The sequence below is a fragment of the Bacillus sp. DNRA2 genome, assembly GCF_012843265.1.
Lineage (GTDB): Bacteria > Bacillota > Bacilli > Bacillales > Cytobacillaceae > Bacillus_BU.
The window spans coordinates 57,672-115,342 of sequence record NZ_JABAIT010000009.1 but is presented as its reverse complement, the minus strand read 5'-3'; the positions used below and the strand labels follow the sequence as shown (position 1 = coordinate 115,342).

The 57,671-nt window shown below is 40.2% G+C and carries 57 protein-coding genes, 1 other RNA gene, 2 pseudogenes and 1 other annotated feature (2 of these 61 cut by a window edge); of the genes and pseudogenes, 16 read left to right on the top strand and 44 right to left on the bottom strand.

The features are described 5' to 3' along the window. Both yqeH and HHO41_RS10010 read right to left on the bottom strand, forming a co-directional pair. On the bottom strand, positions 1-321 hold the start of the coding sequence (gene yqeH / locus HHO41_RS10015) for a ribosome biogenesis GTPase YqeH (RefSeq protein ID WP_169098065.1). It extends 786 nt beyond the left edge of the window; 321 of the gene's 1,107 nt are visible here — the first part of the coding sequence; it begins with the start codon at positions 319-321; its stop codon lies off the left edge, out of view. Positions 322-324: 3 nt separating this feature from the next. After that, positions 325-840 carry a YqeG family HAD IIIA-type phosphatase gene (locus HHO41_RS10010; RefSeq protein WP_169098063.1) on the bottom strand — a complete coding sequence of 172 codons (516 nt, stop codon included), beginning with the start codon at positions 838-840 and terminating at the stop codon, positions 325-327. A gap of 338 nt (positions 841-1,178) precedes the next feature. Between HHO41_RS10010 and HHO41_RS10005 the strand changes: the two genes are divergently transcribed. After that, a complete protein-coding gene (locus HHO41_RS10005) occupies positions 1,179-1,319 on the top strand; it encodes a sporulation histidine kinase inhibitor Sda (RefSeq protein WP_169098061.1) in 141 nt (46 codons plus the stop codon). A gap of 20 nt (positions 1,320-1,339) precedes the next feature. Here the strand turns inward: HHO41_RS10005 and HHO41_RS10000 are convergent, their stop codons facing one another. Further along, a complete protein-coding gene (locus tag HHO41_RS10000; RefSeq protein ID WP_169098059.1) occupies positions 1,340-2,143 on the bottom strand; it encodes a phosphatidylserine decarboxylase in 804 nt (267 codons plus the stop codon). Positions 2,144-2,255: 112 nt separating this feature from the next. Between HHO41_RS10000 and pssA the strand changes: the two genes are divergently transcribed. After that, positions 2,256-2,795: a CDP-diacylglycerol--serine O-phosphatidyltransferase gene (gene pssA, locus HHO41_RS09995; RefSeq protein WP_169098057.1), complete on the top strand. Its 540-nt coding sequence runs from the start codon at positions 2,256-2,258 to the stop codon at positions 2,793-2,795. A 133-nt stretch (positions 2,796-2,928) separates the two neighbouring features. On the opposite strand, the pseudogene HHO41_RS09990 reads toward pssA, so the two are convergent. Continuing rightward, a pseudogene (locus HHO41_RS09990) lies at positions 2,929-3,324 on the bottom strand (sigma-70 family RNA polymerase sigma factor); the annotation flags it as partial. A gap of 769 nt (positions 3,325-4,093) precedes the next feature. Here HHO41_RS09990 and HHO41_RS09985 point away from each other — a divergent pair. From HHO41_RS09985 to HHO41_RS09965, 5 genes are all read left to right on the top strand, one after another. Further along, a complete protein-coding gene (locus HHO41_RS09985) occupies positions 4,094-4,321 on the top strand; it encodes a helix-turn-helix transcriptional regulator (RefSeq protein ID WP_169098055.1) in 228 nt (75 codons plus the stop codon). Between the two features lie 62 nt (positions 4,322-4,383). Further along, the gene (locus HHO41_RS09980) at positions 4,384-4,980 is read left to right on the top strand and encodes a hypothetical protein (protein ID WP_169098053.1); all 597 of its coding nucleotides are present in this window, start codon (positions 4,384-4,386) and stop codon (positions 4,978-4,980) included. Between the two features lie 85 nt (positions 4,981-5,065). Then, the gene (locus HHO41_RS09975; RefSeq protein ID WP_169098051.1) at positions 5,066-5,272 is read left to right on the top strand and encodes a hypothetical protein; all 207 of its coding nucleotides are present in this window, start codon (positions 5,066-5,068) and stop codon (positions 5,270-5,272) included. 1 nt (position 5,273) lies between these two features. Next, positions 5,274-5,537, top strand: a complete 264-nt coding sequence (locus HHO41_RS09970) for a hypothetical protein (RefSeq protein ID WP_169098049.1) — start codon at positions 5,274-5,276, stop codon at positions 5,535-5,537. Between the two features lie 76 nt (positions 5,538-5,613). Further along, entirely contained in the window at positions 5,614-6,258 is a 645-nt protein-coding gene (locus tag HHO41_RS09965) for a hypothetical protein (protein WP_169098047.1), read from the top strand. 183 nt (positions 6,259-6,441) lie between these two features. Here HHO41_RS09965 and HHO41_RS09960 read toward each other — a convergent pair whose 3' ends face one another. Further along, complete coding sequence (locus tag HHO41_RS09960; protein WP_169098045.1) at positions 6,442-6,675, bottom strand: hypothetical protein; 234 nt, start codon at positions 6,673-6,675, stop codon at positions 6,442-6,444. Between the two features lie 560 nt (positions 6,676-7,235). On the opposite strand from HHO41_RS09960, the gene merR reads away from it, so the two are divergent. Continuing rightward, positions 7,236-7,631, top strand: coding sequence for an Hg(II)-responsive transcriptional regulator (merR, locus tag HHO41_RS09955; protein WP_169098145.1), 396 nt, complete (start codon positions 7,236-7,238; stop codon positions 7,629-7,631). 31 nt (positions 7,632-7,662) lie between these two features. Next, positions 7,663-7,863, top strand: a complete 201-nt coding sequence (locus tag HHO41_RS09950) for a hypothetical protein (RefSeq protein ID WP_169098043.1) — start codon at positions 7,663-7,665, stop codon at positions 7,861-7,863. A 157-nt stretch (positions 7,864-8,020) separates the two neighbouring features. Here the strand turns inward: HHO41_RS09950 and HHO41_RS09945 are convergent, their stop codons facing one another. The 16 genes and pseudogenes from HHO41_RS09945 to HHO41_RS09870 all read right to left on the bottom strand — a co-directional run bounded on the left by HHO41_RS09945 (position 8,021) and on the right by HHO41_RS09870 (position 25,013). Beyond that, positions 8,021-9,547: a recombinase family protein gene (locus tag HHO41_RS09945; protein WP_169098041.1), complete on the bottom strand. Its 1,527-nt coding sequence runs from the start codon at positions 9,545-9,547 to the stop codon at positions 8,021-8,023. Between the two features lie 235 nt (positions 9,548-9,782). Continuing rightward, positions 9,783-10,157 (bottom strand): annotated as a pseudogene (locus HHO41_RS09940) (sigma-70 family RNA polymerase sigma factor); the annotation flags it as partial. Positions 10,158-10,630: 473 nt separating this feature from the next. After that, positions 10,631-11,332: a 5'-methylthioadenosine/S-adenosylhomocysteine nucleosidase gene (gene mtnN / locus HHO41_RS09935; RefSeq protein WP_169098039.1), complete on the bottom strand. Its 702-nt coding sequence runs from the start codon at positions 11,330-11,332 to the stop codon at positions 10,631-10,633. Between the two features lie 121 nt (positions 11,333-11,453). Next, positions 11,454-12,122 carry a YrrS family protein gene (locus HHO41_RS09930; protein ID WP_248278415.1) on the bottom strand — a complete coding sequence of 223 codons (669 nt, stop codon included), beginning with the start codon at positions 12,120-12,122 and terminating at the stop codon, positions 11,454-11,456. Between the two features lie 69 nt (positions 12,123-12,191). Next, on the bottom strand, positions 12,192-13,961 hold the full coding sequence (locus HHO41_RS09925; RefSeq protein ID WP_248278414.1) for a peptidoglycan D,D-transpeptidase FtsI family protein: 1,770 nt from the start codon (positions 13,959-13,961) through the stop codon (positions 12,192-12,194). A 55-nt stretch (positions 13,962-14,016) separates the two neighbouring features. Then, the gene (gene greA, locus HHO41_RS09920; protein ID WP_169098035.1) at positions 14,017-14,493 is read right to left on the bottom strand and encodes a transcription elongation factor GreA; all 477 of its coding nucleotides are present in this window, start codon (positions 14,491-14,493) and stop codon (positions 14,017-14,019) included. A gap of 140 nt (positions 14,494-14,633) precedes the next feature. Then, entirely contained in the window at positions 14,634-15,269 is a 636-nt protein-coding gene (gene udk, locus HHO41_RS09915; protein WP_169098033.1) for a uridine kinase, read from the bottom strand. 4 nt (positions 15,270-15,273) lie between these two features. Beyond that, positions 15,274-16,545 carry a peptidase U32 family protein gene (locus HHO41_RS09910; RefSeq protein ID WP_169098031.1) on the bottom strand — a complete coding sequence of 424 codons (1,272 nt, stop codon included), beginning with the start codon at positions 16,543-16,545 and terminating at the stop codon, positions 15,274-15,276. 17 nt (positions 16,546-16,562) lie between these two features. Further along, the gene (locus HHO41_RS09905) at positions 16,563-17,492 is read right to left on the bottom strand and encodes a peptidase U32 family protein (RefSeq protein WP_169098029.1); all 930 of its coding nucleotides are present in this window, start codon (positions 17,490-17,492) and stop codon (positions 16,563-16,565) included. After that, complete coding sequence (locus HHO41_RS09900; RefSeq protein WP_248278413.1) at positions 17,489-18,148, bottom strand: O-methyltransferase; 660 nt, start codon at positions 18,146-18,148, stop codon at positions 17,489-17,491. Before HHO41_RS09900 ends, HHO41_RS09905 begins: the two co-directional genes overlap by 4 nt. Before the next feature lie 191 nt (positions 18,149-18,339). Continuing rightward, positions 18,340-19,467 (bottom strand): endolytic transglycosylase MltG, encoded by a 1,128-nt coding sequence (mltG, locus tag HHO41_RS09895; RefSeq protein ID WP_169098027.1) that lies wholly within the window; start codon positions 19,465-19,467, stop codon positions 18,340-18,342. Between the two features lie 305 nt (positions 19,468-19,772). Continuing rightward, positions 19,773-20,060, bottom strand: a complete 288-nt coding sequence (locus HHO41_RS09890) for a DUF1292 domain-containing protein (RefSeq protein ID WP_169098025.1) — start codon at positions 20,058-20,060, stop codon at positions 19,773-19,775. Positions 20,061-20,076: 16 nt separating this feature from the next. Continuing rightward, positions 20,077-20,490, bottom strand: a complete 414-nt coding sequence (gene ruvX / locus HHO41_RS09885) for a Holliday junction resolvase RuvX (RefSeq protein ID WP_169098022.1) — start codon at positions 20,488-20,490, stop codon at positions 20,077-20,079. A 3-nt stretch (positions 20,491-20,493) separates the two neighbouring features. After that, complete coding sequence (locus tag HHO41_RS09880; protein ID WP_169098020.1) at positions 20,494-20,760, bottom strand: IreB family regulatory phosphoprotein; 267 nt, start codon at positions 20,758-20,760, stop codon at positions 20,494-20,496. An 84-nt stretch (positions 20,761-20,844) separates the two neighbouring features. Next, the gene (gene alaS, locus HHO41_RS09875; RefSeq protein ID WP_169098018.1) at positions 20,845-23,481 is read right to left on the bottom strand and encodes an alanine--tRNA ligase; all 2,637 of its coding nucleotides are present in this window, start codon (positions 23,479-23,481) and stop codon (positions 20,845-20,847) included. Positions 23,482-23,924: 443 nt separating this feature from the next. Beyond that, a complete protein-coding gene (locus HHO41_RS09870) occupies positions 23,925-25,013 on the bottom strand; it encodes an AI-2E family transporter (protein ID WP_169098016.1) in 1,089 nt (362 codons plus the stop codon). A gap of 199 nt (positions 25,014-25,212) precedes the next feature. Here HHO41_RS09870 and HHO41_RS09865 point away from each other — a divergent pair, with 199 nt between their 5' ends. Genes HHO41_RS09865 through HHO41_RS09855 form a run of 3 tightly spaced genes read left to right on the top strand, consistent with a single transcriptional unit; the run spans position 25,213 to position 26,046 of the window. After that, positions 25,213-25,686 (top strand): PRC-barrel domain-containing protein, encoded by a 474-nt coding sequence (locus tag HHO41_RS09865; RefSeq protein ID WP_169098014.1) that lies wholly within the window; start codon positions 25,213-25,215, stop codon positions 25,684-25,686. Between the two features lie 14 nt (positions 25,687-25,700). Continuing rightward, complete coding sequence (locus HHO41_RS09860) at positions 25,701-25,892, top strand: hypothetical protein (RefSeq protein ID WP_169098012.1); 192 nt, start codon at positions 25,701-25,703, stop codon at positions 25,890-25,892. Positions 25,893-25,914: 22 nt separating this feature from the next. Next, positions 25,915-26,046, top strand: a complete 132-nt coding sequence (locus HHO41_RS09855; RefSeq protein ID WP_169098009.1) for a YrzQ family protein — start codon at positions 25,915-25,917, stop codon at positions 26,044-26,046. A gap of 254 nt (positions 26,047-26,300) precedes the next feature. On the opposite strand, the gene recD2 is transcribed toward HHO41_RS09855, so the two are convergent. From recD2 to cymR, 5 genes are all read right to left on the bottom strand, one after another. Continuing rightward, positions 26,301-28,733, bottom strand: coding sequence for an SF1B family DNA helicase RecD2 (gene recD2, locus HHO41_RS09850; RefSeq protein WP_169098007.1), 2,433 nt, complete (start codon positions 28,731-28,733; stop codon positions 26,301-26,303). A gap of 31 nt (positions 28,734-28,764) precedes the next feature. Next, positions 28,765-29,427 (bottom strand): tetratricopeptide repeat protein, encoded by a 663-nt coding sequence (locus tag HHO41_RS09845; protein ID WP_169098005.1) that lies wholly within the window; start codon positions 29,425-29,427, stop codon positions 28,765-28,767. Positions 29,428-29,509: 82 nt separating this feature from the next. After that, the gene (gene mnmA / locus HHO41_RS09840) at positions 29,510-30,625 is read right to left on the bottom strand and encodes a tRNA 2-thiouridine(34) synthase MnmA (RefSeq protein ID WP_169098003.1); all 1,116 of its coding nucleotides are present in this window, start codon (positions 30,623-30,625) and stop codon (positions 29,510-29,512) included. A gap of 37 nt (positions 30,626-30,662) precedes the next feature. Further along, entirely contained in the window at positions 30,663-31,808 is a 1,146-nt protein-coding gene (locus tag HHO41_RS09835) for a cysteine desulfurase family protein (protein WP_169098001.1), read from the bottom strand. 89 nt (positions 31,809-31,897) lie between these two features. Continuing rightward, positions 31,898-32,320 carry a cysteine metabolism transcriptional regulator CymR gene (gene cymR, locus HHO41_RS09830; RefSeq protein WP_169097999.1) on the bottom strand — a complete coding sequence of 141 codons (423 nt, stop codon included), beginning with the start codon at positions 32,318-32,320 and terminating at the stop codon, positions 31,898-31,900. A 230-nt stretch (positions 32,321-32,550) separates the two neighbouring features. Here cymR and HHO41_RS09825 point away from each other — a divergent pair, with 230 nt between their 5' ends. Further along, positions 32,551-33,819 carry a replication-associated recombination protein A gene (locus tag HHO41_RS09825; protein WP_169097997.1) on the top strand — a complete coding sequence of 423 codons (1,269 nt, stop codon included), beginning with the start codon at positions 32,551-32,553 and terminating at the stop codon, positions 33,817-33,819. 305 nt (positions 33,820-34,124) lie between these two features. Here HHO41_RS09825 and HHO41_RS09820 read toward each other — a convergent pair whose 3' ends face one another. The 6 genes from HHO41_RS09820 to HHO41_RS09795 all read right to left on the bottom strand — a co-directional run bounded on the left by HHO41_RS09820 (position 34,125) and on the right by HHO41_RS09795 (position 40,155). Further along, entirely contained in the window at positions 34,125-35,078 is a 954-nt protein-coding gene (locus tag HHO41_RS09820; RefSeq protein WP_169097995.1) for an ABC transporter permease, read from the bottom strand. Positions 35,079-35,228: 150 nt separating this feature from the next. After that, on the bottom strand, positions 35,229-35,999 hold the full coding sequence (locus tag HHO41_RS09815) for a tRNA threonylcarbamoyladenosine dehydratase (protein ID WP_169097993.1): 771 nt from the start codon (positions 35,997-35,999) through the stop codon (positions 35,229-35,231). 202 nt (positions 36,000-36,201) lie between these two features. Further along, a non-coding RNA gene (ssrS, locus tag HHO41_RS09810) (6S RNA) lies at positions 36,202-36,387 on the bottom strand. A gap of 59 nt (positions 36,388-36,446) precedes the next feature. After that, positions 36,447-38,222 (bottom strand): aspartate--tRNA ligase, encoded by a 1,776-nt coding sequence (gene aspS / locus HHO41_RS09805; RefSeq protein ID WP_169097991.1) that lies wholly within the window; start codon positions 38,220-38,222, stop codon positions 36,447-36,449. 18 nt (positions 38,223-38,240) lie between these two features. Next, positions 38,241-39,512 (bottom strand): histidine--tRNA ligase, encoded by a 1,272-nt coding sequence (gene hisS / locus HHO41_RS09800; RefSeq protein ID WP_169097989.1) that lies wholly within the window; start codon positions 39,510-39,512, stop codon positions 38,241-38,243. 103 nt (positions 39,513-39,615) lie between these two features. Next, positions 39,616-39,856, bottom strand: a binding site (T-box leader). Between the two features lie 122 nt (positions 39,857-39,978). Beyond that, entirely contained in the window at positions 39,979-40,155 is a 177-nt protein-coding gene (locus tag HHO41_RS09795; protein ID WP_169097988.1) for a hypothetical protein, read from the bottom strand. Positions 40,156-40,308: 153 nt separating this feature from the next. Here HHO41_RS09795 and HHO41_RS09790 point away from each other — a divergent pair, with 153 nt between their 5' ends. After that, on the top strand, positions 40,309-41,853 hold the full coding sequence (locus HHO41_RS09790; protein WP_169097986.1) for an N-acetylmuramoyl-L-alanine amidase family protein: 1,545 nt from the start codon (positions 40,309-40,311) through the stop codon (positions 41,851-41,853). A gap of 343 nt (positions 41,854-42,196) precedes the next feature. Here HHO41_RS09790 and dtd read toward each other — a convergent pair whose 3' ends face one another. The 6 genes from dtd to HHO41_RS09760 form a co-directional block, all read right to left on the bottom strand. Then, positions 42,197-42,637 (bottom strand): D-aminoacyl-tRNA deacylase, encoded by a 441-nt coding sequence (gene dtd, locus HHO41_RS09785; RefSeq protein ID WP_169097984.1) that lies wholly within the window; start codon positions 42,635-42,637, stop codon positions 42,197-42,199. 14 nt (positions 42,638-42,651) lie between these two features. After that, positions 42,652-44,847 (bottom strand): RelA/SpoT family protein, encoded by a 2,196-nt coding sequence (locus HHO41_RS09780; protein ID WP_169097982.1) that lies wholly within the window; start codon positions 44,845-44,847, stop codon positions 42,652-42,654. Positions 44,848-45,061: 214 nt separating this feature from the next. Further along, the gene (locus HHO41_RS09775) at positions 45,062-45,574 is read right to left on the bottom strand and encodes an adenine phosphoribosyltransferase (RefSeq protein ID WP_169097980.1); all 513 of its coding nucleotides are present in this window, start codon (positions 45,572-45,574) and stop codon (positions 45,062-45,064) included. Further along, positions 45,565-47,931, bottom strand: a complete 2,367-nt coding sequence (gene recJ / locus HHO41_RS09770; RefSeq protein WP_169097978.1) for a single-stranded-DNA-specific exonuclease RecJ — start codon at positions 47,929-47,931, stop codon at positions 45,565-45,567. Before recJ ends, HHO41_RS09775 begins: the two co-directional genes overlap by 10 nt. A gap of 146 nt (positions 47,932-48,077) precedes the next feature. Then, the gene (gene secDF, locus HHO41_RS09765; RefSeq protein WP_169097976.1) at positions 48,078-50,345 is read right to left on the bottom strand and encodes a protein translocase subunit SecDF; all 2,268 of its coding nucleotides are present in this window, start codon (positions 50,343-50,345) and stop codon (positions 48,078-48,080) included. 204 nt (positions 50,346-50,549) lie between these two features. Beyond that, positions 50,550-50,846 carry a post-transcriptional regulator gene (locus HHO41_RS09760; protein WP_169097974.1) on the bottom strand — a complete coding sequence of 99 codons (297 nt, stop codon included), beginning with the start codon at positions 50,844-50,846 and terminating at the stop codon, positions 50,550-50,552. Between the two features lie 130 nt (positions 50,847-50,976). On the opposite strand from HHO41_RS09760, the gene spoVB reads away from it, so the two are divergent. After that, positions 50,977-52,539, top strand: a complete 1,563-nt coding sequence (gene spoVB / locus HHO41_RS09755) for a stage V sporulation protein B (protein ID WP_169097972.1) — start codon at positions 50,977-50,979, stop codon at positions 52,537-52,539. 48 nt (positions 52,540-52,587) lie between these two features. Here spoVB and HHO41_RS09750 read toward each other — a convergent pair whose 3' ends face one another. After that, positions 52,588-53,247 (bottom strand): DUF421 domain-containing protein, encoded by a 660-nt coding sequence (locus HHO41_RS09750; protein WP_169097970.1) that lies wholly within the window; start codon positions 53,245-53,247, stop codon positions 52,588-52,590. A 197-nt stretch (positions 53,248-53,444) separates the two neighbouring features. Between HHO41_RS09750 and HHO41_RS09745 the strand changes: the two genes are divergently transcribed. Further along, the gene (locus HHO41_RS09745) at positions 53,445-53,837 is read left to right on the top strand and encodes a TIGR04086 family membrane protein (protein ID WP_169097968.1); all 393 of its coding nucleotides are present in this window, start codon (positions 53,445-53,447) and stop codon (positions 53,835-53,837) included. A 213-nt stretch (positions 53,838-54,050) separates the two neighbouring features. Here HHO41_RS09745 and yajC read toward each other — a convergent pair whose 3' ends face one another. From yajC to ruvB, 5 genes are all read right to left on the bottom strand, one after another. Continuing rightward, positions 54,051-54,314: a preprotein translocase subunit YajC gene (gene yajC, locus HHO41_RS09740; protein ID WP_169097966.1), complete on the bottom strand. Its 264-nt coding sequence runs from the start codon at positions 54,312-54,314 to the stop codon at positions 54,051-54,053. Positions 54,315-54,343: 29 nt separating this feature from the next. After that, positions 54,344-55,483: a tRNA guanosine(34) transglycosylase Tgt gene (gene tgt / locus HHO41_RS09735; protein ID WP_169097964.1), complete on the bottom strand. Its 1,140-nt coding sequence runs from the start codon at positions 55,481-55,483 to the stop codon at positions 54,344-54,346. 171 nt (positions 55,484-55,654) lie between these two features. After that, complete coding sequence (gene queA / locus HHO41_RS09730) at positions 55,655-56,683, bottom strand: tRNA preQ1(34) S-adenosylmethionine ribosyltransferase-isomerase QueA (protein ID WP_169097961.1); 1,029 nt, start codon at positions 56,681-56,683, stop codon at positions 55,655-55,657. Between the two features lie 85 nt (positions 56,684-56,768). Next, positions 56,769-56,975, bottom strand: coding sequence for a DUF2905 domain-containing protein (locus tag HHO41_RS09725; RefSeq protein WP_169097959.1), 207 nt, complete (start codon positions 56,973-56,975; stop codon positions 56,769-56,771). Continuing rightward, positions 56,972-57,671 carry the 3' portion of a Holliday junction branch migration DNA helicase RuvB gene (gene ruvB, locus HHO41_RS09720; RefSeq protein WP_169097957.1) on the bottom strand. 305 nt of this gene lie beyond the right edge of the window, so 700 of the gene's 1,005 nt are visible here — the last part of the coding sequence; the start codon falls outside the window, past its right edge; its stop codon occupies positions 56,972-56,974. The genes HHO41_RS09725 and ruvB overlap by 4 nt, the downstream gene beginning before the upstream one ends.

Here is a 57,671-nt window from a genome sequence, read left to right as displayed (position 1 = left end):
GACTTTATTACCTATTAATAGAATTTTATTATTCCCGACAAAGCGATGCAAACCAGGCAGCCAACTGCCATTAAAATCAAAGATATCAACGATTTTAACAATTAGAGCATCCTTTGTTCCTAAGCCATTTAAGATTTTCAAAAAATCATCATCAGTTAGCTGAACATCTTGAACTTCATTATAATTTTTCAGACGAAAGCAGCGCTGACAAATGATGCTTTCCTTTTCTAATGCTGATTGAGGCGCGTAGCCTAATTCATCAGGATGCTCCGTTTGAATTTTTACACCACAGCCAATACACGCAAATTGTTCTTCACTCACTCTTTAATCCTCCCATTGAATCATTCCTTTTTTTCTAAACCAATTTAAGATCACTCGTTCCATTTGCCGATTAAATTTTGTGAAAAAACCATCAGTTTTTGCTACAGGAACAACCAGTATCGTGTGGATACCACTTCGATTTCCACCAAAAACATCTGTTAAAAGCTGGTCCCCGATAACAACAACCTCTTCCTTTCTCACATTCATTTGTCTTAATGCTTTTTGAAATGCTCGTCCCATTGGTTTCCTCGCTCGAAAAATATAAGGAATTTTATGTGGCTCAGAAAACGCCTTCACTCGCTCTTCGTTATTATTTGAAACGATTGTAATCAAAATATTATTTTTTTCCATATCTTTAAACCACTCAATGAGCTTTGGAGTCGCATTGGGCCGATCCCATTCCACCAGTGTATTGTCCAAGTCTGTAATGATTGCTTTAATCCCACGTGATTTTAACTGCTGTGGGGAAATGTCAAATACACTTTTCACATGTTGGTCAGGTAAGAAATTTTTTATCAATTGTTACACCTCATATTCCTAGTACATTCATCATGCATTTTCTTATGTAGAAATTAATCGAATTCATTCCTATTATGGTATCTTCGTTTAAAAGTTTTCGACAGTTTCTCCCTTTTTGATATCCTGTGGATAACTTTATGCACACTATCAAGTCTATCCTTTTCACTTTCGAGACATTTATAAACATATTAATCACAGGTTATCCACTACCTATTGTGGACAAGAGAACGGTTGTTCTTGCATTTTTTATTTGATAGAGTAGTGTTACAGAAAGCATCTTACCATGATATGCCAAAGAATGAAAAATGATTCCTAATAATTATTTTGGAGGTTGCTGTATGAGAAAGCTATCAGATCACCTACTGCTTGAATCATATCACAAAGCTAAGGAGCTTAAGCTAAACCCAGATTTTATTCGCTTAATTGAAATGGAACTTAAACGTAGATCTTTAATTCACAACATAAAAGTTTCTTCGTAATACGCTTAAAGCCATACGGCTTATTTTTTTTCTTCAAAACCATTCATCTTTATTTCACCCAATTTTTGACCAACAATCACTGGAGTTGGCGGTGCTAGCTCTGGACTCAAAGTAAATGTATTTTTTTCAAACAATAAAACAACGGTTGAACCAAATGTAAAATAAGCTAATTCATCGCCTTTATTAATTTTTGAACCCTCATGAACCATTTCAATTGAATTAACAAACATTGCACCCACTTTTACAACAGCGATATGTCCGTTTTCATGCTTGATTTCCGAAATTCTTCGATAGTTTTTCGAAAGTGGCCGGCGTCCATATTTTAGCCCTAGCTTATTTACTGGATAAGATTTTTTGCCGAGTGTCCACTGTTCGATAATTTCGCCACTAACTGGACTATGAATCCGGTGATAATTTGTTGGACTCAAATATATAACCATGTAGCTTCCTTCTAAATATTTGTTAAGAACCGCTTCACTTCCTAGCATTTCACCAATTGAATACATTTTTCCTTTTACTTTAATTTCGTTTGATTTACTGATGATCCCAAAATCCTCTAACACTCCATCTACAGGACTGGTTACTGTGTTAACTGAGGAATCTTGGATACGTGCATCCGGCTTCAATCTCCTTGTAAATAAATCGTGTAATGTGGAAAATTCAGGAAGTTCTTTTTCCATTTCCAACAGATTGAGATTATAGACCTTAGCAAATGAAGGTATAATAAAACGACTTAAGCGTGAAGTAGCAAATCGTTTTAACAAGCCTGACGTCAGTCGACCATTTGTTAATTCAATTAAAATTCTGTACAATGTGCTAAGCATGCACTGACCTCCAAATATGTAAATAATCTTTACTCACATGCATAAAAGTTTTAAAATTAAATAATATTATATAAGTTTATTAACCCCTTCCGTTCTAAGGAGTGAGGAAAATTTGTTTTTACTTGAAGTATTTGATCAAACCATCAAGAAGTTAAAAAGTCAAACAGCAAACGTTTTAACTCTTACAAATTTAGGGCTAGGTGGATATGCAATCATCGTTGGCTTAAATGGTAATTTAAGACTCAGTCTCCTACTTATTTTTGTAGCAGCCCTGGCAGACCGCTTTGACGGAATGGCCGCAAGAAAGTTCCAGATAGAATCAGAACTTGGAAAACAACTCGATTCCATGAGTGATATTATATCATTTGGAGTCGCCCCTGCACTATTATTATATCAAGGAATTTTATTTGAATTTGGCGCACCCGGAATTTTTTTCACAGTCTTCTTCATTGGTTGTGGTGCATTTCGCTTAGCTCGGTTCAATATTTCCGAAAACAATGGGTATTTTACCGGATTACCGATTACTGCAGCAGGTTGTCTTGCCACGTTAAGCTTTCTGGCAATACCACACGTACCGCCACAAGGATTCATTTTTATTATGATTGTGCTATCACTGTTAATGATTAGCCCGTTTAAGCTTAAGAAAATATAATTCTGAATGATGACTTCACAAAAAAACAGCACGATGCTCAAGTGCTGTTTTTTTGTATTATTTTGGATTTCAGAGTGTGAAAATATTCTTTGCAACTGTTTTTTAAAATTTTTGATTGCAACGCAAGGAAGAGTTAACTGTTCCCATTTTTCCGTTTTTCTTTTTCAGCACGATAAAATTCATGAAACATTTTCATCAGTGCCCTTTTTTCTATCCGCGACACATAGCTCCGTGAAATTCCCAGTTCCTTAGCGATTTCCCGTTGTGTTTTTTCTTTTTGCAAATCAAGACCAAATCGACCAATGATGACTTCTTTTTCACGTTCATCTAATACATCAATGTATTTTTTGACTTTTTCAAGCTCCATATTTAGCTGGATTGTATCGATTACATCCTCCGACTCACTTTTCAATACATCGATTAAACTAATCTCATTGCCTTCTTTATCCTGTCCAATTGGATCATGTAAGGAAACGTCCTTTTTGGTCTTCTTTAAAGCTCTTAAATGCATCAAAATTTCGATTCTAATGTCAAATGTGTGCATAGTCAAGGACAAGTTTTTCGAAGTTATGCCAATAAATATTACAAAATTGTTACAAAAATATTAAATTTGTGTTAAATCGTATTTGTGACGCTTGTCAAGGGATTTTGCGGTTGAATTACGAAGTAGAAGTCGCTTAGATAACGTTAGTATTTCGTTAGTTTCAACGAAACTTCGATACAATACTTCGCTTGATAGTAACCATTCTTTCGGAACTAAAAATCAAGTTCCTCAAGAACGGTGCAAGCAAAGCTTGCTTAACTTTGGAACATAAGTGACAAAGTTAATTAGATAACGACAAAGATATTCGCAATATAGATTCGATTAGATTGTCGCAAATTACGAAGTAAACGTTAATACGTAATAGATGTCAAAGAAGATTAAACGAAAATACATAAAATTAATCCTTACCGTTTCCGTATGCGGCATTGACATACAATCGGTTATTCCTCCGAGAAAATGCGATTGGTTGCGAGCTTTTTACCGTGACCGTCGCATTTTTTTATACATTGTATCTTGTTTTTTACGAATTTAGTCCAATTGTAACTTACAAGGGACGTTTTAGAACAATTGATAATTAGAAGCGGGTTCTTTAACGGGGGAATCCGCTTTTTTACAACTGAATATTGGTTGCCGACCCAAGTTCGATTTGACCTATCGAAGCAGCGTGCAGTAGTGCGATTGCCCGTCTTATTGGCGGGACATTACTTTTTGGTCAAGAACTTGTTTTTTACTAATTTAAAAGGAGGTTGAAAGTATGGAAGGATTTGTTGTCAAAGCATTGCGGACGAATCTAGGACTGAATCAAGGCGATTTTGCCCGTGAAGTTGGCGTATCTCAACAAATGATTTCGCTAATTGAATCTGACAAATTGCCAATTTCCGAACGACTTAAACAACGAATCATTTACCGATTCAACGTTAAGCCAGAAGAAATCGAAGCAATTCGCAATTTGAAAATCATGCGTAGGTTTGAAAGTGAATGAAAAAATCAAATTGAAAATTCAAACGCAACATTGTGTTGCGGTAAAAAGGGGGGAGTTGATTTATGTCAAAGCAACAATTGGAAGCGGTCAAGTCTAAAATTCAAGAATTGGAAAACAAGCAAGACGAATTGACGAATCAAGTAATTGAATTAACGCAAGCAATCGAAGATTCAACCGAACAATTACTTTTAGGGATTGTTTCTGAATCCGACGTTGAACAAGCAAAGGTATTGTTGAACGATAAGAAATCTGAACTTGCCGAAACAACCGAACTTCTTCAACGTGCCTATGCAGTACGCAAAAAATTAGCGGTTGAAAAGTTTGTTCCGTTCGCAAAAGAACACCGTGAAAAACGGTTGAAGGAAATCCAATCCCGATATGACAATAAGGTTGAATCCGTGATTGCTGCAAGAAATGAATTATTGAAGCAATTAGCGGAACTTGGTCAAATTAAGAACGAAATCGGGAATGTAAATCAAGAATACAACAAAACAATGTTTGACTTAGGGATTCCTACCGATAAGTATGGTCGAACTATTAATGAACGAAAAGTCTATTCACCAAAGGATTATACTCCCGAAGAATTTTGTCTTGGATTAAAGACTGAAACACAAGAAAAAACGTATTCCAGCGGTCGTGTTCCCGCTTGGGTGAAGTAATTATGAATGTTCTTGCAATGATTCATTTCTTGATTGCAGTTTGGTCATTGGTCATAATTGAAAAACATTTTGGTGGTGTATCGGAATGACGGCACTCGAAATGTTAGTGAAACAGACGGAATATGAAGTTAAAACGCTTGATATGATTCTTCGCATGAAACGCGAACGCAAGTCGCTTGAAGATATTGCGAAAGAAGTTGGCGTATCTACAACCGAAGTCCGTATCGCACGACCTAAGGGATTGGAACGGGCAAAGGAACGTCTTGAAAGATATAAAAGGGGGTTGAATTAATATGGCATATTCACAACGTAAAGCATTAGAAGAAATTGCGAAAGGTTATGCGGAAAGTCCGAAGTCAAAGAAGATAGTCGAGGAAGCTAAGAAAAATGAAAAGCATAACGTCGAGCAAATTGAGTATTGGCGTAAATTGCTTAATGAAGGACACAATCTTCCACCAATTTGTTTAATTGCAATTGGAATGTACGACGAGCAGATCCGCCAGCAGAAGGAACGTGAAAAAAGTGGAGAATTAACAACAATCGAATTAAAGAAGTAAGGACGTCCTTCGGGGCGTCTTTTTGATTGGTCAAAATGAACACACCAAAACGAACTTGGGATAGGAGGTCATCAATATGTTTGTTGAAGCTGATGGAAATATTAGATTTGAACCAATAAATGAAAACGAGGTCAAATTGTTGAATTATATTAAGAGAAAGAACGGTTTGCACGGTTGTCGCCGATTCAATGACTTCAAGTTCAACGACGACCGAAGTGTCACAATATTCTTGAAGGACGGGCGGGAAACACTAATTTCGAAGCATAGATTGTCGGAAGTATTGCAGAAAGGAAAAGTCGCCGCTTTCTTAGGGAACAATGGAATTTACGCAAATATCGCCGTTGGGAAAGGAATTCGAAGAAAGGAACAATTGCATAGATTCATCATGCGTCAGGAACTTGCCAAATACAACGGATTTTTCGAAGAAACGGGAATGTCAATTCAAGTCAATCATAAAAACGAACAAACTCTTGATAATCGGGACGAAAACCTTGAAGTGGTTACCGACCGTGAGAATTGTTTGAAATATAAATTGAACCATGCAAAAGGATTTACGAAGACGTCAAGCGGTAAATACCAGGTTGGAGTTTGTGGAAAGCATATTGGGACGTTTGAAACAGAATCAGAAGCCCGTGCAGCATACGTCAAAGCGGTCAAGGCGGAATTAAAGCGATTGGAACAAATACGAATGAATTGGTTGAAATCGAAAGGTCACGCATAGGTCGAACTTGGGAACGCACAAGAATACGTTCCCTATTACATAAAACACCCGCAAGCCTGTCGTTATATGTCCGATTATAGAAATATCACTTTGTCTCTTTATTGTGGTAAAGTGTTGATGCGTAAGGGATTAAACGGTCTTTCGTTATGTCACACGAATACCAAAAGTGACATTGGCGTTATATCATTGCACGTTTATTGCACGTTCAACGGTTTCTTGAAATCCTCGCTTTCCATGCAATATATGTTCCGTTTTGTCCGTTTTTTTTTCATCGAAAGGAATTGCCCCAACGTTTGCAGTCGCAAGGGATTCCAGCGTTTTTGTTGCGGTACAATAGGACATAAGCGGAAATTGACTTCGATATAATTGTTCGAAACTCCAAAGACGACGAATCGGATATCCCAACGAATCAAACACGACGAATCACCAACGAAAGAATACGGGTTCGTGCGGTCTTGTATATTTCAATTCGTCCTATATTGCCTATTATATGACGAATAGCAATAGGTTTGTCCATAAGATAGTAATTGTAATGACGGGTTGTCTTCCGTATGTTTATACATCGCTTGCTATTTCATTGCAAGACCGTACATAGCCTTATGGTGAACGACATTTAATTCATGAATAACCATTCGGAATGATTCAATCGCAACACACACGCAAGTAAACGAAGAAACGGACGAAATATTCGACCCCACCCACGGGGGGACGGGGGGGGCATTTCGGCGGAAGAAGACGCATTCAGAATATACACAACAATTTTGAAATATCGGGTCACTACACGTCAGGGAACGTCCTTCAAAAGTGAATGACCAAACGTAGGCGAGTATCTTGTTATGATATTACAAAAATATGAAATGAAATCCAGTGTGGTAAAAGTCAATTCTTCTTCAACTAACGGTAGCTAGTAATGAAAAATATTAAAATTTTCTTTACACTGTACTATGGTACAGGCTTTATAATTTGTATGGGGTGATATTATGTATGGGATTGGTGAGCTTGCTAAAAATTGCGGTATCAATAAAGAAACAGTAAGATATTACGAAAGAGTAGGTTTGCTTAAAAATACTCCTCGAACCAATGCTGGTTATAGGATGTTTACGGAGGAAAGTGTTAAGCGTATAAAATTTATCAAGAGGTTTCAAGAACTAGGATTTACTTTAAGCGAGATTTCTAAATTACTTGGGGTTGTAGATAAAGATGATGAACGATGCCTTGATATGTATAGCTTTGTTGTCGATAAAATTGCGGAAGTACGAGCGAAAATTGGGGATTTAAAAAGAATTGAACAAATGCTGCTAAAGTTAGAGGAATGTTGCCCCGACAATAAAGCTATATACGAATGCCCAATAATTGAAACGCTAGATGATTGAATGTAGTAAATAACAGAAATGGGGGGTTAATATGGTCATACAATCAAATATGTCTCCAAAAGCAATAATTGACGTCTGGGAAATTACGATACCTATTTTTGCGAAATTTAATGTACCAATAACAGATAAAGCATTAGAAAGTAATGTTGATTCTGAGATTCTTTTGGGACTTCTTGCTGAATTAAATACAGCTGTTGGAAGTTCCTCCGTTACCTGTATTGAAGGCGGCTGACAAATGCCAACTAAAAAGGAGTAGGTTACTCCCATAAAAAATGAACTTTACTTTGAAGTGGTACTCCTAATTTAATTAAAGGAGTGCTTACTTCATTTTGAACCGTCGAAATGTGGTTTTTTGTTCGAAAGAAAAGACGCTCCGCCCTTGGAACGTCCTACAATGAAATGAAGTCAATTTTTCCGTTTGAATATACACGAATTTCCCGATATAACATTCGAAGTAATTCTTGTTTTTCTTCAATCGACATAGATTCGGGATTTTCGTTTTCAAAATATCGTTCAACCGCCTTTGCCCGAATTTCGTCGTTGACTTCGTTATTTTTCCGTTCTTCAATCAATGCAGCGGTTTCTTCCTTCAACTTCAACAAGTGATCTTCTTTTTCTTTTAACTCTTTCAATTGGTTGCGAATATCTTCTTCGTCCACAATATCGGCATTGTTCGTCAAAAAGTCGAGAAGACGTTTCCGCCCCGATTTAATGCGAACGAGTTCCGATTCAATGCGTTGCAATTCCGATTCTTCGAATGAAATTGAATCCTGGGATTCGGTTGTTGCCGCAACTTCGGAATATGCCGATTCCCCTTCGGTTGTAATGACATTGACAAAATGATTCCATACATAAGCGTCAAGGTCTTCGCATTTTACCCGATTTCCACAACCCTTATGCTTCGCCCCTGCGGTATTCTTGACGTCGGAATATTCAAAGACATAAGTTCCCCAATTCTTCGCCCGTCGCCCCGTCATGGTATTGCCACAATCGCCGCAACGAACCAATCCCGAAAGAAGATATTTGTTCTTTGAAGTACCAGCCCAACGACGTCGGGATTCCTTCAACAACTTTTGGGCAAACTTGAATGTTTCCTTTTCGATAATCACTGGAACTTCGACGGGAATCCATTCTTCTTTAGGTCGTAAGGTCATTGAAACCTTTTCGTCGTCTGAATCCTTGTATTTGTTGACAAGCATTCCTTCCGTATTCCATTTGTTGTGATAGAATACACCCGTGTAGGTTTCATTCATAAGAATCTGGCGGACTACTTGCCTATGCCAAACGCCTTTTCGTTTTTTGGTCGGAATTCCTTTGTCGGTCAAATAGTGGGCGATTCCATTTATACCCTGTACCCGCCCCCGTGGGTCGGTAAATAGTTCGAAAATCAATCGAACAATCTTTGCTTCGGGTTCATATATTTCAAGTTCTTGCGATTCCTTGTTGAACTTGTATCCATAAACTTTGACGTCTTTGACGACTTTGTTCTTTCGAGCCTTTGCACGTCTTCCGTTGGTCATACGTTCTTTGATTTTCGCCTTTTCGAATTCCGAGAATGCCCCACGCATTTGATAGAACAAAATTCCTTCGGGTGTATTCTTGTATTCTGAATTGACGAAGATTAATTTTGCTCGTTTTTCGATTTCTTCCGTAACAATCAATTGATTCGCAAGTTTCCGTGATAAACGGTCGGGGTCATAGACGATAACTTTGTCAATTAGTCCTTCCCGAAGGTCATTCCGTAATTTTGAAAGTGCCGGACGTTCAAGGAATCCCCCCGAATAGCCGTCGTCCACGTATTCAATACATTCCGCATTTTTGCCCGCCTTTTCACGGCATTGGCGAATTTGGTCTTGAAGTGAATATCCGCTTTTAGCTTGTTCTTCTGTTGATACCCGTGCGTATAGTGCAATCATTGTTCCGTCGTTCCCTTCTAATTTTTTCTTTAATTGCGTTATAGCAATTAGCAATTAGTCGGTCGGTTGCGTCGCTTCTTATGAATTCGGAATGAAATTTACTTGCGGAGATATAACCTTTTTTACTCATTGGTGTCGTCCCTCCCGTTTTCAATTTCGTGGTTGCTTCACAAATAAATGTGTTGTGTGAAAACGGTTATTGTGACGTTAAGAGGAAATATTTTTGAAATGATTGTTTCGAAGTGATACGCAACACTATTGACTTTACAATTTCATTCTCTATGCAACGCGCCGCATAGGTTGCAAGCTTCGTTCCTTTTCCCTCTGAATAGCTCTCAATCGCTTTTATTAACCCAATCGTACCTATCGAAATCAAATCCTCGGAATCCTCACCAGTATTTTCAAATTTTTTCACTATATGGGCAACTAGTCGCAAATTATGCTCAATCAGCATATTACGAGCATGCTGATCGCCATCTGCCATGAGTCGTAAGTATTTTCGTTCATCTGCAGCAGACAAGGGCTGAGGAAATGCATTATTTTTTACATATGAGACTAAAAAGACAATTTCTTTTAGTAAGTAACCAAGTGCTGTCAGTATTCCAGACATGAATTCACCCCCCGCGAGATTAGGCCTTAGCCTATAACTAATTCCTATGTGCTAAGAGGTGAGATTGTGTCTGTCCGGTAGTTTTTTATCAAAAATAAATTACACTCTGAACTGTAACCTATAAACTGAAAATATTTGTGTTTAAGCATACTCTTATCCGTCTATTGGTGACAATTTGGGCCTCCACACAGGGAATCTGTCACCAAGTAGGGGGATTGGTGACAATTTGGGCCTCCTACAAAGAGAATCTGTCACAATGAGGGGGATTGGTGACAATTTGGGCCTCTCACAAAGAGAATCTGTCACCAATAAGGGGGATTGGTAACAATTTGGGCCTCCCACAAAGAGAATCTGTCACCAATACGGGGGATTGGTGACAATTTGGGCCTCCACACAGGTAGTCTGTCACCAATAACCTCTCATGATTTTGCTATAAAAAAACCAAGGCTCCGTATAGAACCCTGGTCAGTAGTTTAGCTATTTTTTAATCCAGTCACGATTTTCATAACGAGTGTTGCAGAATTGACTGCTGCTTTATCCAAATATTGTTCAAATGAGACATTGGACTCTTTTCCAGCAATGTCAGACAAAGAGCGGATAATCACGAATGGTACATCGAACTGATGAGCAACCTGTGCAATTGCTGCCGCTTCCATTTCTACGGCTTGGAGATTGGAAAATTTAGAGCGTACAAATTCTACCCGCTCAGGATCATTCATAAAGGTATCTCCCGTCGCAATCACTCCCGTAACCACTTGAATTCCCTCGATTTCCTTAGCGCTTTGCTCTGCAATCACTACAAGCTTGTCAGTAGCCGTAAAAGCAGCCGGTAAGCGAGGAACTTGACCGTACTCATAGCCAAATACAGTGACGTCGACGTCATGATGACGAGCTTCAGATGAAATAACAACATCACCAACATTCAAGTTCGGATCAAATCCACCGGCTGACCCTGTATTAATTATGTAATCTGGAGCAAATTTTTGCAAAAGGATCGTTGTTGACATGGCTGCGTTAACTTTCCCAATTCCTGAGCGAAGCAAGATGACTTCGACCCCATCCATGATTCCTGTTGTAAATTCACAGTGTGCTATTGTTTCAACCTGCTGATTTTCAATATTTTTTCTAAGTAAGCTTACTTCTTCTTCCATTGCTCCGATGATGGCAACCTTCATGCTTTTACCTCTTTTCGTAAGTTATGTATCTTTGTTAGCCGCAACTACCATTTTAGCGTACTTATGTAGTATAAAACAAAAAGGGCTCCTTCTGAAATAGAAGCAGCCACGATTACATTAATTATTGTTGAACTTTGTCATTTTCAATTAATTCCTCAACCTTTACTGGCTTCCAACCATCGCCATTCTGCCATTCAAGGTACACACGGTAGGCCTCGGGTTTTCCCTTTTCTGTTACAGTTCCAATCGACTTGTCTGAACCGCCATCAAAGCTTAAATACCAAACGGTCATATTACTTTGATCGGCACCGATTGCATAGGCAAGCGCTTTGACACGCTCATCCCAATCCACCGATTGTGACGAATTTGGACCTGTTTGTGATGTGCCAACCGCTTCCCATTTTGGATTAATGATTGTCTTTTGCACATTGTCACCACCGCCTTCAGTTTCAATTGCGGTGTTGTCCTCCTTGTCATTATTGTCATCGGCGACTTCATTATTTTTGGTGTTGTTCTTTGTTGTTGTCTTTGTCTTTTTGTCTTGACTTGTTGAATTCTGAGTTTGATTGGCTTGCTTACCAGCTACATCATTAGTAGTCTTCGTTTCAATCGCTTGTGAATCCTGTTGTTTTTTTGCTTCATCGTCTTTAGAAAAAATCGATACTGAAACAATAATGATTAATAGCAGCACGAGGACAATTAAGCCATTTAAGATCATATTCGTCTTTCTACGTTTAGAACGCATTTCAGAACGAATACCATCTCGTGATTGATTAAAATTGCTTTTCAAAAGATAAGCCTCCTTTGACAAGTTCGCTATATATTTTATCATGCCTTTAGCAAAACTTGAAGGAGTTTATTACTGTTCATTTTGCGGTGTATCGATTTTGTATAGCTCTGATACCATATCAGCAAAAAGCTGATTGACTCCACCTTGATCTTCAGGAACGTCCAAATTCACTGCTACTAACGCATATTTCGGATTATCATATGGAAAATAGCCAGCGAACCATTTATTATGAAGTTGCTTTTCGTTTTCATATTTTCCAGTTTCTGCTGTCCCTGATTTTCCTGCGACTGCATATGGAAGATCCTTAAACCAGCGCCCGGTTCCATGATCGTTTGTCACAACTTCACGTAGTAGCTCTTGCAACTTCATTGCTGTATACGGTGCAATCGTTTCTCCCTTTACTCCTGATTCGGAGAAATCAAACATCGTTGTTCCATTTTGGTATTCAATTTTGGAGGCGACCCGCACCATTTCCTTTTTTCCACCTCTGGCAATCGTCGCCATCATATTGGCTACTGCTAGCGGGGTTGCTCTAACCTCATGCTGCCCAATCCCTGTCATTGCAACAAAATTTTTATCTTTTTTTGCATCTTCACTAAGAAATACGCGTCCCTTTTCTTCATCTGGCAGTTGCGCAAATTGATTAAGATGAAATACAGAGCCTTGCCAACCAACCTGTCCAACAATTCCAAGTTTTGCTGCGTAAGCTTCAATAATATTAGGATCTATGTCCTTTAATTCATTAGCAATTTGACCAAAGGTTGCATTACAACTACGGGCAAAGCTATCTGTAAAATTGAGCATGCCGTGATTATACTTTAAATCCGGTTCCCCATTAATCTTTCGGCTACAATTAAAGTTCCGAGTCGGTGTGTTCAAATTATAATCAATTGCTGCTGCTGCGATGACAGTCTTGAAAACGGATCCCATGATTTGCTGTTTAACCATCAGGTTTTCAATTCCACCTCCAGCATACGGATCCTTAGGATTTATGCTCGGGCGTGAAACCATCGCCAACACATTATTCGTTTTCACATCAAGGAGAACAAGACCCCCTTTTTTTATACCCTGAGTATCAACAAGGTTTTCGGCTACCGTTTGCAATTTTTTATCAATTGTCGTTTTTATGTTGACAGGATAATATGAATTTGCCGCGTCTACGTATTTTACATCTACCCCGAATAACGGAGCACCATCACCATCAACATGGTAAACAAGCTTTGACTCCCCTTCAGCTATTAGAAACTCATCAAAGCTCTTTTCAAGGCCTGAAATTCCAATTAAGGTTTTCCCCGGGTACTCCTTATCAGGGTAACGCTTCGCAAGCTCTTGATTATTTTGTTTGGTTATGCCAATTAGCTGTTCGGCAGGTGTTTTTGCCAACAAATATTTCCGTTCTACCGCAAATACACCAGGAATTTTCAGATCATTTATTTTCTTCATTTGAGAATGAGTTAATCGGAGCGGGTTGGGATCTCCAAAAGCAAACGGCTTATCAGAATTGCTGATTGTTTTCAAAAGGTCTTGCTTATTTACGCCAATAATCTTCGCGACCTTTTCAGCGTCCCAATCGATCTTATTTAGGAAAGGAAACAAGATTAATACCGATAGTTGATCATAGATTAATGGCTTACCCGTACGGTCGAGGAAATTTCCCCTACCGCTATCTAATACCACCTCTTGTGAACGCTGCTTAACACTCGCTTCCAAAATATTAACTTGATGTTTGGAGAAGCTTTTCGTATCAACTAATTGAATTTGCACTAATCTGCCCATTAACAATACAACACATATAAAGCTGGAAATACCCCAGACCAATATTCGTTTCTTTTTCAACATAAAAAACACCTCGTCATAAGTGTTGACGAGGTGTTGCTTTTTCAAACAATTATAACTATTTAATTGAAACGATTCTGACGCTCATTTCTCCACCAGGAGTTTGAACGGATACTTCGTCGCCAACCTTTTTACCCATTAAACTTCTAGCAATTGGTGAGTCGTTTGAAATTTTACCTTCAAACGGATCAGCTTCCGCACTACCAACGATCGCATAAGTTTCTTCATCACCATCTGGTAATTCAACGAATGTTACTGAGCGCCCTAAAGCAACCTCATCACTTCGCATTTCGTCTTCACCAATAATTTTCGCGTTACGGATCATATTTTCAAGAGTCGTAATCCGACCTTCAACAAATGCTTGCTCTTCTTTTGCAGAATCATACTCTGAGTTCTCAGATAGGTCACCAAAGCTTCTGGCAATTTTAATCCGTTCAACGACTTCTTTACGTTTAACGGTTTTTAATTGTTCTAATTCATGTTCTAATTTTTCTTTCCCAGCCTGTGTCATCGGGAATACTTTTTCTGTAGCCAAAGACATTCACTCCTTCTAGTCGTCACAATCCCCCAATGAAATTGTGGATAAATAGTATGTAGAATCAAATAAATACATAGGAGCGCGTCCTATGTAGGGCGCGCCTAATTTTATACTTTTTTATTATCTATGCTATTGTTTCATAAAAATGATTTTTGTTCAAGAATTGTTTGTATTTTTGTGACCATCAAATCAATAGCAACGTGATTATGTCCGCCTTCCGGAATGATAATATCAGCATACCGCTTCGTTGGCTCAATAAATTGATTATGCATCGGTCTAACAACGTTCACATATTGATCAATAACTGAATCCATTGTCCGACCTCTGTCCTTAATATCCCTCCGTAGTCTGCGAATAATTCTTAAATCCGCATCCGTATCAACAAATAATTTGATATCCATTAAATCACGAAGACGCTCATCTTCAAGGACTAATATTCCTTCTAAAATAATAACATCCTTCGGCTCTACTTTTATGACTTCATCAGAGCGAGTGTGAATCGAATAATCATATACAGGTTTATTAATGGGTTGGTACTGCAAGAGACGTTGAATATGGTCAATCAATAAATCATTATCAAATGCCAATGGATGATCATAATTCGTTTTTAAACGCTGCTCAAACGGCAAATGGCTTTGATCTTTATAATAATAATCCTGTTCAAGAATCAATATCGAATGTCCTGTGAATTTGCGATAAATTGCTTTTGTAACGCTTGTCTTACCTGATCCGGAACCACCGGCGACACCTATAACAACAGGTTTCGGAGCCATTAGGTTAGTTCTCCTTTCGCATCATGTTGTTAGGGAACACAGGTCGGTCCATTTTAAATTTTACAATTTGGAGTGGGTGACGAGCAGCATCTAGCTCATTTCCATCCTCATCCCAAACCTTATCAATAACAAACGTAAAGTTATCGATTTCTGGACCAAAAAATTCTACTTCATCTCCTGGTCTAAAATGGTTCCGTTGCTGCAGCGTCACCATTAGTGTCTCAGGATTATAATCCAATACTAAACCGGCAAATTCGTAAGTCGTCTTCTTGCTATGGTTTCCAAACATTTGCTCTTTATACCCTGGAACTCCTTCAAAAAATGCAGAAGCCGTATCACGATTTGCACATTTATCTAATTCATCTAGCCATTCCTGTTTAATTTCAAAATGTTCAGGATCAGCACAATAAGTATCGATAACCTTACGATAGACACTAACAACTGTAGCGATGTAGTGGATTGACTTCATCCGACCTTCAATTTTTAAGCTATCGATACCTAATTCTATCATTTTTGGAATCGATTGAATTAAATTAAGATCTTTAGGGCTCATCGCAAACGGAGCATCATTTTCTGCAAACAATGACGTTTCTGATTCACCATTTTGCTCATATAAATCATAATCCCAACGGCATGACTGGCAACAGCCACCACGGTTAGAATCCCGCGCTGTCATATGGTTACTTAACGTACAACGTCCGGAGTAGGCGATACACATGGCACCATGAATGAAGGTTTCAATTTCAATATCCACCTTCTCCTTCATCTCCTTAATTTCTTCAGCGCTTGTTTCACGAGCTAATACAACTCGTTCAAGGCCTTCCTCTTTCCAAAATTGAATTGCCTTCCAGTTGGACAATGACTGCTGAGTACTTAAATGGACTTCAATCTCTGGGGCAAGACGACGGCAGGTTTCGATAATTAACGGGTCAGCAACAATAATTCCGTGAATCCCCGCTTCTTTTAACCCCAAAATATAATCTTCTAACCCCTCAATATTTTCGTTATGAGCAAAAATATTTGTCGTAACATAAATTTTTGCCCCATAATTTTTTGCGAATTCTACTCCTTCTTTCATTTCAGCAAAAGTAAAATTATCGGCATTTGAACGCAGTCCATATTCCTGACCGCCAATGAATACTGCATCTGCCCCGTAGCGAACAGCAATCTTTAATTTTTCAAGATTACCAGCAGGCGCAAGGAGTTCTGGTTTTTTCACAATGACGCGTTTTCCATCAATCATCTCGGATATTTTGCTTTTAACATCTGAAGTCATTCCTTTTGCCTCCTTCATTAATAAACTGTTTCCTTGAAGAAGAAGCCTGTATCAAGTGCACGATTGGCAGGCTGAACCTGTTGAATCTCTTCAAGTAAATCTGTTTTCATATCTTCATATGCATCAGGGTCTTCCACACATACATCAATCGCTTTGCGGTAAAGCTTTGTTACCTCAATCAGATAGTCTAGGCTTTTCAGAATTCCATCGATTTTAAAGGAATCCACGCCGGCTTCAACCATATCCTGGAGCTCATCAATCATACAAACATCGTTTGGACTCATGATGTGAGTTCCATTCTCATCTTCGAAAATAGGATATTTATTACCACGTTCTTTGTCGTGTATGAACTTATTTTTTTCATATTTGTTTTTTTGGACTTCCAACGGTTTCCCTTGATATTCAAAATAATGACCGAGCAAGCTCCGTTTCGATTGGAACATGCACATCATTCCATGAATATGAACTTCAATTTCCACTTCGGCATGCTCTTTCGTTTCAATGACAGCATCCATGCTAATTTCTCGTGCAAGGACAGCACGTTTTGCGCCTTTACGGCCCCAATAGTTGCAATGATACCAATTAGTACCTGTTGTTTCGGTGCTCCAATGTAGCTTCATATTCGGTGCTGTTTCTTTCGCAACCATTAATACGGCTGGGTCACCAAACACGATTGCATCTGCATTAACAGATTGTAAAAAAGTAATATACTCAGCTAACTCATCAATTTTTTCATTATGGAAAATGGCGTTCATTGCTACATATACTTTTTTCCCATGATGATGAGCAATCTCGATTGCTTGTTTTACCATTTCACGGTCAAATTCGCCCGCTAGGCGTAATCCATAACGCTGTTCACCCAGCATAAATGCATCGGCACCTGCAAGAGAAAGTGGTGCAATATCCTGTAGTGAAGTTGGTGTCACTAATAATTCTGGTTTCGTCATTCTTGTTCACCTCTTTTTTTACTAATCGCAATCCCGTCGCCAACGGGAATAATAACAGTATGATAATCAGGGTGTTGCATCAACCAGCTGTTATACTCTTTTATCTTTTTTACTAATGAGCGCAAGCGCTTATTATCAATGTTTGCCTCAGAAACCATCCCTTTAAACAGGACATTATCTGTAATAATTAATCCACCATCGTTTAAGTACTGTGAATATAGGCTGAAAAAGCGTTGATATTGCCCTTTCGCTGCATCAATAAAAATCGCATCAAATGGTCCATGTTGCTTAATTTGATCCTCTACAAGAAGCGCATCACCGTTGATGATCATGATTTGAGCCTGTTTTTCAGCTCTATCAATATAGTCTACTGCTTTTTGAAGACGTTCTTCATCCCGCTCGATTGTCACGATTTTGGCTTGAGGTAATGCAAAAGCCATTCTAAGCGCCGAATAGCCAATTGCTGTACCAACCTCCAAAATGGTATTTGGATTATGAATTCGCAGGAGCTGAAGCATCGCTTCAATCCCGATTATTTCCATAATTGGAACGCCGTTTTCTTTTGCGTACAACTCCATCTCAGTCAGCAATTCGTTCCGCGAGGGAATAAGTTCCTCTATATAAAATTGCAGCTTTTGATTTTCCGATTTTTCCAAGCCGCCATCACCTCATAAAAAAATCTATTGTTAGTATTTTAAACAAGAAAAAATAGCGTTCACAGATTGGAGACATGAAACAGGAGCACTGCTTCAATAAAAACATCCTTTCCGTGGGAGACGCTATTACAATGGTGTATTAAAACACTCGAATAATTTTAACATAAATATTTTTAGATTGCTAATTTTAGTTATTGCCCAGATATATGCTTGGCTTTCTGTCGATTATGCTCATCCAACGTTTTGGTGAATATTACATCTCCATCTGCAGTAGCTAGGAAATATAGGAAATCTGTGTCATCTGGATTTAAAGCAGCTTCAATCGAAATCGTTCCTGGGCAGGCAATCGGCCCAGGTGGAAGGCCTGTGTTTTTATATGTGTTATATGGAGAATCCACCTCTAAATCCTCATATAGCACTCGTTCTTTATGTTTGCCCTTTGCGTACAAAACAGTTGGATCCGTTTGCAATGGCATATCAATCTTCAATCGATTGTAAAAGACACTAGCAATCGAATTTCTGTCAGCTTTTTCAGTCGCTTCTTCTTCAATGAGTGAAGCCATCGTTAACAATTGATGGGGTGTCATATTCTTCTCACTCATTTGCCCTTCATATTCATGAATGACATCACTTGTTTTATTTAGCATTTCGGTAACGATTTTTTCAATTGATGGGTTTTCTTCGTAGTATGAATAGGTAGCCGGGAATAAATATCCTTCCAGCGGATACATCACCTGATTGTTTAACATTTCATCTGTTAAGATATCAGGATATTTCGCCTTCATTGATTTAATAAACTCAGAGTCATTAAGGGTATTAAATACTTCATCATAATCTCGATTTGTTTTTTCAGCAATAATCTCGGCAATCTGCCTTAACTGCTTGCCTTCAGGAATGGTAATTTTAAAGGCGACCTCCTCCATCACTTTACCGGTTTTAAGTTTGCTTAAAATTTCAGGTAAAGTCATTGACGGTGCTAATTGATAGCTTCCCGCCATGAAATCGGCTTCATTTTTGAATTTGACATAGTATTTGAATACTTTTCCGTTCTTGATAATGCCCTCTTTTTCTAATATTTCGCCAATTCCCGAAACAGATGAACCGATTGGGATTTCTACTGTAACTTTCTTTTTATTGCTTGGGTCCACTGGTTTTAAAGCTGAGTGTATGTAGAAATAACCTCCACCAAATACTGCACCAATTAATAAAAGAATAATAATAGCTGCAATCAGTACGACTTTACGGACGACTTTTGCTTCGCTTTGGCGTTCAATTAAGCTTTGTTGAAAAACATTTTTATCTTGCTTCCTGTCTGACAAAAACCTTCCCTCCACTCACGTAAAGCAATTTTCTCTTTTTAGCATCTCGACCCATTATACTATATTTTTATTTTTTGTAGCAAAATCTAACAAGATTTACGCTAAGATAGAAGGTTGATTTGCGCTTCAGGGGTTCGCTTTCCGCGGGGCGGGCGGTGAGCCTCCTCAGCGCTTAAGCGTTTGCGGGGTCTCACCTGTCCCGCTGCTCCCGCAGGAGTCTCACCCCTTCCGCTCCAATCAACAAACTTTTCATTAGATTACGAAAAAAAACCCGAGAGTTTAGTCTCGGGCAATTTTTATTGATTTTATTCTTCTTCTTGCTCTTCTAAGAAAGTATTAAGCATTTCTTCGATTAAATCCCATTCTTCGTCAGTTTCGATTGGCATTAGGTCGCCATCTTCACCGTTTACGTTTGGAGTAAACGCAGAAGCATGAATTTCGATATCTTCTTCATCATCATGTTCTGCACCAACTGGATAATATAATACGTAAGACTTACCGAACTCTTCCGAATCAAAAGTAAATAATACTTCACATAGTTGCTCGTTGCCGTTTTCGTCTACTACTGTAATGTTGTTTTCTCCGTGATCCATTATTAGCACCTCTTTATTATTTGCTATCTAAATAGCCTTGTAAAATTAGTATAGCGGCCATTTTATCAATGACTTTTTTCCGTTTTTTTCGACTGACGTCAGCTTCTAAGAGAACACGCTCAGCTGCCATTGTCGTAAGCCTTTCATCCCAGAGGATGGTCGGCATACCATACAAACGTTCTAATTCACTGGCATAAAATTGACAGGCCTCACCACGCGGTCCAATTGTTCCGTTCATGTTCTTAGGCAGTCCAACAACAATTTTCTCAACTTCGTGTTCATTGATCAATTTCCCAATTTCCTCAAAACCATACTCTTTTTCATCTTCATTAATTTTTAAAGTTGTCAGTCCTTGTGCGGTCCAACCTAACTCATCACTAATTGCCACACCTACTGTTTTAGTACCGACATCCAAACCCATTACCCGCATATACTACCCCTCGTGCTGTTGTTTTAAATACGATTTGACCAATTCTTCAATAATTTCATCACGTTCTAGTTTGCGGATAATATTGCGAGCATCACGATGACGTGGTATATAGGCAGGATCTCCCGACAATAAATACCCAACAATTTGGTTAATCGGGTTGTATCCTTTTTCTTGTAGTGCTGCATAAACCTGATTTAGAACTTCCGTGACATTATGCTCGATTGGCTCTTCAGGGAAGTTAAATCTCATCGTTTTATCAAATGAGCTCATCTTAGGCACCTCGCTTTTTTCAGTGGAGCAACGATAATCGTTTTAGAAATGGTTATTTTCATTTTACACTACTTTGTTCAGTTATCAAACGGATTTCACCCATTCTTCAACAAAGATCAGTGCAGCATCCAATTTGCTAGGGTCCTTACCTCCCGCTTGAGCCATATCTGGGCGTCCACCGCCGCCACCACCGCAGCGTGTAGCGACTTCTTTAATTAGCTTACCAGCATGGAAACCTTTTTCAATTAAGTCATTTGTAACACCGGCAATCAAATTGACTTTGCCTTCGTTTACACTACCAAGCAGGATAATTCCAGATCCAATTTTTTGTTTTAAATCATCAGCCATGTTCCGTAAGTTGTTCATATCTGTGGCCTGAACCTTTGCAGATAGGACCTTCACACCATCAATTTCCTTCACTTGAGAAATGATGCTTCCAGCTTCAATATTGCCCAATTTTGCCGCTAAAGATTCATTTTCACGTTGTAATTGCTTGATTTCTCCAAGAAGGGCTTCGACGCGATTTGCTACATCTTTTGGATTTGTTTTCAGCTTCGCAGCTGCATCCTTTAAAATGTTTATTTGGTCATTTAATAATTGATAAGCTGCTTCTCCAGTAACTGCTTCAATACGGCGAGTTCCAGCACCGATACCTGATTCAGACACTATCTTAAATAAGCCAATGACTGACGTATTTGGCACGTGGCAGCCACCGCAAAGTTCTAGGCTGTAATCACCAACTTGAACAACGCGGACAATATCACCATATTTTTCACCGAATAACGCCATTGCACCCATTGCTTTTGCATCAGCAATCGGTTTTAAATCGATGTTAACTTGAAGGCTACGCCAGATTTTTTCATTCACGATGGTTTCAATTCTCTCAAGCTCTTCCGGATGAATTTGGCCAAAATGAGAGAAGTCAAACCGTAACCGCTCCGCTTCAACAAGTGATCCAGCTTGATTAACGTGCTCACCAAGCACATCCTTTAAAGCCTGATGTAATAGGTGAGTGGCCGTATGGTTCTTAATAATTTGCGCACGATTATTTTGATTGACAACAGCCGTAACCTGCTGATTCGTTTTTAAGCTTCCCTCAACAACAACAGCCTGATGTAAATTTTGACCATTTGGTGCTTTTTGCACATCTTTAACTTCCACTTTTACCCCAACTGCTTCAAGCGTACCTTTATCAGCGATTTGACCGCCACTTTCCGCGTAGAATGGAGTTTCATCTAAAATGAATTGAATATCATCGCCAGCATTGGCTTCAGAAACCATTTGTCCATCTTTAAGAACGACTAGCACCGTTGCATTTGTTTCTAGTTGACCATAGCCGATGAATTTGCTCTCGACTTTAATATCACCGAGTACGCCGCCTTGAACATGCATTGAATCTACATCTTGCCTTGCTGCACGAGCGCGTTCACGTTGAAGCTCCATTTCCTTCTCGAAGCCATTATGGTCAACCTTCATGCCCTCTTCTTCAGCATATTCCTCAGTTAATTCTACCGGGAAACCATACGTATCATATAAACGGAATACATCTTCACCTGGAATCGTATCACTGTTTTGGTCTTTTTGCTTTTTGATTACACTTGAAAGAATCGCTAAGCCATCGTGTAACGTTTCATGGAAACGCTCTTCTTCGTTTTTAATTACTTTTTGAATAAAGTCTGTTTTTTCTTTTACCTCTGGGTAAAAATCGTGCATGATTTCGCCGACAACTGGAACTAACTCATACATAAACGGACGCTCAATGTTAATGTGCTTTGCATAGCGAACCGCACGACGAAGCAGACGACGTAATACATAGCCTCGACCTTCGTTTGATGGTAATGCCCCGTCACCAATAGCAAACGCAACCGTACGAATATGGTCAGCAATTACTTTAAAGGCTGTATCAAGTTCTTTATTTTCTCGGTATTTCACACCAGAAATTTCTTCTGTAGCATTGATAATTGGCATAAATAAATCTGTGTCAAAGTTGGTAGGAACATCTTGAACTACTGATGCCATCCGTTCAAGTCCCATCCCAGTATCAATGTTTTTCTTTGGCAGTGGAGTGTATGTACCATCAGGATTATGGTTGAATTGTGAGAACACGAGGTTCCAAACTTCTAAATAACGTTCATTTTCACCACCAGGGTATAATTCTGGATCATTAGGGTCATCGCCATATTCAGGACCACGGTCGTAGAAAATCTCTGTGTTAGGACCACTTGGACCTTCACCGATATCCCAGAAGTTCCCCTCTAAACGGATAATTCTCTCCTCAGGAATCCCTATTTTCTTATGCCAGTAATCGTATGCTTCAGTATCTTCAGGGTGAATCGTAACGGATAAACGTTCCGGATCCCAACCGATCCATTTCTCACTAGTCAAAAACTCCCAAGCCCACTCGATTGCTTCTTCCTTAAAATATTCACCAATTGAGAAATTCCCAAGCATTTCAAAGAAAGTATGGTGTCTTGCTGTTTTCCCTACATTTTCAATATCATTTGTGCGGATTGATTTTTGCGCATTGGTGATTCTCGGATTATCTGGAATGACACGGCCATCAAAATATTTCTTTAATGTAGCCACACCACTGTTGATCCATAAAAGTGATGGGTCATCATGCGGCACAAGTGGCGCACTTGGTTCCACGTTATGTCCTTTTTCTTTAAAAAATTCTAAATAAAGCCGGCGTATATCTGAGCCTGTTAAATTTTTCTTCACAAAATACCCTCCTCATATATTAGGACTGCGTTAAACAAGTCAGTTGATTTCCGTTATAGGCGCTTCAATCAACACTGCAAATACAAAAATACTTCTTTAACAAAGCCTTTTAAAAAAACAATACAAAAAGCCCTCATCCCTAAAGCAGGGACGAGAGCTTGAACTTCTCGCGGTACCACCCTGATTATGGACTACCAGTACAAGTCCACCTCTCAAAACACCTTAACGCGGCAAACGGCAGTTATTAGCTGCACTCCGGACTAGCTTTCTGTTATCCTTCATCCTGGAATTTCTTTCAGCCTAGGAAATTCCTCTCTGGCAGGAAAAATCGTGGTTGTATTCCCATACTCACCGTTTCCCTTAAGATGGTCTATAACATACTCATTCCTTCAACATGTTAAATATGCATATAGCCGAATTATATAAAATCATGAAATAGTTTGTCAATGTTTGGGCAAAGTGCTGATATTTTCCCGATATTTCATGATATGGTTCTTTCCATGAATGATCGCCACTTTTGCGATAGACAAAACCGGGACTGCAATGATCAAGCCAAGGATTCCACCAATTTCGCCTCCAACTAACAATGCGAACATGATCAACATCGGATGCATGTGCAAACTTTTGCCAACAATAAATGGTGATAATATATTCCCTTCGAGAAATTGCAGTAAAAAAATAATCACCAATGAGGTTATAACCATTTTCACTGAAAGTGTTGCGCCGATAATAACAGCCGGAATGGCACCAAAAATCGGACCGAAATACGGAATAACATTTGTGACCCCGATAATAAACCCGAGCAGCAAAGGATAGCGCATATCCGTTACCCAGAACAAAAGCGCCGAAATGGCACCAATCACAAGGCACACCAATAGTTGTCCGCGAATATATTTTCCGAGTGTTGCATCTACGTCCCGCAAAAACAGCACCCCCTGTTTTCGCCATTTTCGCGGTGTTAAGTACCAAACTGCTTTTTTCAAATGATGATAGTCTTTAAGCATATAAAAAGCGATAAACGGAATAATGGCAAATACAACAATTAAATTGATGAGTCCGACAAAGCCATTTAAAACTCTCGTTAAAAATTGATTCAATTTTTCCTCAACTGCAAGTATGCCTGTGTCTAACTTCTCCCGAGCCCCCTCAGGCCACTGGTTCGTTTTTTTCTGAATTTCATCGACCATATCTCGGTACTGGTCTGCAAATACCGGGATATTTTCAGATAGGTCTTTCAATTGATGAATGACCGCCGGAATACCTTTGTATAGCCCGTAGCCAATTCCCCCAAAAAATAGCAAATAGATGATGATAACTGCCAAACCTCGATGCAAGCCTGAACTATGGAGCCTTTCAATTGTAGGGTGCAACAAATAGCTAATAAATGCTGCAATAAAAAAAGGAGTAAACACGGTGACCAATATTCGAAGAATCGGCAGCCAAATTTGCTGCAGTTTTAGAAATATAAAAAACATCCCGAATAAAAGTAATAAGAAGCCAATTCGGTAAAACCATTTTATCTGTATGTCCACGCTACCCCTCCTCCTTTTTAGTTTCTTGAGGATTAGGGAATTTTATACACCCCGTCAGTAATCTGAATGACCGTTAACCTGAAAATTCAGGACACTTTCATCATGCTTTTCATGCATTTGATAAATGGTAAACGTTTCTCATCATGAAATCTCAATGGCAAGACCAAACTAACAATGTTCGGAAAGGCGGGGAAAACTTTTGCGAACGTTCTCGTTAGTTAAAGGTCTTCCAGTTTTTGATTTGAAAAATGGTGAAAAACTCGGTGATGTTTGTGATTTATGTATTTCGAGTGATGGGAAAGTTGAAGGGCTGCTGCTAAAAAAGAAATCAATGTTTCATAAAATGAACAGAGTTGATATTAGTAATATTGTTTCCTTAGGTCCAGATGGTGTAATGGTTAACCGGCCTCAAGCTATTGAACCGATACTTGATCCTCCCGATTTTACCATCGAGCATCAACATAAACTTACCGGTAAAGTGGTAATGACGGCTGAAGGAGAGAATCTCGGGTTAGTTGAGGATGTTTACTTTTTGGAAGAATTGGGCACAATCGTAGGGTATGAATGTACGGATGGATTCTTTTCGGATTTAAAGGAAGGAAAGCGTGTCGTGAAAACCGTTCAACCACCTGCGATTGGAAAGGATACCATCATCGTAAATGTAGATTCTTGAGTGAGGTGTCCTTTATGTTACAGTGCCCAAACTGCCATAGTAAAGATGTAGGGAAGATTGGTATTAATCAGTATTATTGTTGGAATTGCTTTATCGAACTTTCCTTAGGAGATGGTCTAATCCATACCCATCAGGTCGAGGAAGATGGTTCATTGAGTTCATTGGATGATTTGTTTGATGAGGACGAACGTCGATACAGCGTTTAAATAAACCTTAGAGGTGATACGGATGAACAAAGTAGTTTCCTCTGCTCTTGCTATTGGTGCTGGAATGGCTGCATACAAAATGATGCGAAATAATAACATGGTATCTGGCCGACAAATGAAACGAGTGGGAAAACGTATCAGTCGAATGTTTTAAATAATGCATGGTAACATCCCCGCAGTCTATTGCTGCGGGGATTTTTTGTGTTGGATTGGATTGATGCAGCGCATCGAGATACTTTAAGTGACCTATTTTTGCTTTTAAGCCGAAACGAGGGTACTTATACGTTGTATTAGTACCCTATTTTTGCTTCTGCCCCGAAACGAGGGCACTAATCGATATTTTAGGACCCTCGTTTTTACTTCTGCCCCGAAACCAGGGCACTGATCACAAATATAATGACCCAATCATCAACCGATAATGATTTCTTCCATAAAATCATACGGTGTCAACTGCTCCATGCCCACCATTGGATCGGCAGCCATCAACAGCTCTTCATACGTCAACTCGGATTCTTGCTCGCTGACCACAGTGCTCAAAGCACTCGTCTCCTTTTTTACGAGCTGCAACGCTTCCTGAAGCTTTTCCGATAATTTGGTATTGCGAGCTTGGTCATCGGCCCGCTCCACACCAATTCGTAATGCTTCTTCCTCGCCGCATAAAATCAAAAACTGCTTACTTCGAGTAATGGCGGTATAAATTAAATTCCGTCTCAACATACGATAGTAACTTTTGACGATTGGTAAAATCACAATCGGAAACTCACTTCCTTGCGACTTGTGAACCGAACAACAATAAGCAAGTGTGAGCTGATTCAAGTCATTACGAGTGTAAGTAACTTCGGTTCCTTCAAACGAAACAAGCAACATATCCTGCTTCTCTTCGTTTTCTTTTGCATAAAAAATCGAAATAACCTCTCCGATATCACCATTAAAAACATTATTCTCAGGTTGATTTACAAGCTGCAGAACCTTATCTCCAATCCGGTATTTGATTTCACCGAATTGAAGTTCTTTGCGGGTTCCATCAGGATTGGGGTTGAAAATTTCCTGCAGAAGGCTATTTAATTTATCCACACCAGCCGGACCACGATACATCGGTGCAAGCACTTGAATCTCTTTAGCAGTAAAGCCTTTCTTAATAGCGTTTTGAACAACCTTTTCGACAGCATTGGCAATTTGAGCGGTTGAACACTTGATAAAAGAGCGATCCTTCTGCTGTCCTGTAACCCCAGCAGGCAATTTCCCTTGCTTAATTTCATGCGCTAAATCAATAATCGAAGACCCCTCAGCCTGCCGATAAATATCGGTTAATCGGACTGTTGGAATCACTTCTGACCGAAGCATATCTTTCAATACTTGACCGGGACCAACGGATGGAAGCTGGTCTTCGTCCCCAACAAAAATCACCTGAATATTCGGAGGCAAGGCTTTAAATAGTTGATTTGCCATCCACACATCAACCATTGACGTTTCATCAACAATCAAGATTTTCCCCTCAAGTGGATTATCCTCATGATGATCAAAGCCCTCGGCGCCATTCCAGCCTAACAACCGGTGAATTGTTACCGCTGGCAAACCTGTTGATTCTGCCATTCGCTTCGCTGCTCGACCAGTTGGTGCTGCCAACAGAAACGGAAACACCTCTTCTTTTTTATAATCCTTTGGGTTTAGACTGCAGCCGTGGAGCTCTGAATAAAGCTCAACAATTCCTTTAATTACTGTAGTTTTACCGGTACCCGGACCACCAGTTAAGATGAGCATCGGCGACATCAATGCCGTTTGAATGGCTTCCTTTTGCGTCGGAGCATACTGAACACCTATCCGCTCCTCTAATTCTCCTAATGCTAATAAAAATTCCGATTCCGGAAATTGGTCTGCATAATCAGTTTGTGCCATTAATCGTTTTGCGTGCGATACAATCCCTTTTTCAGAATAGTAGAGCGAAGGCAAATAAATGAGCTGTTCTTCAATGATGATTTTTCCTTCTTCAGCGAGCTTGATTAACTCAGCGGAAATCTCAGCGAAATCAATAATGTCCCGTTGATTTTCCTCCAGCAAGGCCTTAACAGAGGTTAACAATTCGCGAGCAGGAAGATATACATGACCCGCCTGAATACTTTCTGTTTCTAGCGTGTAATACAAACCGGCCTTAATGCGGTCAGGATGAGCACCAGTTAAGCCGAGCTGATACCCCAGTTCATCAGCGCGCCCGAAGCCGATTCCCTCGATATCTTCCACGAGTTGATAAGGATTTTTTTGAATAATTTCTAAAGTTTGTTCTTTATAAGCCTGATAAATTTTCATCGATATTTGCGGACCAAATCCATACTGATTCAGCGCCACCATAATTTGCTCAAGACCTTGATGCTCCATCAGGGTATCGTATAGCATTTTGGCACGCTCAGGGGGAAGTTTCGGAATGGAATCAAGCAGCGATGGTTGATTTAATATCCTTGAAATCGCATTCTCACCTAAGGTTTCCACAATCTTTTCAGCCGTTTTTTTACCGATACCTTTAAACATTTCCCCGGCTAAATAATTGATGACACCCTGTTTGGATTGAGGCATGTCCTTGCGAAAATGGGTTGCCTGAAATTGCATACCAAAGCGCGGATGCTCCTTCATTTCACCGTAAAATATGTATGATTCTTGTTCATGAACACGAGGGAAATACCCGGTAATCACAGCTTCTTTATCCTCATAGTCTTCATTCGTTTCTTCTACACGAATTCTTAAAACCGTATAAAGATTTTGTTCATTATGAAAAATCGTGACGAGGTGCTTACCCTTAATAAACTTACCATCATCAGAAAATATATCGAGTGTACCTTGCTGTTCCATGGGCTTCCCCCCTTTCATTGCATGGCCTTGCTTAATTTACATCAGAATTCGCGCCTGTTAGCACTGCCTTTGTATTCACTGCCAAGATATGGTCAGGCTGAATTTCTATCGCTTTATCCAAATGGACAAGTGCCTGAGGCAAGTTCTCTTTAAAAGCATAAGCAACACCTAGATTATAGTGCGCATCAGCATGCTCTGAATCGATATCAACGCATTTTTGCAGCTGGTTAATCGCTTCATCGAGCATACCCTCCTGTGCCAAACAGAGCCCACATTGAAATAAGGCTTCAGCATCAGTTGGATTTAATTCAACTGCCCGTTGTAAATACGGCAATGCAAGCCGAGCAGTTTGCAGCTGGATTAAACACATGCCAAGCATAAAATAATTATCGCTAGTTTGTAACCCTGCTTTAATAGCAGCATCAAACATTTTTTTCGCCTCATCAAATTGTTCTTTTTCATAAAGAAGAGCTCCAGCACTGTAATATGCTGCGCCACCGCCGCCCAACTGAATCGCTTTTTCAAAGAATTTAAGCGCTCGTTCTGGGTCTCCAACAGCAGATAAGACATTACCAAAATTTATATAGGCTACTGCATCCTTCGGGTCTCGTTCAATAACCTCCATAAAGATTTTGGCCGCTTCCTCCCATTTCCCGTCTTGCATCAATTGAATTCCAAGTTGATTCTTATCCATTTTCTCACTCACTCCGTTCTAAAAAAGAGTATAACATGAAAAGGCACTGACCCTTAAGCGATAGTCAGCACCTTTCATCAGCTTAGCCGACATATGTCAGACGTTCACCGTTTTTATATACTTCATCAATCGTGCCGCCACCTAAGCATTCATCACCATTGTAAAAAACAACAGCTTGTCCTGGTGTCACCGCACGGATGGGTTCAGCAAAAACAACTTCAACTCTTTCGTCATCCATGACCTTAACTGTAACTTTGTTATCAGCTTGGCGATAGCGGAATTTAGCTGTACAGGTAAATTCTTTACTGACCGGACGATTCGAAGTCCAGCTTATTTTTGTCGCAATAATCGAATCGGAATATAGCTTTTCATGATGGAAACCTTGCCCAACATAAAGCACATTCCGCTCCAAATCCTTACCGATTACAAACCATGGCTCCCCGGAACCACCAATCCCCAATCCATGTCGCTGACCAATTGTATGATACATCAGCCCATCATGGCGACCTTTAATCTCACCAGCAAAGGTTTCCATATTGCCTGGTTGGGCAGGAAGATAGTTCCCTAGGAATTCTTTAAAGTTCCGTTCGCCGATAAAACAAATCCCCGTACTATCCTTTTTCGTTGCTGTCGCTAAATTGGCCTCTTTCGCTAATTCGCGCACTCGAGCTTTTTCCAGTCCGCCGATTGGGAACATGACCTTTTCCAATTGACTTTGTGTTAACTGATTAAGGAAGTAGGTTTGATCTTTATTTTCATCAATCCCGCGGAGCATCTTGTACTCCCCATCGCGGTACTCAACGCGCGCATAGTGTCCTGTTGCCAAATAATCTGCGCCAAGCTTCAAAGCATGCTCCAAGAATGCCTTGAATTTGATTTCTTTATTACACATGACATCAGGGTTAGGTGTCCGACCCGCTTTGTATTCTTCTAGGAAATAAGTAAACACCTTGTCCCAATATTGTTTTTCAAAATTTACGGCATAATACGGAATGCCAATCTGATTGCAGACCCGAATCACATCTTCATAGTCTTCGGTAGCTGTACAAACGCCAAATTCATCTGTATCATCCCAGTTTTTCATAAATATCCCGATAACATCATAGCCTTGCTGCTTTAGTAAAAGCGCAGCAACAGATGAGTCTACACCACCGCTCATCCCCACAACTACACGGGTATCTTTTACTGCTTTTTGCACTGTCTTCACCTCGCTAAAATAGCGATCCTTCGTATATTTAAAGAGCTGTTAACCGTTGTACGATTTTAGCTGTTTCTTTGCCAACCTTTTGGATTTGCTCAAGATCGTTGGTTAAACCAAAGCTAAACCGAATCGAATTTGTAATTCGCTCCGAGTGTTTCCCAAACATTGCGACAAGAACATGGGAAGGATCAATTGAACCTGCAGTACATGCCGAACCACTTGAAGCTGCAATACCAGCCAAATCTAAATTGACAAGCATCGATTCGACATTAACTCCAGGAAAGCTTAAGTTTAAAACATGTGGCAAGGAATTTTCAAGTGTTCCGTTTATGGAAAAATCAATCTGAGCTTGCATTAGCTCATTTATAAGGCATTGCTTATACTCTCGATACTGGTCACTTCTTGTTTCAAGCTTAGCTTGAGCAATTTTGACAGCTTCATGAAATCCAACTATCGCCGGAACATTTTCAGTTCCTGCTCGACGTTTGCGCTCCTGTTCACCACCAAAGCTTTGCGGAAACAATTTGATCCCACTTTTAGCAAAAAGAAAGCCAATCCCTTTTGGTCCATTAATTTTATGAGAGGAAACTGATAATAAATCAATCTTCTGCTCTTTCACATTGATTTTTTCCAAACCATAGGCTTGCACTGCATCCGTATGAAATATTGCTTGATGATTTTCAAGGAGGCTGCCAATTTCAGCAATCGGCTGAATCGAGCCTACTTCATTGTTTCCGTACATAATCGAAACAAGAATCGTATCATCACGCAAAGCTGCCTTTACAGCCTCTACAGAGATATGACCCGTTTCATTGACAGATAAATAAGTAACTTCAAAGCCTTCTTTTTCAAGTTGTTTACAGGAATGCAGGATAGCATGATGCTCTATCGACGTTGTGATAATATGGTTTCCGTTATGACGGTTTGCCTTAGCTACCCCGAATAAGGCAAAGTTATCACTTTCTGTCCCACCGCTTGTAAATATCAATTCAGTTGATTTCGCACCAATGCTTTCGGCAATTGCTTCCCGCGCCACATCCAAACGATGGCGGGCTTCGCGACCAAAGAAATGAATGCTAGATGGATTCCCGAAGGTTTCTTGCATTGCTTGGGTCATGACCTCAAGTACCTGCGGATGCATCGGCGAGGTAGCCGCATGGTCTACATAAATTCGTTCCAAGAGATTTTCACCTACTTTCAAGCAGTCTCCGTTCCACACTATTTGACTTTTTAATAAACAATTTCAAATCAGCGAATGGAGCCTACTGTCTAAATATAAAACATATATGAATCAGGTACATTATCATCTTCAGAGAAATTAGCTAAATCCTCAAGAGTAGTATTATCAAGAACATCCTTCACGGCATCACGAATTCGGATCCACAACTGGCGTTTTACAGGTTCCTCCTCTTCAATTCCTTCAACAGGAGTAATCGGTCCTTCTAAGACACGAATAATATCACCTGCTGTAATCTTTGAAGGTGTGTCCCCTAAAACATAACCGCCATATGCTCCGCGAATACTCCTTACCAATCCAGCATTACGCAATGGTGCGATCAATTGCTCCAAGTAATGCTCTGAAAGATCATTCGATTGCGCGATTGCTTTTAGTGACAATGGGCCTTCCCCATGTTTTTTTGCTAATTCAATCATAATGGTTAATCCGTAGCGACCCTTTGTTGAGATTTTCATTAACAAGCACCTCTTTTTAATTTTACATATATATATTACAATTTTCGCCAAATGTTATCATGACTATTAAGTGTTAAAATTAATTCCTTACATTCAAATTAATTTTATCAAATTTAAAACACTCTTGTTATTATAGCACAAGAAAATGCATTTTTCCTTCTAACATGATATGTTTAATGGGTAGTGTTTGCATTAAAATGGGATTTTGTTACAGGTTGGAGAGATGAAGTATGTCGGAAAAACCACTTGCATTTCGAATGAGACCGAAAAATATAGATGAAGTCATTGGACAGGATCATTTAGTCGGTGAAGGAAAGATTATTAATCGGATGGTCAAAGCCAAGCAACTATCTTCGATGATCCTATACGGCCCCCCGGGTGTCGGTAAAACATCCATTGCGAGTGCCATTGCTGGGAGTACAAAATACGCCTTTCGCATGTTAAATGCTGTTACTAACAATAAAAAGGACATGGAGATTGTCGCTGCCGAAGCGAAAATGTCAGGTAAAGTCATCTTACTCTTAGATGAGGTCCATCGCCTTGATAAAGGCAAACAAGATTTCCTGCTTCCTTATTTGGAAAACGGGATGATTACATTAATTGGCGCAACAACCAGCAATCCTTATTTAGCGATTAATCCGGCGATTCGTAGTCGCTGTCAAATTTTCGAACTAAAACCGTTAACCCCTGAGGATATCGTCGTGGCCCTAACCCGAGCTTTAGCGGATTGCGAGCGTGGACTTGGTAAAATGGATCCCGAGGTTTCAGATGATGCCTTGCTCCATCTAGCGACCGTTTCAAACGGGGATGTCAGAAGTGCCTTAAATGCTCTAGAACTCGCTGTATTATCAACTTCCCCAGGACAAGACGGAAAAATCCATATCGATGTAAAAACGGCCGAGGAATGCATTCAGCGCAAAAGCATGTCCTACGATAAAGATGGCGACGGCCATTACGATGTACTCTCTGCTTTCCAGAAATCGATTCGTGGCAGTGACGTTAATGCCGCGCTCCATTATTTAGGTCGGCTTATTGAAGCAGGAGATTTAATCAGTATCGCAAGGCGCTTAATCGTCATTGCCTACGAGGATGTCGGATTGGCGAGTCCTCAAGCTGGTCAGCGTACGTTAGCGGCAATCGAAACAGCGGAACGCCTTGGCTTCCCTGAAGCAAGAATACCTTTAGCTAACGCGGTGATTGAGCTTTGTCTGTCACCGAAGTCAAATTCAGCGATTATCGCGATTGATGCTGCTTTAACAGATATTCGCCAAGGAAAAAGCGGTGAGGTTCCGGCACACCTTCGCGATGCACATTATAAAGGGGCGAAGGAGCTTGGACGGGGCATTGATTATAAGTATCCACACGATTATGATGCCGGCTGGATTAAACAGCAATATTTGCCTGACCGCCTGAAAAATAAACAATACTATGAGCCAAAGCTGACCGGGAAATTCGAGCAAGCACTGGCCATGGTGTATGAACGGTTGAATAAAAAATAGAGGTCTGATGTCCGCGTATAATTGTTGAAAGTCAATATTAACGGACATTCATTCCGTTATTTTGACAAAAACGCTTAATTTGATTTACTAACGGACATCAGATTCTTTATTTGATTAAATGAAGGCATGAAATTCTTGATTTTGTTTAAATAAGGCATCATATGTCCGGTAAATCATAAAAACCAACAAAAATTCTAAAATAAGGCCTTTTGTGTCCGCAAAAAAAGCCTGGTTCACACGGAACCAGGCTACTCTTTTATAAACACTGAACCAACAACAGTTAGCAACGACGAACCTCTATTTTTTTACGCTCCAATATCTCTTTTATTAAAAACATAATAGGCTAATCCTAAAAACAAGGCCAAATAAACAAGCAGCATCGCGACCGAGAACGTCAAAGTCATTCCTTCAATCATCGGAGCTCCTTCATAATATTGGAACAAATTCGTATTGGCAAATAAAATGTATTTAGCCCATTCGTATTTTGCGGCCAACAGCTGAGTAACATTTCCACCTGTAAACATGAAGAAGATTGATAGCCCAATTGCCAGTGAGCTGTTGCGAAAAACGGCTGACATCATGAATGCCATTGTCACGAGCATGACCATATTGATCGATTTCAAGCTGTAATATACGATCAAATAAACCCATATTGGCAGTTCTGACACCACCCCATCACGATAAAGCAGATGTGGCGCTGGTCGATCTGGAAAGCCAAACAATATTGCACCGAGTATCCCTGATAATAGGAAGGTAACAATTAACATAAAGATTCCAAACAATAATACCGTGAAATATTTTGAAGTTAATATTTTCGCCCGGTTGATTGGTCGGATTAATAGTAATTTGATTGTCCCCCAATTAAATTCACTGGCGACAATTCCAGCTGCAATCGTGATAATAAAAATCCCAATAAAATCAATCATTTCGGAAATATCGCTGACGAAGTCCCAGATTGTGTAGGCTGTCAATGGCGGTAGATTATTCTCAATTCTGTATTCATTGCGGGCAATGCTCTCTTTAAAATACTCAGCCATTTCCGGCTGATTTTCTTCGTATTGTTCTTGCTGTTTTTTTAGCGCTTCATTCTCAGTTTGCAAATTTTGCTTCCACTGCGGGTCATTACGTTCCACGTTGGCAAGATTGTATTTCATCGACACACCAGCAATTGCAATCACAATTAGCAGCAAGCCAAGCATGACGTATGTACCTGGGCGACGAAAAATCTTAATCATCTCATTTTGAATTAATCCAATCATTAGATGCTCCTCTCTCCTCAACAAGAGTCCTACTTTTCTTTAACTTACCGTTTTTCTAGGTACTAGGCAAGGGGCGTCTTATTTTTGTAAAATATAGCGGTTATTTCGGAGTCAAATAAATAAGCCTTCGATTTCTCGAAGGCATGATGGTTATTTTTTTTCATCGCTAACTCGGGTGATTTTAATATCAGCAAGAAGTTGACGGACAACGTAACTAGCCATAATCAAACCGGCAACAGATGGTACGAACGCATTCGATGAAGGCGGCATTTTCGCCTTGCGAATTTCTGCCTGGTCGTTACCAACCACCTTACGCACATCCTCTCGAATGACTATCGGACTTTCATCGGAAAAGACAACTGGGATTCCTTTGCGAATTCCTTCTTTACGGAGCTTTGTTCTAATGACCTTAGCAATAGGGTCAGTATGAGTTTTTGCGATATCAGCTATTTGGAACCGAGTAGGATCCATTTTATTAGCTGCTCCCATACTGGAGATAATCGGAATATTTCGCTTTAGGCATTCCTTCATTAGATGGATTTTATACACGATCGTATCGGATGCATCAACGACGAAATCAAGTCCATAACTGAAAAATTGCTCGTATGTTTCTTCTGTATAAAACATTTTCAAGGCAATAACTTCACAATCAGGATTAATGTCTTTAATCCGCTCTTTCATTAGTTCTGCCTTCGGTTGACCAACAGTGGATAACAAGGCAATCACCTGACGATTGACATTGGTAATATCAACAGTATCCTTATCTACAAGTACTAATCGTCCCACGCCTGAACGGGCCAACGCTTCAGCTGCAAACGAGCCCACGCCGCCAATGCCAAGCACTGCAACTGTACTGCCCTTCATGATATCGAGCCCATCCTTGCCGATGGCCAACTCATTTCTCGAAAATTGGTGTAGCATATTTATCACTCCAACAACAAACTCATTGATTTTATACTTCTTAGCTTTTTCCCGATAATGAATATATCATACTTAGCATGATAAATAATAGTATTTCGATAGGAATTTAGTAAAAAAGGTATTTAAAAATACAACCTTAAAAATGAGTACAAAAAACCCCATGGATGGTTATCCATGGAGTGTTAGGTTTTAGATAAGGTGAAAGAGCCCCAATCGTGCCGTCACGTAATTGCTTCGTTTTGATCCTGCTCCCTGCAGGTGGGTGTCCTGTTCCAAGTTTATGTAGGTCCCCTATAACGAGGCATGAACGCGACTTGAAAACGCAAACTCCCAAAGTGAAAATGTTAGGTCAAAACATCTGCTAATGCAACAAACACATCAGGACTCTTTCTGTTAATTAAATACTACCATAAACGATAGGATGATTCAAGAATTCAGAAGTGGCAATTACTTGTCCATTTTGACAGTTAAATCCAAATAAAGCTCTCTTAACTGAGCCTTGCTCACTTGTGACGGCGCTTCTGTCAACAAGCAGCTTGCACTTGCTGTTTTCGGGAAAGCAATTGTATCACGAAGGTTGGTGCTACCAGCCAGCAACATCACTAAACGGTCTAATCCTAATGCGATACCACCATGTGGTGGAGTACCGTATTCAAATGCCTCAAGTAAGAAACCGAATTGGTCTCTTGCCTCTTCTTCAGTGAATCCAAGAATGCTAAACATTTTTTCCTGGATAGAACGCTCAAAAATACGAAGTGATCCACCACCAAGCTCGTAACCATTTAACACGATGTCATAGGCTTGAGCACGAACCTTGCCAGGATCTGTATCTAGTAAAGCTAAATCCTCACGGAACGGCATGGTAAATGGATGGTGTGCACTATAGTAACGGCCGTCCTCTTCAGAGTACTCTAGTAATGGCCAATCGGTTACCCATAGGAAGTTGAACTTGCTTTCGTCAATTAGGCCCAATTCCTTACCAAGTTTTAAACGTAATGCGCCTAGGCTATCGGCAACAACCTTTTTATTATCTGCAACAAACATGATCAAGTCGCCAATTTCAACGTCAAGAGCTGCTTTGATTTGCGCTTGTTCTTCTTCAGACACAAATTTAGCAATTGGACCTTTTAAGCCGTCTTCTTCAGCTTTGAACCAAGCTAAACCTTTCGCGCCATAAACTGCTACAAATTCAGTTAAATGATCGATATCCTTACGTGAATATTTCTCTGCTCCACCTTTCACATTTAACGCTTTTACTTGTCCGCCAGCAGCGATTGGACCTGAGAATACTTTGAACCCAGAATCCTTTAAAATCTCAGACAGATCAGTTAATTCAAGGGCAAAACGTGTATCTGGTTTATCTGAACCGAAACGACTCATTGCTTCATCATAGGTCATCCGTTGAATTGGTAACTGAATGTCAATGCCTTTAACTTCTTTCATGACTTTTGCCATCATCGTTTCCATTAAAGAAATGATATCATCTTGGCTTAGGAAGCTTGTCTCAATATCGACTTGCGTGAATTCAGGCTGACGATCAGCACGTAAGTCCTCATCACGGAAACAACGAGCGATTTGATAGTAGCGCTCTACTCCACCAACCATTAATAGTTGTTTAAATATTTGTGGTGATTGTGGTAAAGCATAAAATTCACCTGGATGCACACGGCTTGGTACTAAATAGTCACGCGCTCCTTCTGGTGTACTTTTTGTTAAAATTGGTGTTTCAATATCAAGGAAGCCTTCTCCATCCAAATAATCACGAATCGCTTTCGTTACTTGGTGACGCATTTTGAAAGTTTCAAACATCACTGGACGGCGCATATCAAGATAGCGGTATTTTAAGCGTAAATCTTCAGAAACCTCTGTTTTATCTTCAATTTGGAATGGCGGTGTTTTAGCCTCGTTAAGAATGGCCACTTCGTCAACCATCACTTCAATTTTTCCTGTTTTGATATTTTCGTTGATTGTGCTAGCGTCACGAGCAACGACGGTTCCTTTAATATCAAGGACATACTCAGAACGAACCTTTTCAGCAATTGCTAATGCTTCGCTTGAAGTTTCATGATTAAACACGATTTGCACAATGCCTGTGCGGTCACGCAAGTCGATAAAAATAACCCCACCTAAATCACGGCGCTTAGACACCCAACCTTTAAGTGTTACTTTTTCTCCAATAGCTGTTTCAGGTACATCTCCACAAAAAAACGTTCTTCCAAACATTGTTTCTTATCCCCCTCTTTATTTACAAAAACCAGATAAAGTTTCAATAAATTCTGGTAAAGCAACTTCGGTTTGTTCACCAGTTGCCATGTTTTTCAAATTGATTTTGTTAGCCTTCAATTCATCATCGCCGAGAACAGCAACAAATTTTGCTTGCAGTCTATCTGCAGCTTTGAATTGCGTTTTGATTTTACGATCCAAGTAATCACGTTCTGCCGAAAATCCAGCTTTACGCAGTTGATGTAAAAGAGCTACGGTATGGTCCTTGGCGTCTTCACCGAGTGATACTAGGTAGCAATCAATGCTCTCAGAAAGCGGAAGCTCAACCTTTTCAGCCTCTAATGCCGCCAAAAATCTCTCAATACTCATCGCAAAACCGATTCCTGGTGTTTCTGGACCGCCGAGATCTTCGACAAGTCCATTGTAGCGACCTCCGCCACAAAGCGTTGTAATCGCGCCAAAGCCTTCAGCATTACTCATAATTTCAAAAGCTGTATGATTATAATAATCCAAACCACGCACTAAATTTGGATCAATTTCAAATTCAACCTCAAGTGCTGTTAAGTATTTTTGCACCTTATCAAAATAACTTCTTGATTCATCATTTAAGTAATCGATAATCGAAGGTGCCGTTTTCATCAGCTCATGGTCACGGTCCTGTTTACAGTCCAAAATACGCATTGGATTTTTTTCTAAGCGATTGCGACAATCCGAGCAAAACTCACCAATCCTTGGTTGGAAGTGCTGAATTAACGCCTCGCGGTGCGCATTACGACTATCCTTGTCTCCCAAGCTATTGATGACAAGCTTTAATTTTTTCAAACCGAGCTCTTGGTACAGTGACATCGCCAGTGAAATCACTTCTGCATCAATTGCCGGGTCTGAGCTGCCTAATGCTTCCACACCAAATTGAACGAATTGACGGAAACGACCGGCCTGTGGACGCTCATAGCGGAACATTGGTCCCATGTAATACAGCTTAACGGGCTGGTTCGCTTGGCCGAACATTTTCTTTTCAACATATGCCCGGACCGTTGATGCAGTTCCTTCCGGACGAAGCGTGATACTTCGATCCCCTCGGTCGGTAAATGTATACATTTCCTTTTGAACGATATCTGTTGTATCACCAACACTTCGGTGGAATAAATCAGTATGCTCGAAAATCGGCGTGCGGATTTCATGATATTGATATTTTTCACAAAGCTCTCTGGCTTTCTTTTCAATTAACTGCCATTTCTCCACTTGACCTGGCAGAATGTCCTGCGTTCCACGCGGAATTTGAATTGACATGATCTGCATATCCTCCTTAAAACCTAACAAATTTCCTATCAACGGGTATGATTGTTATTTTATGTAAATACAAAAAAACCCCCGCCCCCTTGTTAATTCCTAACAAAGGGACGAGAGTATATATTAATCCCGTGGTACCACCCTAGTTGAAGCTATCTAGATAGCTCCCGCTTTTAAACAGATAACGCCTGCCTACGTTCGCTCCTATTCAAGCAACTCGCCATTTCAGAGTGAAGCCTCCTGGGTGTTCTTTCATCAAGGCACATGTAGAAATGCTTTCAGCCACGACATTTCCTCTCTAATCATGTGGAATCTTCATTACTTTTCCCGATCATTGGTTTTCTATTTGTCATTTTATCTTTATAATCATAAAGAGCAAACTCGGGATTGTCAAGAGCAAAAAAGCTGAAGCTATCAGTCAGCGTCGTGCAGCAGTTTCTAGAAGCTAGAGCTGGATTATTAAAACTTACGATCGCTCCAAATGCTTTTTCAGTTTTTTGACATCTCCTAGTGTTAAACCAAATTCTGATGCAAGCTCATACATATTCGATTGCTGCTCGCGTTGGATAAAGTCATGAAAATCGATTCCAAATAATTGATTTTCCCCCGTTGTTGCAGACATTGCTTTACTGCTATTCCGCATAATTTGTCCCCCCTGAATCTTGATTGTTATTATCTTTTCCAAGAATGGCAAAAATGTTTCATTTAAGTGTTAATTTCATGAACGTCGAAAAAAAGGAATGATTTACATAATTCTGTCCGTTAAAATGGATGTAGGCTGAAAGGAGGGCACTACTTGCGGAAAAATACATATATGATTTTCGTCTTCATTTTCGTCCTGTTCGTTGCTGGATTAGCGCCAAGCCATTCGTCTGTTTCAGCAGCGACAAGCACCGTTACCATCATCTCAAATCAAACCAATGTCCGCGAAGGACCTGGTTTAAGCTATAAGAAAATCGCACAGGTTAATAGCGGTGACAAATTTTCAGTGATTAAAGAGAGCGGTGACTGGATCCAAATTGAGCTTAGTAAGAACAAAAAGGGCTGGGTCGCTAATTGGGTTGTAAAGCGTGACCAGACGCAATCATCCAGTACTTCAAAGGTTACAAAAGGTAGCAGTGGCGTAGCGACAACAGATGGTCTGCGTGTCCGTTCTGGCCCTGGCACAAACTATAAAGTACTTGATACATTAAAAAATGGAACGACCATTGAAGTCGCTGATACAAGTGATAATTGGATTAAAGTTTCATATTCAGGTGGTCAAGGCTGGGTCAGCAAGGACTATGTCAAGCTAACAACGGATGCGAAGCAACAGGACAAACCGCCCAAAAAGGATTCCAGTATTAAACAGGAAAAAGGCTATGGCACAGTAACCGCTTCAATTTTATATGTACGTTCTAAAGGATCACTTGACGGAACAATCATCGGAAAAGTTCATCAAGGTGACCGTTTTAAAATACTAGAAGAAACCAATAATTGGATTAAAATTGAATACCAAAAGGGTGCTTACGGATGGGTCGCCTCTTGGTTTCTTGACCAAGCATCTGATGCACAATCAGTGGCTATCCCATCAGGTGAATATATTGAAATGTTACATGATGGAACAAACATCAGAAAGAATCCAACGATTCAAGCTGAAGTTGTTGAACGGGCCGATAAGGGTGAAGTGTTCGAAACGGTTAAGCAGGTACAAGATTGGTTTGAAATTCGCTTAAATAACGGCGATACTGCTTATGTTGCCGGCTGGGTTGTGAAAGTAAAGGGAAGCGGCCAACAAATCGAAAAATCCGACTCTGAGGTTCATTTGAAAAATAAAACGATTGTCATCGATCCTGGACATGGCGGAAAAGATCAGGGGACTTCAGGCTACCGTGGTACATCAGAAAAAAATATCACGATTCAAACAGCACAATTGCTCGGCAAAAGGTTAGCAGCTGCAGGTGCTAATGTCATTTTCACCCGATCCAATGATACGTTTTTATCCTTATCATCGCGTGTTCGCCTGTCCCATTACCATGCAGCTGATGCCTTTATCAGTATCCATTATGACAGCAGCGAAGACAGAAATGTGCGAGGCACAACAAGCTTTTATAACAATTCGTTTCAAAAGCCACTAGCGAGTGCGCTCCATACTGCCGTTGTCCAATATACGGGTTTAAAAGACCGTGGAGTGCGGCACGGTGATTACCATGTTATCCGTGAAAACAAACGTAATGCCGCCCTGTTGGAATTGGGATATTTAAGTAATCCAACTGAAGAAAGCTTAATTACCACAAAGGCCTTTCAGGAAAATGCAGCAACAGGCATCTATCAAGGGTTAGCAAAATATTTTAGCAATTAATTTGATTAGGCTCGTCATTGGACGAGCCTTTTTTGTTGTTTTGTTGAGTTAGTTGAGATGTTTAGCTTAAGGGGAGCTAGTAGGAAATTTATTCATTACCCCTGAGTCGCATAACAGAGCGCTAGGGGGTATGAATAGACCTTAATCGTTACCCCTAAATCTATATTTAACATGCTAGCGGGTACGCAATGACCTTTTTCGTTACCCCTAGAGTATTTTAATCGGTGTCAGAGGGTACGATTAAGCAAACAAACCAGCAAAAAAGCAAGAAACTCCGAACCTTCCCCAAATAAAAAAACTCCCCATCATTTCAGATAAGAAGCTTCCATACCAAAAATTCAACTTATTTACTTTCAAGAATTAGCGTCACTGGACCGTCATTGACTAATTGCACGTCCATCATCGCTCCAAACACGCCAGTTTCAACACGAATGCCTTTATCGCGCAAAAGACGGTTAAAAGACTCATAAATTTCAATCGCATGCTCCGGTCTTGCTGCGTCCATAAAATTAGGACGGCGACCTTTGCGGCAATCACCATATAAGGTAAATTGCGATACCGAAAGAATTTCTCCACCGACATCAAGCAATGATAAATTCATTTTGCCGGCATCGTCTTCAAATACGCGGAGATTGGCGATTTTATCAGCTAAAAATGCGGCATCAGCTTCCGCATCCTCGTGCGTTACCCCAACTAACAAAACGAAGCCTTTATCAATGTGACCAACGACCACTCCGTCCACGGTGACACTAGCTGTTTTACTACGCTGCACTACTATTCTCATTTTCGTAGAACTCCTTAATTCATAATCCGTCTGACAGCATACACATCAGGGATTTGTTTAATGCGATCGACCACCTTCTGCAGATGGGCGACATTATGAATCGCAATCGTCATGATGATCGTTGCGGCTTTATTCCGATCAGATTTACCGGTAACCGCCGAAATATTTGTCTTCGTTTCATTCACTGCCTGAAGCACTTCGTTTAACAAGCCGCGGCGATCGTAACCGGTAATCTCGATATCCACATTATATTCCTTCCGGTCATTAAGGGCTGTTTCCCACTCTACTGGAATCAGTCTTTCCTTAGCATCCTCAGTGTTAATATTCGTACAATCTGCGCGGTGGACCGACACGCCACGCCCCTTTGTAATAAATCCAACGATTTCATCACCAGGGACCGGGTTACAGCAGCGGGACAAGCGAATTAACAAATTATCAATACCGGTAACACGAACACCAGACTCCCGCTTTTTACTTACCGGGAAGCCTTTAAGCTCCGAAACTGCGGTTGAAACATCAGCACTCTGTTCAAGATCGCGCTTTTTCCGCCATTTTTCGGTTAAGCGGTTAGCTACCTGCAGCGCGGTTACACCATTGTAACCAACCGCAGCATACATATCCTCATCATTAGCAAAGTTGAATTTCTCAGCAACTCGTTTTAAATTATCAGCAGTCAAGATTTCTTTTACATCAAAATCCATATTGCGGATTTCCTTTTCAACAAGCTCCTTACCCTTTTCAACATTTTCCTCTTTACGTTGCTTTTTGAAGAATGCTCTGATTTTATTTTTTGCCTGAGAGGTTTGGGCTAGCTTCAACCAGTCCTGACTTGGACCGTACGAATGCTTTGATGTTAAAATTTCAATAATATCGCCAGTTTTCAACTTGTAATCAAGCGTAACCATCTTTCCGTTTACCTTGGCCCCAATCGTTTTATTCCCGATTTCAGAGTGAATACGGTAAGAAAAATCGATTGGAACAGAGCCAGCCGGTAGTTCAATCACATCGCCCTTTGGAGTAAACACAAAGACCATATCAGAAAATAAATCAACTTTAAGTGATTCCATAAATTCCTCGGCATCCGAGGTTTCATTTTGGATTTCAAGAATTTCTCTAAACCAAGTAAGCTTCTCCTCATAGGAAGCGATATCACTTGGTGATTTACCTTCTTTATAAGCCCAGTGCGCAGCAATCCCGAATTCGGCAATCGCATGCATTTCCGAAGTTCTAATTTGCACCTCGAGTGGCTCACCCTTTGGTCCAATCACGGTTGTATGCAGAGATTGATACATGTTTGGCTTTGGCATCGCGATGTAATCCTTGAACCTGCCTGGCATAGGCTTCCAACAGGTATGGATAATTCCAAGCACAGCATAACAATCCTTGATACTGTTGACGATGATGCGAACCGCTAATAAATCATATATTTCATTAAACTGCTTATTTTGCAGATGCATTTTTCGATAGATGCTATAAATATGTTTTGGCCGTCCAAACATATCAGCCTTGATCGCGACCTCATTCATTCGCGTCCGTACCTCAGCAATAACTTCATCAAGATATTGCTCGCGCTCAGCCCGCTTTTTCTTCATCAAATTAACAATTCGATAATATTGCTGAGGATTTAAATAGCGCAATGCGGTATCCTCGAGCTCCCACTTAATTTTGGAAATCCCTAAACGATGGGCAAGCGGTGCGAAAATCTCCAATGTTTCGTTGGCGATTCGCCGTTGTTTTTCATGCGGCAAATGCTTGAGAGTTCGCATATTATGAAGACGATCTGCTAGTTTAATCAAAATAACCCGTATGTCTTGGGCCATTGCGACAAACATTTTCCGGTGGTTTTCTGCCTGTTGTTCTTCATGTGATTTATATTTAATTTTCCCGAGCTTCGTCACTCCATCGACAAGCATTGCTACTTCATCGTTAAATGTCGTCGTTAAATCCAATAATGTCACGTCTGTATCCTCAACGACATCATGAAGAAAACCGGCTGCAACAGTATAAGGGTCCATCTCTAAATCGGCAAGAATACCTGCGACCTGAATCGGATGGATAATATACGGTTCACCAGATTTTCGATATTGATCACGATGGGCATGCTTGGCAAATTCATATGCCTTCTGCACTAATTTAACATGCTCCGCATTTAAGTATGCTTTTGTTCGGTCGATGACTTGTTCGGCGCTAAGTACTTGATCATTCGCCATTATAATCACCTTTATATTTCAACTTTTTATAAATTTTTTGGGTTCTAATGATTAATTATAGTATACTGACAGCCAACCTTCAAAACCTTTATGTTGTTTTTTGAAAAATAATTCTAAATAAGCTGCAGATTCTCGATATTTAGACAAAGCCATGGTTTTTTTTGGCAAAAAAGAGCACCCAAACTGGAGTGCTCCTCATCATTAATTCGTATGATTAAAATTGCATTAGTGTTAGCATATCGTAGTCTTGTAGCTTGTTACGTCCTTCTAAGTAAGAAAGCTCAATTAAGAAGGCAATTCCAGCAACTGTTCCACCAAGCTGTTCGACAAGTCGAATCGTTGCATCAATTGTTCCACCAGTCGCTAAAAGGTCATCAGTAATAAGGACTCTTTGGCCCGGTTTAATTGCGTCTTTATGAATTGTCAAAACATCTTTACCGTACTCAAGACCGTATTCTGCTTTAACTGTTTCACGCGGAAGTTTTCCTTCTTTGCGAACCGGAGCAAAGCCCACTCCTAAACTATAGGCAACTGGACAGCCAATAATAAATCCACGAGCTTCAGGTCCAACAACAAGATCAATTTGTTTTTCACGTGCATATAATACGATTTGGTCAGTCGCATATCTATATGCATCACCATTGTCCATCAAAGTGGTGATGTCCTTAAATTGAATTCCTGGCTTTGGCCAATCAGGTACGGTTGTAATAAATTGCTTTAAATCCATGCGTTTATTTCCTCCTCATTATGAACAGACCCTTGAATCATTTGGTCAAACCAACCTTTTAGCTGCTGGTATGACGAAAACAGTAAATCATTTTCAAGGGAGAATTGCGCCAATTTCTTTTGGTACGTCTTTGATTCTGTTAAGTCTCGTTTCTGTGTTGTTTTTTGCAAGGAAATGAGTCCATTGTTTATTGTAACAAAGTCTAATTCAAAAAACACCTGTGACATAAATTCGATTGTTTCCTTTGACCAGCCACGATGCTTTGCGAGCAGGTGCCCGTGCTGCGACATATTCAGCGGACCCTTTTTCGCCAAAAAGGCATAAAACCATTTAAAGTGTTCCCTCGTCGGGACAGTACTAAAAAAGTCACTGTCACGTTTATAAAACTGGACATACACACGTGAAGGCTTCTTCCCAACAAATAGCTGCTCAATTACTTCCTTTGTTGGGGGCATATCGACCACGATCACGTTTTGCCCATCAAGTGAAAGCTGTTTAGCGTCATCCTCTGACTCCACACAAATGACCGCTTCATTTTGATAATCAGGAATCAGCGCAGTATGGTCAGAATCAAACACAATCCATTTCCGCTCGTGTTTTGGGATACTATCGATATAATGAATTTGTTTTTTATTGCCGCGAAAATCAAACAGCTGCCACGTTTCTACTGCCATATCAGCAAGGAAAATTTGCGGCTTGCGAATATTATTCCACTCATTGATGGATAATTCTCCTATTACCGATATTTTGGCACTAGGTGCAATGTGTTCATACAGATGACCGAGACCAAACCCTACTCCATCAAGTTTTGCTGAGCTTTCAGCTAATGTTACCTTCAGATGGTTTTGTTCAGAACCTATCTTGCGAATTTGGGCAAGCTCCACAGAGTCGATTAATACCTTCGGCTTTGGATTATCAACTCCGTACGGTGACAGCATTTGCATCTCTTCAATTGCTTTCAAATCAATATGAGCAAGTGAAACAGCACTATCAATGTTAACCACTGGGATAAAATCTTCGTCCGTTAACTGCTCATTAGCTAGAGAATTTAACCTAGCTCTTAACTCGTCCACGTCATCAATTTTCAAGGTCATCCCTGCTGCCATCGGGTGTCCGCCAAAGTGCGGCAATAGCTCACGACAAGTTGAAAGATTTTGAAACAGATCAAAGCCGGCAATACTTCGGGCCGAGCCTTTCGCTAGTCCCTTCTCTAGATCATAGCTAAGGATAATCGTCGGCCGATAATAGCGTTCAACAAGCTTAGAAGCAACGATTCCGATTACTCCAGCATTCCAACCTTCTTTTCCTAAAATCAATACCGAGTTTTCTGAGACTGGGTAATTCTCCTCAACTTCTTTTATCGCTTCTTCAGCTATTTGATTAACGATCGCTTGGCGCTGTTTATTCAACTGCTCCATCTCTTCAGCAATCGACATCGCTTCATTTTCATCATCCGTTAATAATAAATCAACTGCAATATCAGCACTTTCGAGCCGTCCTGCTGCATTTATCCTTGGTCCAAGCGTAAATCCAATCGTCTCTTCATTGATGGTGGATGGATTTACACTAGCAAGCTTTAGTAAGGCTTGGAGTCCAATATTCGTAGTTGATTTCATTTTCTTGATACCACGTGTAACAATTAAACGGTTTTCTCCAGTTAAAGATACGAGGTCCGCAACTGTACCAATCACAACAATATCTAGTAAATGCTCGGGTACTTTTCCGTAAAGAGCATGTGAGAGCTTAAACGCCACCCCGACACCAGCTAATTCACGAAAAGGATATGTGCTGTCATGCAGCTTTGGGTGAACAATGGCATAGGCTTCTGGTAGAACTGGTCCTGGTTCGTGGTGGTCTGTAATGATTAAATCAATGCCTAATTCCTTGGCCACCTGGGCTTCATGTAATGCTGAAATCCCAGTATCGACTGTAATAATTAAACTCACACCACAACTCGCCAAATGGCGGAATGCCGGTTCATTTGGACCGTACCCTTCTGTAAACCGATTGGGAATATAATATTGAACATTGGCGCCTAAGTCCAGCAGCGTTTTCATCATCACGGTTGTACTGCTGACTCCATCGGCATCATAATCGCCAAAAATAAATATTTGTTCTTGCTTTTCAATTGCTTCTTTCATACGATTAACAGCCTTGTCCATATCCTTTAGTAAAAACGGATCATGGAAGGCTTGGTCATTAGTATATAAAAATTTGCGTGCCTCTTCTGCACATTCAATACCACGATTGACAAGTAATGAGGCTACAAGCGGTGAAATCGCTAATTCTGTTTGTAAATGTTGAACCTTTTCTTCATTGGTCTGTCGAACCATCCATCTTGATTTTGATTTTAACATTCGTTTTCACCCCTCAACCTTCTTATTATACAAAAGCTAGTCAGGGGTTTCAATGAATGAAAGTGAACAGAGAAAAGCTTATTTTTTCAAAATAAAAAGACAATCCCAACCTGAATCACAGGCTGGGATTGCCGACGTCACCACTACTACACTTGTGGTTGATCTGAACTTTTGCGTTTTACCTTAGCGGTCTGGATAACACCTTTTTTCTTCAGCTCTTTATTTTTCCAAACTACCCATAACTGAGCGGCAATAAATAGTGAAGAATACATACCAGCAATCAACCCGATTAATAGAGCTAATGAGAAATTGCTAATAGCTTCACTACCAAAAATCAATAGGGCTACAACGGTGATAATAACCGTTAACACGGTATTAACGGAACGATTCAATGTTTGACGTAGGCTCGTATTTACAACATCCGCAATATCTGCAGGTGTTTTAAGCCGCTTTTTCTTTTGCATATTTTCACGCATACGGTCAAACGTTACGATTGTATCATTTATCGAATAACCAATGATGGTTAGAATGGCTGCGATAAAGGTTAAGTCCACTTCAAGACGGGTAATGCTAAACACGGTAAGAATTAGAAACGCATCATGAAGCAATGAAACTATGGCTGCCACGGCCATCGACATTTCAAATCGGAGTGATACATAAATAATGATTCCGATTGAAGCAATGATGACTGAGATGATCGCGTTTTTAGCCAATTCTTTACCAACCGTTGGTGAAACAGTTCCAACGTTAGGCTCCGCACCAAACTGATCTTTAAAATGTGATTTCAGCTCTGAAATCTCATCCTTTGCCAACACACCTTTTAATCTCGCAACACCAACATCTTTATTCGTACCTGATAGGACGATATCCTCGGCATCAAGATTAAGAGCCTTCAACTCTTTGTCAATCGCTTCTGCTGTAATCGGCTCTTTTGAGATAACCTCAATTCTCGTACCACTTGAGAAATCAATCGCCAGATTTAATCGGAAAACAATTAAGAAAATAATCCCTAATACTGTTAGAGCCCCTGAGAAAATGAAGAATTTGTTACGAACTTTCACAAAATCAAATCGATCAAATCTTGTCGGTAAATCAATAGTGTCAACATTATCTTTTAAATCGTGAATTTCGTCTTTCTTAACGCCAAACCAGCCTAATTTTTTATTAAACATTTTGCTATGAACTAGTAAAGCCATAAATAAGCGAGTTCCGTATACAGCAGTGATAAAGCTGCATAAAATACTTACGATTAGCATGGTAGCAAAGCCTTTAACAGAGCTGTTTCCGTAGAAAAATAACACCCCTGCTGCAATAATCGTTGTAATATTTGCATCGAAAATGGCGGTTAAGGAATTATGATTACCTGCTTGGAAAGCAGACTTTAACGATTTTCCTACCCTTAATTCCTCTTTTATTCGCTCATAGGTGATGATATTGGCGTCAACTGCCATCCCGACACCCAGAATTAATGCTGCTATACCTGGTAGAGTTAAAACCCCATTCATCCAATCAAACACTAACAAAATTAAATAAATATAAACTGATAGCGTGATACACGCAACTAGTCCAGGTAAACGATAATACAATAGCATGAATAAGAAAATAATCGCTACTCCAACAATTCCAGCATAAACAGTATCGTTTAATGCCTGTTCACCAAATTTCGCACCGACTGACGTTGAATAGATCTCATGGAGTTTAACAGGTAACGCACCGGCATCTAATAATGAAGATAGTGTTTTCGCCTCATCAATTGTAAAATCCCCAACGATAGAAACTTGTTTTGAATTAAAAATTTGACTAACTCTTGGTGCTGAAAGGAATTTTGGATCTTCCTTCGCTATTTCTGTTTTAAAGGAATCCTTTCCTTCTTCAAAATCTAACCAAATAACCAATAAGTTATTTGGGGATCCCATATCGACAATTTCTTTTGTTACGTTCTTAAATTTATCAGCACTTTTTAATGTAATGGATACGCTTGGCTTACCATTTTCATCGAAGGTTTGCTTTGCACCACCTTCGGCCAAATCCGAACCATCCAACATCAAACGATCATTAACATCGCGAAATGATAAATTGGCTTCAGTCGATAATATTTCCCGAGCCTTTTTCTGATCAGTTACACCTGCTAACTGAACACGGATTCTATCTTTTCCCTCGATTTGAATATTTGGCTCACTCACACCTAGGACATTGATCCGTTTGTCCAATGCTTCGGCAGTGCTTGCCAACACATCCTTATCAATTTTCTGTCCTTTCTCAGCTGGCTTTACTTCGTATAAAACCTCAAAGCCACCTTGCAGGTCCAGACCTAGCTTAATTCGGTCAAGGATGCCTTTTGTTGTTGTCCCCATCAACCCTGCAAAAAGCACGATGAGGAGAAGGAAAACCATTATGCGACTCCGTTTTACCATTATGTATAAATCCTCCTTAGTAGAAAAGCGTAAAGCGACTACTAATCAGCAGTATTCCTTGAGCTGATGACGCCTCTTTTGCTAAACAATTAAAAAAACTAAAATAAATCAAGAAAAGTCAGTATTGTCATTATGAAACAGTTAAAAGTGGAAGTCAATTCCACTTTTAAAATGTCAACAAAAGTTAATATTCCGCTAATATTTTTATTTTAACAAGGCCTTACGATCCTCTTCATTATCAAAATCAAAATCAGGTGCTCTAAAGGCTTCAACTGTTGCGAAACTCATAAACTGACCGATCTGAACACCCAAAATATCCTGAATTATTTCATACAGATGGATATCTCCTTTTACCTTTCGCCACTTTTTATTGATTAAAAAACTCCAGACTTCCTGCTCTGACACTTTTTCATAACCAAGTATTTGAAACTCCGATACCTTACTTTTTAACGCTGGGCTTACTAATTCACGAAATTGTTCGTATTCATGACGAATCTCCATTATTTCCCGCCTCCAAGCATAAGTCGATTTAATTTTGTATCAGCGAAACAACTTGTCATGCTTTGTCCACTCTTTTGCATATAGATAATTGTATATGATATCAGCATGTTTGAGAAGGCAGGGAGCCCAGATGTCTAAGTTTTTAAAAGGAACTATTATTCTTTTAATATCAACATTCGTGACCAAGGTATTGGGGTTCATCAATCGGATTGTGATTGCCCGTTTTATTGGTGAAGAAGGCGTCGGGCTGTACATGATGGCCATACCAACCTTTACTCTAGTCATTACCATAACCCAATTGGGTCTGCCTGTAGCTATTTCTAAAAGTGTCGCAGAAGCTGAGACGCAAGGCGATACTAAAAAAATAAAAAAGATACTAATCGTATCCTTATCGATTACGCTTTTACTATCGACCATTTTTACTCCTGCCCTGTTATTGTTAACACCCTACCTAGCAGAAACATTATTCACAGACCCTCGGACCCTTTATCCCCTTCTGGCGATAGCACCAATTGTTCCAATCATCGCCGTATCATCAGTGCTACGCGGATATTTCCAGGGTAAGCAAAACATGAAGCCTACCGCCATCGCTTTAGTTCTTGAACAGGTCATTCGCATCGCGCTAATTGCCACCTTAACAAAAATGTTTTTACCACTTGGAATTGAATATGCGGCCGCAGGAGCTATGTTTGCTTCGGTAATTGGTGAATTGGCATCGCTTATTTATTTATTAACTTCTTTTAAATTAAAAAAGCGTTTTAAGCTTCGGACAAATTTTTTTAGGTTTGTTCACTCAGGAAAACAAACCTTTCATGAACTGATGAGTGTGGCCTTACCAACTACAGGAAGCAGAATGATCGGTTCAGTTGCTTGGTTTTTCGAACCAATCGTTGTCGCCCATAGTCTCGCGATTGCTGGTGTTGCAACAATCGAAGCTACGAAACAATACGGTGCACTGACAGGTTTCGCGATGCCAGTCCTGATGCTCCCTTCGTTCATTACCTTATCGCTTTCCACATCGCTCGTTCCAGCTATTAGTGAGGCCAACTCGAACAATAACAAAAAACTAATCGAACATAGGCTTCAGCAGGCTCTTAGGCTGACCTTCCTGACTGGTGGAATTTCGGTGATTCTCCTGTTTGTGTTGGCAGACCCGCTGATGGAGGTTATGTATGGATCAACAAGCGGCTCTAGTTTTATTAAAATTATGGCCCCGTTTTTCTTATTTTATTATTATCAGGGACCACTTCAAGCAGTCCTGCAAGCCTTGAATTTAGCACGAGCGGCCATGATAAACAGCTTAATTGGTTCGGTTGTAAAAACTGGGGTTATTTTTCTGCTGGCAAGTCAGCCTAGCTTTGGTATAAAAGGTGCTGCCTTAGGGATTATTACCGGCTTTGTGCTTGTTACTTTCCTTCATTTCGCAACGGTATTGAAGACTATTTCATTTTCATTTTATGTTCGGGAATATGTAAAAACTTTTATTGTCATCGGAATCACATGCTGGTGCGGCTTCTGGCTCTTGAAACATTTCTCGTTTCAAGTTCCACTTGGCATTAAATTATTAATTACGGCAACTTTAATCTCATTGTTGTACACGATTCTCCTGTTTGCATTCAAATTGGTACACAAAGAAGATGTTCGCTGGATTCCTTGGATAGGAAACCCCATCGCCAAATGGATATTCCGTTAAGGATTTGAAGTTAGCAGTAATTTTACTGATCATTTTTTGCCAGCAGTCTCAATGTTCATCCATTACATCTATAAAAAATTCACCGTCTTGATAGCTGCAAAAGGAGATGGCTTTCGGATTGTCAAAGCCGCGCTGCTTGAGTTGCTGACGGAGCCAAAGGTTCGTTTGATGCATATTCTGGAGGTTTTCTTCGATGATTTCACCGTCCATAATGAGTGGAATCGTGAAGCCTCCCTCTCTTTCTTTTTCATTATCAGTGTTTTTTTCGAGCACTGACAGCTTTCCAGACGATTCTAGGATGGCAAATTCAACATTGGCGATACTGCGGATATTCTGCTCTCTTAATTGCAGCAAAAGGTCATCAAAATTATAACGCTGCTTTCTCATCGCCTTTTCATCAATTTTTCCATTTCTAATAATGATGGATGGCTGTCCATCAATGAGATTACGAAACCTTTTACTTTTTAAAGATAGAAAAGCAAAGATTATTTGAATTGCCATTAATAATATCATTGGAACTACCGATCGAAGCATGGAATCATCCGTCTTATCAATCGATAGTGCTGCTAATTCAGCTATCATCATAAAAACTACTAAATCTAACAAACTTAATTCACCGATTTCGCGCTTTCCCATCAGTCGAAACATCAATAAAATGAGCAAATACAATAGAATTGTGCGCGTGATAATGATGATATATTCTTCCATTCTTTGCCCCTCCCTGACTTGAACAAACTTAGTTTGTGTAAAGATTGGAAAATCATAATTCCATTTGTGTATTTCCATTAATTATCAGAAATATAAATCTCTGATTCTAATCCGAAAGTTCCGTGAATATGCTTGTACTAGCAAATAATGAAATCCAATAGACCTAAATGACCTCTATTGGGAAAAGAAGGGAGAGGTTGAACATCGGATCCAAACAATTTGGCTTAGCTGTTTTACACGGCTTAATCGCCATTTTTCTATTGGAAATTGTAGGTAGCTTAATTTTTTCCCTCATTCTAAAATTTTCGTCAGTACAGGAATCCGGTTTACAGGTTATTATTACGGCCGCCTCATTTGTAGCCATATTTGCAGGAGGGTTTATTTCTGGGGGGAAAGGAAAGGAAAAGGGCTGGATGCTTGGAGGCTTAACCGGCTTGCTTTATTCGATGGTAATCTTCCTGTTCCAGTATCTTGGCTACGATCGTCTCTTTGACCAGCAGCAAATCATCTATCATACCTGCTTTATGCTCATAGCCATGATGGGTGGAATATTAGGAGTGAATATGTCATCTAAATCGAGAAGTGCATAGACAACGAAAAGCGTAAGGCGCCCGCATATCGGCGACAAGCACAAGGCGAGCCGGCCGGAAGGTTGCTTTTTACCTTCTGGACGGATTGACTTGTGACCTCGAGCCGATGGCGCCTGGAGCTAGACACTAAGACTAGTTCAAAACTTTTACTATTTTATACAAAAAAAGGAAGCGAGCATATTTGCTCGCTTCCTTTTTATTATTTATTTTCAATTACTTTTCAATTACTTCACGAATTGCATTACGGTCGTATGTTAGACGGCTTCCGTCACCACATTTAATGACGACTGTTGCTTCATCCAATGAATCAACAAATCCATGAAGGCCGCCAATTGTCACAACCTTGTCCCCTTTTTTCAGGTCACTTTGCATTTGTGTTACAGCCTTTTGTTTCTTCTGTTGAGGACGAATTAACAAAAAGTAAAACAAAGCAAACATTAATACTAACGGTCCAACTGTTCCTAATAGGTTTTCCAAACTATTTCAGCTCCTTTACTTGTTAGCAATTAAAAGTTCTTTGCATCGGGCTTGTTGAAGCCGTATTTTTCAAAAAACTCTTCTCTAAAGTCACCTAAGCGATCTTCACGAATCGCTTGTCTGACCTCATCCATCAATTTTATCAGAAAATGTAGGTTATGATAAGACGTTAAACGTATTCCGAATGTTTCGTCACATCGGATTAAGTGGCGAATGTAGGCTCTTGAGTAATTTTTACAAGTATAGCAATCGCAATTTGGATCCAATGGTCCGAAATCCTTAGCGTATTTGGCATTCTTTACAACCAAACGGCCTTCACTTGTCATTAATGTACCATTTCGGGCAATTCTAGTTGGCAAGACGCAATCGAACATATCAACACCGCGTATCGCACCGTCAATCAATGAATCCGGTGAACCAACACCCATTAAGTATCTTGGTTTATTCGTTGGCAATAATGGTGTCGTGAATTCAAGGACACGATTCATGACATCCTTCGGTTCTCCAACTGATAATCCACCAATTGCATAGCCTGGGAAGTCAAGTGAAGTCAGGTCTTTGGCACTTTGGCGGCGCAGTTCTTCAAACTCTCCACCTTGGACAATCCCAAATAAGCCTTGATCCTCTGGACGCTTATGGGCCTTTAAGCAGCGCTCGGCCCAACGCGACGTGCGTTCAACAGACTTTTGCATATATTCAAATGTAGCTGGGAACGGTGGACACTCATCAAAGGCCATCATAATATCCGAGCCTAAATCATTCTGAATTTCCATCGCCTTTTCTGGTGAAAGAAATAGTTTATCGCCATTTAAATGATTGCGGAAGTGGACGCCTTCCTCCTCAATTTTGCGAAATTCGCTTAAGCTGAATACTTGGAAGCCACCAGAATCAGTTAAGATAGCCCGGTCCCAATTCATAAAATTATGAAGGCCCCCTGCCGCTTTAACGATTTCATTACCTGGGCGCAGCCAGAGATGATAGGTGTTACTTAAAATAATTCCTGCTCCCATCGCTTTAAGCTCTTCTGGAGACATGGTTTTAACGGTCGCTAATGTGCCAACCGGCATAAATACTGGAGTTTCAAACGAACCATGCGGTGTATGAACCCGCCCTAGTCTCGCCCCTGTTTGTTTACATGTTTTAATTAATTCATAACGAATCGCAGACAATTGCTTGTCCTCCTTTATTAAGAAAAGCGCAAACGCCTTGCTCAGGGGCGACAGGCACAAGGCAAGCACTGCAGGAAATCCTGATTTCCGGAAGGGCTTGCCTTGTGACCCCGAGCCCCTAGGCGTTTGCGCTAGACACTAATCTAAGTTCAATTTGTTTTTTTATCAAAACTAGAGTATTAACATCGCATCACCAAAACTAAAGAAGCGGTAGCGTTCGCTGACAGCGAGATTGTAAGCTGCTAGGACATGTTCACGCCCAGCGAGCGCACTTATCAACATAATTAATGTTGATTTTGGCAAATGGAAATTCGTCACCATGCCATCAATCGCCTTAAACTGATAACCTGGATAAATGAAAATATTCGTCCACCCTGTTGAAGCAACAAAGCTCCCTTCATTGGCAGAAGCAATCGTTTCTAATGTCCGTGTCGACGTTGTTCCAACGGAAATAATCCGTCCGCCTGATGCGCGCACCTGATTCAATAATTGGGCAGTCTCTTGTGACATTTGATAGTATTCTGCATGCATTTCATGTTCATTGATATCATCAACACTAACTGGACGGAATGTGCCAAGACCAACATGAAGCGTGATGAAGGCAAGCTTCACACCTTTTGCTTGTAATTCTTCCAACAATTCTTTTGTAAAATGAAGACCAGCTGTTGGAGCTGCAGCAGAGCCTCTTTCCTTCGCGTATACAGTTTGATACCGATCACGATCCTCGAGCTGCTCCTTAATATATGGTGGCAGCGGCATCTCCCCCAACGAGTCGAGCACTTCGTAAAAAATACCATCATATTTAAATTCAAGCGTTCGGCCACCATGGTCGCTCGTGCCTACGCAAACAGCCGTAAGACGTCCGTCGCCGAAGCTAATGTGTGTACCTTCTTTAATCCGTTTTGCCGGCTTCACCAATGTCTCCCATTGGTCACCTTTTTCATGCTTTAACAACAAAACTTCAACATGTGCACCCGTTTCTACTTTTGTTCCGTAAAGTCGGGCAGGCAAAACCTTTGTATCATTTAAAACTAAACAATCACCAGGTCGGAAAAACTCAGCAATATTTTTAAATATTTCATGCTTTACCGCACCCGTTTCCTTATCCAAAACCATCAGGCGACTGTCGGTCCGATTGACAAGCGGGACCTGAGCAATCAACTCCTCCGGTAAATCAAAATCAAACAAATCAACTTTCATGTATGGTCACCTTAACCTCTAACATTCTTTAATAATTTTCTGGAGCTTTCTAAAATCCTGCTGCACTCGTTGTTCACTTTAGCTTCTACCGAAAACGGCCAATGACATAAAAAATGACCGATAGCAAAACGCTAAGCAAAATAGACGTCACCATTGGAAAATAAAACGTTGTATTTCCCTTTTTTATCACGATGTCGCCTGGCAGCTTTCCTAAGTGGATAAAATTCATCAAAAAGCCGATGACAAAAATGATTGCTCCAATCATCATAACGGTTTTTGCTATACCTGTCATTTTTTATCAGGCACCTCCAGATCAAAATGACGATATACAAGATCGGTCACAACTCTACCGCGCGGAGTCCGCTGTAAAAAGCCAATCTGCAAAAGATATGGCTCATAAACATCCTCAATGGTTGTCGACTCCTCACCAATTGAGGCGGCAATCGTGTCCAATCCTACCGGACCACCTCGAAATCTTTCAATGATCCCCATAAGTAATTTATGGTCAATATGATCAAGACCTAAACGGTCAACTTGCAATCTCTGGAGGGATTCGTTGGCAATAATGAGGTCTATGTGTCCCGTTCCACGCACTTGGGCAAAATCCCGCACCCTTCTGAGGAGCCGATTGGCAATCCGTGGCGTCCCTCGTGAGCGGCGCCCAATTTCCTCAGCAGCCAGCGGTTCAATTTCAGTATCCAGTATTTCCGCAGTTCTTGTGACAATATCAGTGAGTTGCTCGACCGTGTAGTATTCAAGTCGACCATGGACACCAAAACGGTCACGCAATGGCGCCGAAATGGAACCCGCTCTTGTTGTCGCTCCCACTAACGTAAACGGCGGCAAATCAAGTCGGACTGAACGAGCACTTGGTCCTTTACCAATCACGATATCTAGACAAAAATCTTCCATTGCCGGGTAAAGCACCTCTTCAATTGAACGTTGAAGGCGATGGATTTCATCAATAAAAAGTACATCGCCGGGCTCA

Coding starts and splice junctions, on each gene's coding strand:
- HHO41_RS10005 (WP_169098061.1), top strand. CDS start 1,179: ATGAGAAAGCTATCAGATCACCTACTGCTTGAATCATATCACAAAGCT.
- HHO41_RS10000 (WP_169098059.1), bottom strand. CDS start 2,143: ATGCTTAGCACATTGTACAGAATTTTAATTGAATTAACAAATGGTCGA.
- HHO41_RS09985 (WP_169098055.1), top strand. CDS start 4,094: ATGGAAGGATTTGTTGTCAAAGCATTGCGGACGAATCTAGGACTGAAT.
- HHO41_RS09980 (WP_169098053.1), top strand. CDS start 4,384: ATGTCAAAGCAACAATTGGAAGCGGTCAAGTCTAAAATTCAAGAATTG.
- HHO41_RS09975 (WP_169098051.1), top strand. CDS start 5,066: ATGACGGCACTCGAAATGTTAGTGAAACAGACGGAATATGAAGTTAAA.
- HHO41_RS09970 (WP_169098049.1), top strand. CDS start 5,274: ATGGCATATTCACAACGTAAAGCATTAGAAGAAATTGCGAAAGGTTAT.
- HHO41_RS09965 (WP_169098047.1), top strand. CDS start 5,614: ATGTTTGTTGAAGCTGATGGAAATATTAGATTTGAACCAATAAATGAA.
- HHO41_RS09950 (WP_169098043.1), top strand. CDS start 7,663: ATGGTCATACAATCAAATATGTCTCCAAAAGCAATAATTGACGTCTGG.
- HHO41_RS09945 (WP_169098041.1), bottom strand. CDS start 9,547: ATGATTGCACTATACGCACGGGTATCAACAGAAGAACAAGCTAAAAGC.
- mtnN (WP_169098039.1), bottom strand. CDS start 11,332: ATGAAGGTTGCCATCATCGGAGCAATGGAAGAAGAAGTAAGCTTACTT.
- HHO41_RS09925 (WP_248278414.1), bottom strand. CDS start 13,961: ATGTTGAAAAAGAAACGAATATTGGTCTGGGGTATTTCCAGCTTTATA.
- udk (WP_169098033.1), bottom strand. CDS start 15,269: ATGGCTCCGAAACCTGTTGTTATAGGTGTCGCCGGTGGTTCCGGATCA.
- HHO41_RS09910 (WP_169098031.1), bottom strand. CDS start 16,545: ATGACTTCAGATGTTAAAAGCAAAATATCCGAGATGATTGATGGAAAA.
- HHO41_RS09905 (WP_169098029.1), bottom strand. CDS start 17,492: ATGACGAAACCAGAATTATTAGTGACACCAACTTCACTACAGGATATT.
- HHO41_RS09890 (WP_169098025.1), bottom strand. CDS start 20,060: ATGGATCACGGAGAAAACAACATTACAGTAGTAGACGAAAACGGCAAC.
- ruvX (WP_169098022.1), bottom strand. CDS start 20,490: ATGCGGGTAATGGGTTTGGATGTCGGTACTAAAACAGTAGGTGTGGCA.
- HHO41_RS09880 (WP_169098020.1), bottom strand. CDS start 20,760: ATGAGCTCATTTGATAAAACGATGAGATTTAACTTCCCTGAAGAGCCA.
- HHO41_RS09860 (WP_169098012.1), top strand. CDS start 25,701: ATGTTACAGTGCCCAAACTGCCATAGTAAAGATGTAGGGAAGATTGGT.
- HHO41_RS09855 (WP_169098009.1), top strand. CDS start 25,915: ATGAACAAAGTAGTTTCCTCTGCTCTTGCTATTGGTGCTGGAATGGCT.
- recD2 (WP_169098007.1), bottom strand. CDS start 28,733: ATGGAACAGCAAGGTACACTCGATATATTTTCTGATGATGGTAAGTTT.
- HHO41_RS09845 (WP_169098005.1), bottom strand. CDS start 29,427: ATGGATAAGAATCAACTTGGAATTCAATTGATGCAAGACGGGAAATGG.
- cymR (WP_169097999.1), bottom strand. CDS start 32,320: ATGAAAATCTCAACAAAGGGTCGCTACGGATTAACCATTATGATTGAA.
- HHO41_RS09825 (WP_169097997.1), top strand. CDS start 32,551: ATGTCGGAAAAACCACTTGCATTTCGAATGAGACCGAAAAATATAGAT.
- HHO41_RS09820 (WP_169097995.1), bottom strand. CDS start 35,078: ATGATTGGATTAATTCAAAATGAGATGATTAAGATTTTTCGTCGCCCA.
- HHO41_RS09815 (WP_169097993.1), bottom strand. CDS start 35,999: ATGCTACACCAATTTTCGAGAAATGAGTTGGCCATCGGCAAGGATGGG.
- aspS (WP_169097991.1), bottom strand. CDS start 38,222: ATGTTTGGAAGAACGTTTTTTTGTGGAGATGTACCTGAAACAGCTATT.
- hisS (WP_169097989.1), bottom strand. CDS start 39,512: ATGTCAATTCAAATTCCGCGTGGAACGCAGGACATTCTGCCAGGTCAA.
- HHO41_RS09795 (WP_169097988.1), bottom strand. CDS start 40,155: ATGCGGAATAGCAGTAAAGCAATGTCTGCAACAACGGGGGAAAATCAA.
- dtd (WP_169097984.1), bottom strand. CDS start 42,637: ATGAGAATAGTAGTGCAGCGTAGTAAAACAGCTAGTGTCACCGTGGAC.
- HHO41_RS09780 (WP_169097982.1), bottom strand. CDS start 44,847: ATGGCGAATGATCAAGTACTTAGCGCCGAACAAGTCATCGACCGAACA.
- HHO41_RS09775 (WP_169097980.1), bottom strand. CDS start 45,574: ATGGATTTAAAGCAATTTATTACAACCGTACCTGATTGGCCAAAGCCA.
- recJ (WP_169097978.1), bottom strand. CDS start 47,931: ATGTTAAAATCAAAATCAAGATGGATGGTTCGACAGACCAATGAAGAA.
- secDF (WP_169097976.1), bottom strand. CDS start 50,345: ATGGTAAAACGGAGTCGCATAATGGTTTTCCTTCTCCTCATCGTGCTT.
- HHO41_RS09760 (WP_169097974.1), bottom strand. CDS start 50,846: ATGGAGATTCGTCATGAATACGAACAATTTCGTGAATTAGTAAGCCCA.
- spoVB (WP_169097972.1), top strand. CDS start 50,977: ATGTCTAAGTTTTTAAAAGGAACTATTATTCTTTTAATATCAACATTC.
- HHO41_RS09750 (WP_169097970.1), bottom strand. CDS start 53,247: ATGGAAGAATATATCATCATTATCACGCGCACAATTCTATTGTATTTG.
- queA (WP_169097961.1), bottom strand. CDS start 56,683: ATGAAAGTTGATTTGTTTGATTTTGATTTACCGGAGGAGTTGATTGCT.
- HHO41_RS09725 (WP_169097959.1), bottom strand. CDS start 56,975: ATGACAGGTATAGCAAAAACCGTTATGATGATTGGAGCAATCATTTTT.